The organism is Christiangramia sediminis (genome assembly GCF_020552705.1).
In the GTDB taxonomy this organism is placed as follows: Bacteria; Bacteroidota; Bacteroidia; order Flavobacteriales; family Flavobacteriaceae; genus Christiangramia; species Christiangramia sediminis.
On sequence record NZ_JAJBZG010000001.1, the window covers coordinates 288,358 to 345,752 of the forward strand.

61 protein-coding genes, 1 tRNA gene and 1 riboswitch (2 of these 63 only partly in view) are annotated in these 57,395 nt (G+C 36.8%); of the genes, 28 read left to right on the plus strand and 34 right to left on the minus strand.

Translation table 11 applies throughout. The features are described from left to right. A protein-coding gene (gene carB, locus LGQ90_RS01440; RefSeq protein WP_229337389.1) for a carbamoyl-phosphate synthase large subunit crosses the window boundary here: on the plus strand, positions 1–2,272 show its 3' portion. Its footprint begins 581 nt before the window's first position; 2,272 of the gene's 2,853 nt are visible here — the last part of the coding sequence; the start codon falls outside the window, past its left edge; the stop codon is at positions 2,270–2,272. 102 nt (positions 2,273–2,374) lie between these two features. Further along, entirely contained in the window at positions 2,375–2,773 is a 399-nt protein-coding gene (locus tag LGQ90_RS01445; RefSeq protein WP_229337391.1) for a DUF423 domain-containing protein, read from the plus strand. Here LGQ90_RS01445 and LGQ90_RS01450 read toward each other — a convergent pair. The 9 genes from LGQ90_RS01450 to LGQ90_RS01490 all read right to left on the minus strand — a co-directional run bounded on the left by LGQ90_RS01450 (position 2,770) and on the right by LGQ90_RS01490 (position 10,735). Further along, positions 2,770–3,234: a hypothetical protein gene (locus LGQ90_RS01450; protein ID WP_229337393.1), complete on the minus strand. Its 465-nt coding sequence runs from the start codon at positions 3,232–3,234 to the stop codon at positions 2,770–2,772. The genes LGQ90_RS01445 and LGQ90_RS01450 overlap by 4 nt on opposite strands. 27 nt (positions 3,235–3,261) lie before the next feature. Beyond that, a complete protein-coding gene (locus tag LGQ90_RS01455) occupies positions 3,262–4,215 on the minus strand; it encodes a bile acid:sodium symporter family protein (protein ID WP_229337395.1) in 954 nt (317 codons plus the stop codon). Next, positions 4,212–4,763, minus strand: coding sequence for an acyl-CoA thioesterase (locus LGQ90_RS01460; RefSeq protein ID WP_229337397.1), 552 nt, complete (start codon positions 4,761–4,763; stop codon positions 4,212–4,214). The genes LGQ90_RS01455 and LGQ90_RS01460 overlap by 4 nt, the downstream gene beginning before the upstream one ends. A gap of 2 nt (positions 4,764–4,765) precedes the next feature. Beyond that, entirely contained in the window at positions 4,766–5,131 is a 366-nt protein-coding gene (locus LGQ90_RS01465) for a 6-phosphogluconate dehydrogenase (RefSeq protein ID WP_229337398.1), read from the minus strand. 1 nt (position 5,132) lies between these two features. Further along, positions 5,133–6,275 carry a serine hydrolase domain-containing protein gene (locus LGQ90_RS01470; RefSeq protein WP_229337400.1) on the minus strand — a complete coding sequence of 381 codons (1,143 nt, stop codon included), beginning with the start codon at positions 6,273–6,275 and terminating at the stop codon, positions 5,133–5,135. After that, positions 6,272–7,702: a DNA recombination protein RmuC gene (locus tag LGQ90_RS01475; protein WP_229337402.1), complete on the minus strand. Its 1,431-nt coding sequence runs from the start codon at positions 7,700–7,702 to the stop codon at positions 6,272–6,274. Before LGQ90_RS01475 ends, LGQ90_RS01470 begins: the two co-directional genes overlap by 4 nt. A gap of 76 nt (positions 7,703–7,778) precedes the next feature. Beyond that, positions 7,779–8,570, minus strand: a complete 792-nt coding sequence (locus LGQ90_RS01480) for an ABC transporter ATP-binding protein (protein WP_229337404.1) — start codon at positions 8,568–8,570, stop codon at positions 7,779–7,781. Continuing rightward, positions 8,571–9,602: an iron ABC transporter permease gene (locus tag LGQ90_RS01485; protein WP_229337406.1), complete on the minus strand. Its 1,032-nt coding sequence runs from the start codon at positions 9,600–9,602 to the stop codon at positions 8,571–8,573. Further along, a complete protein-coding gene (locus tag LGQ90_RS01490) occupies positions 9,602–10,735 on the minus strand; it encodes an ABC transporter substrate-binding protein (protein WP_229337408.1) in 1,134 nt (377 codons plus the stop codon). Before LGQ90_RS01490 ends, LGQ90_RS01485 begins: the two co-directional genes overlap by 1 nt. A 70-nt stretch (positions 10,736–10,805) precedes the next feature. After that, positions 10,806–11,095, plus strand: a riboswitch (cobalamin riboswitch). Positions 11,096–11,127: 32 nt separating this feature from the next. Between LGQ90_RS01490 and LGQ90_RS01495 the strand changes: the two genes are divergently transcribed. Both LGQ90_RS01495 and LGQ90_RS01500 read left to right on the plus strand, forming a co-directional pair. Then, positions 11,128–12,957, plus strand: coding sequence for a TonB-dependent receptor (locus LGQ90_RS01495; protein ID WP_229337410.1), 1,830 nt, complete (start codon positions 11,128–11,130; stop codon positions 12,955–12,957). A 2-nt stretch (positions 12,958–12,959) separates the two neighbouring features. After that, a complete protein-coding gene (locus tag LGQ90_RS01500; RefSeq protein WP_229337412.1) occupies positions 12,960–14,030 on the plus strand; it encodes a YncE family protein in 1,071 nt (356 codons plus the stop codon). 72 nt (positions 14,031–14,102) lie between these two features. Here the strand turns inward: LGQ90_RS01500 and LGQ90_RS01505 are convergent, their stop codons facing one another. After that, positions 14,103–15,614, minus strand: a complete 1,512-nt coding sequence (locus LGQ90_RS01505) for a S41 family peptidase (RefSeq protein ID WP_229337414.1) — start codon at positions 15,612–15,614, stop codon at positions 14,103–14,105. A 140-nt stretch (positions 15,615–15,754) separates the two neighbouring features. Between LGQ90_RS01505 and LGQ90_RS01510 the strand changes: the two genes are divergently transcribed. Genes LGQ90_RS01510 through LGQ90_RS01525 form a run of 4 tightly spaced genes read left to right on the plus strand, consistent with a single transcriptional unit; the run spans position 15,755 to position 17,873 of the window. Then, the gene (locus LGQ90_RS01510; protein ID WP_229337416.1) at positions 15,755–16,264 is read left to right on the plus strand and encodes an RNA polymerase sigma factor; all 510 of its coding nucleotides are present in this window, start codon (positions 15,755–15,757) and stop codon (positions 16,262–16,264) included. Then, positions 16,251–16,700, plus strand: a complete 450-nt coding sequence (locus LGQ90_RS01515; protein WP_229337418.1) for a hypothetical protein — start codon at positions 16,251–16,253, stop codon at positions 16,698–16,700. Before LGQ90_RS01510 ends, LGQ90_RS01515 begins: the two co-directional genes overlap by 14 nt. A 12-nt stretch (positions 16,701–16,712) precedes the next feature. Then, complete coding sequence (locus LGQ90_RS01520; protein WP_229337420.1) at positions 16,713–17,240, plus strand: DUF4252 domain-containing protein; 528 nt, start codon at positions 16,713–16,715, stop codon at positions 17,238–17,240. A gap of 3 nt (positions 17,241–17,243) precedes the next feature. Next, positions 17,244–17,873: a DUF4252 domain-containing protein gene (locus LGQ90_RS01525; protein ID WP_229337422.1), complete on the plus strand. Its 630-nt coding sequence runs from the start codon at positions 17,244–17,246 to the stop codon at positions 17,871–17,873. Between the two features lie 49 nt (positions 17,874–17,922). Here LGQ90_RS01525 and purB read toward each other — a convergent pair whose 3' ends face one another. Both purB and LGQ90_RS01535 read right to left on the minus strand, forming a co-directional pair. Next, a complete protein-coding gene (gene purB, locus LGQ90_RS01530; RefSeq protein WP_229337424.1) occupies positions 17,923–19,260 on the minus strand; it encodes an adenylosuccinate lyase in 1,338 nt (445 codons plus the stop codon). A 151-nt stretch (positions 19,261–19,411) separates the two neighbouring features. Then, the gene (locus LGQ90_RS01535) at positions 19,412–20,095 is read right to left on the minus strand and encodes an SIR2 family NAD-dependent protein deacylase (protein WP_229337426.1); all 684 of its coding nucleotides are present in this window, start codon (positions 20,093–20,095) and stop codon (positions 19,412–19,414) included. Between the two features lie 121 nt (positions 20,096–20,216). Here LGQ90_RS01535 and LGQ90_RS01540 point away from each other — a divergent pair, with 121 nt between their 5' ends. Then, positions 20,217–20,870, plus strand: a complete 654-nt coding sequence (locus LGQ90_RS01540; protein ID WP_229337428.1) for a TrmH family RNA methyltransferase — start codon at positions 20,217–20,219, stop codon at positions 20,868–20,870. A gap of 36 nt (positions 20,871–20,906) precedes the next feature. Beyond that, complete coding sequence (locus tag LGQ90_RS01545) at positions 20,907–21,437, plus strand: SRPBCC family protein (protein ID WP_229337430.1); 531 nt, start codon at positions 20,907–20,909, stop codon at positions 21,435–21,437. Here LGQ90_RS01545 and LGQ90_RS01550 read toward each other — a convergent pair. From LGQ90_RS01550 to rlmH, 4 genes are all read right to left on the minus strand, one after another. Continuing rightward, positions 21,434–22,186 carry a carboxypeptidase-like regulatory domain-containing protein gene (locus LGQ90_RS01550; protein ID WP_229337432.1) on the minus strand — a complete coding sequence of 251 codons (753 nt, stop codon included), beginning with the start codon at positions 22,184–22,186 and terminating at the stop codon, positions 21,434–21,436. The genes LGQ90_RS01545 and LGQ90_RS01550 overlap by 4 nt on opposite strands. A gap of 82 nt (positions 22,187–22,268) precedes the next feature. Next, entirely contained in the window at positions 22,269–24,059 is a 1,791-nt protein-coding gene (locus LGQ90_RS01555; RefSeq protein WP_229337434.1) for a DEAD/DEAH box helicase, read from the minus strand. Between the two features lie 212 nt (positions 24,060–24,271). Beyond that, positions 24,272–24,844 carry a non-canonical purine NTP diphosphatase gene (locus tag LGQ90_RS01560; RefSeq protein ID WP_229337436.1) on the minus strand — a complete coding sequence of 191 codons (573 nt, stop codon included), beginning with the start codon at positions 24,842–24,844 and terminating at the stop codon, positions 24,272–24,274. A gap of 9 nt (positions 24,845–24,853) precedes the next feature. After that, on the minus strand, positions 24,854–25,327 hold the full coding sequence (gene rlmH / locus LGQ90_RS01565) for a 23S rRNA (pseudouridine(1915)-N(3))-methyltransferase RlmH (RefSeq protein WP_229337438.1): 474 nt from the start codon (positions 25,325–25,327) through the stop codon (positions 24,854–24,856). Between the two features lie 51 nt (positions 25,328–25,378). Here rlmH and nadC point away from each other — a divergent pair, with 51 nt between their 5' ends. The 5 genes from nadC (at position 25,379) to priA (ending at position 30,770) form a co-directional block, all read left to right on the plus strand. Continuing rightward, complete coding sequence (gene nadC / locus LGQ90_RS01570) at positions 25,379–26,236, plus strand: carboxylating nicotinate-nucleotide diphosphorylase (protein ID WP_229337440.1); 858 nt, start codon at positions 25,379–25,381, stop codon at positions 26,234–26,236. Between the two features lies 1 nt (position 26,237). Beyond that, positions 26,238–27,161, plus strand: coding sequence for a YihY/virulence factor BrkB family protein (locus LGQ90_RS01575; protein ID WP_229337442.1), 924 nt, complete (start codon positions 26,238–26,240; stop codon positions 27,159–27,161). Between the two features lie 28 nt (positions 27,162–27,189). Further along, on the plus strand, positions 27,190–27,750 hold the full coding sequence (locus LGQ90_RS01580) for a chalcone isomerase family protein (RefSeq protein ID WP_229337444.1): 561 nt from the start codon (positions 27,190–27,192) through the stop codon (positions 27,748–27,750). 1 nt (position 27,751) lies between these two features. After that, positions 27,752–28,174, plus strand: coding sequence for a DUF2147 domain-containing protein (locus LGQ90_RS01585; RefSeq protein WP_229337446.1), 423 nt, complete (start codon positions 27,752–27,754; stop codon positions 28,172–28,174). A gap of 142 nt (positions 28,175–28,316) precedes the next feature. Continuing rightward, positions 28,317–30,770, plus strand: a complete 2,454-nt coding sequence (gene priA / locus LGQ90_RS01590; protein ID WP_229337448.1) for a replication restart helicase PriA — start codon at positions 28,317–28,319, stop codon at positions 30,768–30,770. Positions 30,771–30,820: 50 nt separating this feature from the next. Here priA and LGQ90_RS01595 read toward each other — a convergent pair whose 3' ends face one another. After that, entirely contained in the window at positions 30,821–31,534 is a 714-nt protein-coding gene (locus LGQ90_RS01595) for a LytR/AlgR family response regulator transcription factor (protein WP_229337450.1), read from the minus strand. Positions 31,535–31,697: 163 nt separating this feature from the next. Between LGQ90_RS01595 and rpsF the strand changes: the two genes are divergently transcribed. From rpsF to LGQ90_RS01615, 4 genes are all read left to right on the plus strand, one after another. Continuing rightward, complete coding sequence (gene rpsF / locus LGQ90_RS01600; protein ID WP_011709001.1) at positions 31,698–32,036, plus strand: 30S ribosomal protein S6; 339 nt, start codon at positions 31,698–31,700, stop codon at positions 32,034–32,036. 2 nt (positions 32,037–32,038) lie between these two features. Next, positions 32,039–32,338, plus strand: a complete 300-nt coding sequence (rpsR, locus tag LGQ90_RS01605; RefSeq protein WP_011709002.1) for a 30S ribosomal protein S18 — start codon at positions 32,039–32,041, stop codon at positions 32,336–32,338. Positions 32,339–32,350: 12 nt separating this feature from the next. Further along, positions 32,351–32,800 (plus strand): 50S ribosomal protein L9, encoded by a 450-nt coding sequence (gene rplI / locus LGQ90_RS01610; protein WP_229337452.1) that lies wholly within the window; start codon positions 32,351–32,353, stop codon positions 32,798–32,800. A gap of 149 nt (positions 32,801–32,949) precedes the next feature. Next, positions 32,950–33,423 carry a DUF6495 family protein gene (locus LGQ90_RS01615; RefSeq protein WP_229337454.1) on the plus strand — a complete coding sequence of 158 codons (474 nt, stop codon included), beginning with the start codon at positions 32,950–32,952 and terminating at the stop codon, positions 33,421–33,423. 74 nt (positions 33,424–33,497) lie between these two features. On the opposite strand, the gene LGQ90_RS01620 is transcribed toward LGQ90_RS01615, so the two are convergent. Next, complete coding sequence (locus LGQ90_RS01620) at positions 33,498–34,736, minus strand: ABC transporter permease (protein ID WP_229337455.1); 1,239 nt, start codon at positions 34,734–34,736, stop codon at positions 33,498–33,500. Between the two features lie 134 nt (positions 34,737–34,870). Between LGQ90_RS01620 and hisS the strand changes: the two genes are divergently transcribed. Beyond that, entirely contained in the window at positions 34,871–36,244 is a 1,374-nt protein-coding gene (gene hisS / locus LGQ90_RS01625) for a histidine--tRNA ligase (protein ID WP_229337457.1), read from the plus strand. 2 nt (positions 36,245–36,246) lie between these two features. On the opposite strand, the gene LGQ90_RS01630 is transcribed toward hisS, so the two are convergent. Next, positions 36,247–37,200 (minus strand): aldo/keto reductase, encoded by a 954-nt coding sequence (locus LGQ90_RS01630; RefSeq protein ID WP_229337458.1) that lies wholly within the window; start codon positions 37,198–37,200, stop codon positions 36,247–36,249. Between the two features lie 150 nt (positions 37,201–37,350). On the opposite strand from LGQ90_RS01630, the gene LGQ90_RS01635 reads away from it, so the two are divergent. After that, positions 37,351–37,896 (plus strand): hypothetical protein, encoded by a 546-nt coding sequence (locus LGQ90_RS01635; protein ID WP_229337460.1) that lies wholly within the window; start codon positions 37,351–37,353, stop codon positions 37,894–37,896. Between the two features lie 61 nt (positions 37,897–37,957). On the opposite strand, the gene LGQ90_RS01640 is transcribed toward LGQ90_RS01635, so the two are convergent. Both LGQ90_RS01640 and LGQ90_RS01645 read right to left on the minus strand, forming a co-directional pair. Continuing rightward, entirely contained in the window at positions 37,958–38,950 is a 993-nt protein-coding gene (locus tag LGQ90_RS01640; RefSeq protein ID WP_229337462.1) for a TerC family protein, read from the minus strand. 141 nt (positions 38,951–39,091) lie between these two features. Then, positions 39,092–39,165, minus strand: a tRNA-Met gene (locus LGQ90_RS01645). A gap of 189 nt (positions 39,166–39,354) precedes the next feature. On the opposite strand from LGQ90_RS01645, the gene LGQ90_RS01650 reads away from it, so the two are divergent. Next, entirely contained in the window at positions 39,355–39,741 is a 387-nt protein-coding gene (locus LGQ90_RS01650; RefSeq protein ID WP_229337464.1) for an START-like domain-containing protein, read from the plus strand. A gap of 51 nt (positions 39,742–39,792) precedes the next feature. Then, positions 39,793–40,638 (plus strand): aminotransferase class IV, encoded by an 846-nt coding sequence (locus tag LGQ90_RS01655; protein WP_229337466.1) that lies wholly within the window; start codon positions 39,793–39,795, stop codon positions 40,636–40,638. Here the strand turns inward: LGQ90_RS01655 and LGQ90_RS01660 are convergent. The 5 genes from LGQ90_RS01660 to LGQ90_RS01680 all read right to left on the minus strand — a co-directional run bounded on the left by LGQ90_RS01660 (position 40,635) and on the right by LGQ90_RS01680 (position 45,159). Next, entirely contained in the window at positions 40,635–41,195 is a 561-nt protein-coding gene (locus tag LGQ90_RS01660; RefSeq protein WP_229337468.1) for a YqgE/AlgH family protein, read from the minus strand. The genes LGQ90_RS01655 and LGQ90_RS01660 overlap by 4 nt on opposite strands. A gap of 120 nt (positions 41,196–41,315) precedes the next feature. Continuing rightward, positions 41,316–41,588, minus strand: coding sequence for an HU family DNA-binding protein (locus tag LGQ90_RS01665; protein ID WP_006990442.1), 273 nt, complete (start codon positions 41,586–41,588; stop codon positions 41,316–41,318). A 185-nt stretch (positions 41,589–41,773) separates the two neighbouring features. After that, complete coding sequence (fmt, locus tag LGQ90_RS01670; protein WP_229337470.1) at positions 41,774–42,721, minus strand: methionyl-tRNA formyltransferase; 948 nt, start codon at positions 42,719–42,721, stop codon at positions 41,774–41,776. Next, a complete protein-coding gene (locus tag LGQ90_RS01675) occupies positions 42,718–44,619 on the minus strand; it encodes a RecQ family ATP-dependent DNA helicase (RefSeq protein ID WP_229337471.1) in 1,902 nt (633 codons plus the stop codon). The genes fmt and LGQ90_RS01675 overlap by 4 nt, the downstream gene beginning before the upstream one ends. A gap of 6 nt (positions 44,620–44,625) precedes the next feature. Next, positions 44,626–45,159, minus strand: a complete 534-nt coding sequence (locus tag LGQ90_RS01680) for an AAA family ATPase (protein ID WP_229337473.1) — start codon at positions 45,157–45,159, stop codon at positions 44,626–44,628. Between the two features lie 82 nt (positions 45,160–45,241). Here LGQ90_RS01680 and LGQ90_RS01685 point away from each other — a divergent pair, with 82 nt between their 5' ends. The 3 genes from LGQ90_RS01685 (at position 45,242) to murA (ending at position 47,608) form a co-directional block, all read left to right on the plus strand. Next, a complete protein-coding gene (locus LGQ90_RS01685; protein WP_229337475.1) occupies positions 45,242–45,535 on the plus strand; it encodes a DUF493 family protein in 294 nt (97 codons plus the stop codon). Between the two features lie 102 nt (positions 45,536–45,637). Further along, complete coding sequence (locus LGQ90_RS01690; protein ID WP_229337477.1) at positions 45,638–46,279, plus strand: DUF4290 domain-containing protein; 642 nt, start codon at positions 45,638–45,640, stop codon at positions 46,277–46,279. 15 nt (positions 46,280–46,294) lie between these two features. Next, the gene (gene murA / locus LGQ90_RS01695) at positions 46,295–47,608 is read left to right on the plus strand and encodes a UDP-N-acetylglucosamine 1-carboxyvinyltransferase (protein WP_229337478.1); all 1,314 of its coding nucleotides are present in this window, start codon (positions 46,295–46,297) and stop codon (positions 47,606–47,608) included. 70 nt (positions 47,609–47,678) lie between these two features. Here murA and LGQ90_RS01700 read toward each other — a convergent pair whose 3' ends face one another. Next, positions 47,679–49,142 (minus strand): TonB-dependent receptor, encoded by a 1,464-nt coding sequence (locus tag LGQ90_RS01700; RefSeq protein WP_229337480.1) that lies wholly within the window; start codon positions 49,140–49,142, stop codon positions 47,679–47,681. A 104-nt stretch (positions 49,143–49,246) separates the two neighbouring features. On the opposite strand from LGQ90_RS01700, the gene LGQ90_RS01705 reads away from it, so the two are divergent. Continuing rightward, complete coding sequence (locus LGQ90_RS01705; protein WP_229337483.1) at positions 49,247–50,008, plus strand: MBL fold metallo-hydrolase; 762 nt, start codon at positions 49,247–49,249, stop codon at positions 50,006–50,008. A gap of 1 nt (position 50,009) precedes the next feature. Next, positions 50,010–50,507: a hypothetical protein gene (locus tag LGQ90_RS01710; protein WP_229337485.1), complete on the plus strand. Its 498-nt coding sequence runs from the start codon at positions 50,010–50,012 to the stop codon at positions 50,505–50,507. Here the strand turns inward: LGQ90_RS01710 and LGQ90_RS01715 are convergent. The 7 genes from LGQ90_RS01715 to LGQ90_RS01745 all read right to left on the minus strand — a co-directional run. Continuing rightward, positions 50,504–51,160 (minus strand): alpha/beta hydrolase, encoded by a 657-nt coding sequence (locus tag LGQ90_RS01715; RefSeq protein ID WP_229337486.1) that lies wholly within the window; start codon positions 51,158–51,160, stop codon positions 50,504–50,506. The two genes, LGQ90_RS01710 and LGQ90_RS01715, sit on opposite strands and share 4 nt — an antisense overlap. Further along, positions 51,160–51,483 (minus strand): magnetosome magnetite crystal formation protein family, encoded by a 324-nt coding sequence (locus LGQ90_RS01720; protein WP_229337488.1) that lies wholly within the window; start codon positions 51,481–51,483, stop codon positions 51,160–51,162. The genes LGQ90_RS01715 and LGQ90_RS01720 overlap by 1 nt, the downstream gene beginning before the upstream one ends. Before the next feature lie 11 nt (positions 51,484–51,494). Further along, on the minus strand, positions 51,495–52,745 hold the full coding sequence (locus LGQ90_RS01725) for a dihydroorotase (protein WP_229337490.1): 1,251 nt from the start codon (positions 52,743–52,745) through the stop codon (positions 51,495–51,497). Beyond that, positions 52,742–54,661, minus strand: a complete 1,920-nt coding sequence (locus LGQ90_RS01730) for a BatA domain-containing protein (RefSeq protein ID WP_229337492.1) — start codon at positions 54,659–54,661, stop codon at positions 52,742–52,744. Before LGQ90_RS01730 ends, LGQ90_RS01725 begins: the two co-directional genes overlap by 4 nt. A 49-nt stretch (positions 54,662–54,710) precedes the next feature. Beyond that, the gene (locus tag LGQ90_RS01735; protein ID WP_229337494.1) at positions 54,711–55,913 is read right to left on the minus strand and encodes a sensor histidine kinase; all 1,203 of its coding nucleotides are present in this window, start codon (positions 55,911–55,913) and stop codon (positions 54,711–54,713) included. A 61-nt stretch (positions 55,914–55,974) separates the two neighbouring features. Then, positions 55,975–57,192, minus strand: coding sequence for a sensor histidine kinase (locus LGQ90_RS01740; RefSeq protein ID WP_229337496.1), 1,218 nt, complete (start codon positions 57,190–57,192; stop codon positions 55,975–55,977). Positions 57,193–57,247: 55 nt separating this feature from the next. Next, a protein-coding gene (locus tag LGQ90_RS01745) for a TIGR02757 family protein (protein ID WP_229337498.1) crosses the window boundary here: on the minus strand, positions 57,248–57,395 show its final stretch. Its footprint extends 623 nt past the window's final position; the window shows 148 of its 771 coding nt (coding positions 624–771); the start codon falls outside the window, past its right edge; it ends in the stop codon at positions 57,248–57,250.

A 57,395-nucleotide genomic window follows, 5' to 3' on the forward strand; every position in this document is an offset into this window, starting at 1 on the left:
GCGTGGTTTGGAGGCTTCTCCAATTCATGAAGTGCTTATAGATAAAGCCTTATTGGGCTGGAAAGAGTATGAGCTGGAATTACTACGTGATCGTAATGATAATGTAGTGATCATTTGTACCATAGAAAATATGGATCCTATGGGTATCCATACCGGTGATTCTATTACCGTGGCTCCGGCAATGACTCTTAGCGATACCGCATTCCAGAGAATGAGGGATATGGCTATAAAAATGATGAGAAGTATTGGGGATTTTGCCGGGGGATGTAATGTTCAGTTTGCGGTGAGTCCAGATGAAAAGGAAGATATCATCGCGATTGAGATCAATCCTCGTGTGTCCAGGTCCTCTGCATTGGCATCAAAAGCAACAGGATATCCTATTGCTAAAATTGCTACCAAATTAGCGTTAGGTTATAATCTGGATGAACTTGATAATCAAATTACTAAATCCACTTCCGCTTTATTTGAGCCGTCGCTGGATTATGTGATCGTAAAGATACCTCGATGGAATTTTGACAAATTTGAAGGATCAGACAGGACTCTGGGTCTTCAGATGAAATCTGTTGGGGAAGTGATGGGAATTGGTAGGTCTTTCCAGGAGGCGCTTCATAAAGCTACTCAGTCTTTAGAGATTAAACGTAATGGTCTTGGTGCCGACGGAAAAGGGTATAAAGATTACGATCAGATTATAGATAAATTAACCCATCCTAGCTGGGATAGGGTATTTGTGATCTACGATGCTATACAGATGGGGATTCCATTGAGCAGGATACATGAGATCACGAAAATTGACATGTGGTTCCTCAAACAATATGAAGAGCTTCATGCCCTGGATGTTGAAATATCCAGGTTTGATATAGATACACTTCCCAAAGATCTTCTTCTGGAAGCTAAACAAAAAGGTTTCGCAGACAGGCAGATAGCTCATATGCTGGATTGTCTGGAAAGTGAGGTTTATAAGAAAAGAGATGAGCTCGGCGTAAACCGGGTTTATAAACTGGTTGACACCTGTGCTGCAGAATTTAAAGCCGAAACACCTTATTATTACTCTACTTTTGAAGAAGGAATTCTTTCTAAAGATGGTGAGTTTTATACTTCAAATGAAAGTCAAGTTTCAGATCGTAAAAAGATCATCGTTCTTGGCTCAGGACCTAACAGAATAGGGCAGGGGATCGAGTTTGATTATAGTTGTGTTCATGGAGTTCTTGCCGCTTCGGAATGTGGTTATGAAACGATCATGATAAACTGTAATCCTGAAACGGTTTCGACAGATTTTGACATCGCCGATAAATTATATTTTGAACCGGTATTCTGGGAGCACTTATATGATATTATAAGACATGAAAAGCCTGAAGGTGTCATTGTTCAGCTTGGAGGTCAAACTGCTCTTAAACTTGCTGAAAAACTTGATAGATACGGCATCAAGATAATGGGAACCAGCTTTGAAGCACTAGATCTTGCTGAAGATCGTGGAAGTTTCTCAAAACTGCTTCAGGTAAATGATATTCCTTATCCCGATTTTGGTACTGCTGAAAATGCCGATGAAGCATTAGCGCTGGCTGATGAACTTGATTTTCCTATACTTGTAAGACCCTCTTATGTACTGGGAGGTCAGGGAATGAAGATCGTGATCAATAAAGATGAGCTGGAAGAACACGTGGTAGATCTTTTGAGAAAGATCCCTAATAATAAACTACTTCTGGATCATTACCTCGATGGAGCTATTGAAGCCGAAGCAGATGCAATTTGTGATGGGGAAGATGTTTATATCATTGGGATCATGGAACATATTGAGCCTTGTGGAATACATTCAGGAGACTCACATGCATTGCTGCCTCCTTTTAATCTTGGTGACCTGGTGATGCAGCAGATAAAAGATCATACTAAAAAGATTGCTTTAGCGCTGAATACCGTTGGTTTGATTAACATACAGTTCGCGATTAAAGATGATAAGGTATTTATAATTGAAGCAAATCCACGGGCATCTAGAACAGTACCATTCATTGCAAAGGCTTACAAAGAGCCTTACGTAAATTATGCGACCAAAGTGATGCTCGGCGAGAAAAAAGTAAAAGATTTTAAGTTTAATCCAAAGCTGGATGGGTATGCGATCAAGCAGCCGGTGTTCTCTTTCAATAAATTCTATAATGTTAATAAGCAATTAGGACCTGAAATGAAGAGTACTGGAGAAAGTATCCTCTTTATTGACAGCTTGAAAGATGATGAATTTTATGATCTTTACTCCAGAAGGAAAATGTATTTGAGCAAATAGATCAAATTGAATATTATTCAAAGTCATTTCGACTGAAAGGAGAAATCTGTGAATTATAAGGCATCTCTCTTCAATTGAAATGACTTTTTTATGCTTTAAAAAATGAAAGAACTTGTTTTAATTTTTGGAGGAGTATATGGTACACTCTCCGTAATTCTGGGAGCATTCGGTGCGCATGCTTTGAAAAAGAAATTTTCTGAAGATCAGCTGAAAAGTTTTGAGACCGGTGTAAAATATCAAATGTATCATGCAATAGTGTTGATCATTTGCGGAATCACTTTTCCTTTTCTTTCCGGACTCCAAACACTAATGGCCTGGTGTTTTATAATCGGAATTTTTTTATTTTCCTTCAGTATTTATGGACTTACCTGGAGTTCAGCTAGGGGAAAAAAGATTAAGATTCTCGGTCCAATTACGCCGCTGGGTGGATTACTGCTTATGGCGGGCTGGATTTTATTAACGATAAATCTTGCTGAAATAGCTCTTTACTTAAAACCTTAATCACAATCTACATGTTCCAGGCGTATGTTTTCATTAAGAATAAGAGTGCTATGTTCCTGAAAAACGATTTTATTCAAGGTATCTTTAACTGGCCCGTAGCCTTCAACCAGACCGGAATCAGTCTTAAAGAAAAATATTTCTCTTGTGGAAATTGCACCTTCCGATTCAAATTCATAATCGGCAAATAAACTATCTCCAATCCATTTTCCGCTAAAACGACCCTGGTTTTTGTCTTTCTCGTACAGCTTATAAGTTAAATTTCCTTCTACGATAGAGTCTTCAAGAATTGTAATGCTTAAGTAAATAGTATCCTGATTCATAGTATAGCTGTAACATCCTATGCTTTTTGATGCTTCATTAGATTCGGAGATTTCCGGGCTTATTTCTTTTTGTGCATCTCTATCTTTACATGAAATACAAAGAAATAGCAAGACGCCAAGTTTAAGAAAGTTGATCCTCATGTTTTAATTTAAAAATAGATAAAAATGTTATTCGCCCATCTCTCTTTTGCGATATTTTTCAGCAAACCAGGCTACCAGGATCAATTGAGCAGAGTGATAAAGCATTATTGGCAACAGTAATAATCCAGAATTAGCAGAATTTCCAAATATAACCCTAACCATCACAGAACCATGAACCAGTGATTTTTTAGTTCCGCAGAATTGGGTAGCTATTTTGTCTTCGGTATTAAAACCCAAGAATTTTGAGAAATAGGCAAGTCCGAAGAAGACAGTGAAGAACAGAATCAGTACGATTCCAGCCATTTTCAGTAATTCGCCTATTTCTATAGATTTAATAAGGTCTGAAGTAAAGGAATTACTAAAACTGGAATAAATGATAAGAATGATAGTAGTTTTATCAAAAAGACTTAGCTGTCTGCCATATTTCCTGGCCAGGTGGCCAAAGTATCTCTGTAAAAATAAACCTATTATTAACGGAACTATGATCTGTAAACACAATTTCTGAAGCACGATAAGAAAATCAAAATCTGTAGTTTTTTCAAGTATAAAACCAATCCATAATGGCGTGGCGAAGATTCCAATAAGTCCTGATAGGCTGGCGTTAAATATCGCCACAGGTAAATTCCCCTTTGCCAGGGCTACCATTACTACAGAAGAGGAAACCGTGGAAGGGAGCGTTCCCAGGAAGAAAAGAGCGATCCAGAGTTCAGATCTCAATCCTTCTTCGAATAAAGGGAGACAAAGCAGACATAAAACTGGAAATATTATGAACGTGGTAAGTTGAATTACGATGTGTACTTTGTAGTTGAATAGACCGGCTTTAAATTCGGTGGGAGATAATTTCAATCCATAGAAAAAGAAAATAAGACCAATTCCAATATCGGTAATTGTCTTAAGTGGAAGCAGCTCTATCCCCTGAGGAAACAGGTAAGCGACTCCTATAGCAATAAAAATGGCAAATATAAATCCGAAAGATTTCAAGAATTAAGCTCAATTTTAGCTTTATGGTCTTCTAGTATATGAAGGTATTTTTCAGAAGAAAAATCAGTTTCATGAAATTCCTGTACCCTCTTTTTCTTCATGTTTTTCCTTTTGATACTTTTGGCAAAACGTCTGATTTGATCGTCAGATTTTAGAATAAGTCCCGGAACGGCAACTGAATTTCCTTTGTCATCCTTGGCAACCATGGTGAAATAGGAAGAGTTGCAATGTTTTTTAGCTCCGCTTTGTATATTCTCAGCTTCCACACGAATCCCGATCACCATAGAGCTGTGACCTACGTAATTAACGGAAGCTTTCATGGTAACCAGTTCACCTATTTCAATTGGTTTTAGAAAATCTACAGTATCAACGCTTGCAGTCACACAATAGGCACGAGAATGCTTGGAGGCGCAGGCAAAGGCAATCTGGTCTAACAGAGATAGAATATAACCTCCGTGGATCTTTCCGTTGAAATTGGAATGGGAGGGAAGCATCAATTCTGAAATTACAACCTGGCTTTCTTCTATATTTTTAAATTCTTTCTGCATACTTATCTTCTAAAATGTGGACTTTCCGATTTTTCAACTTCGGTAATAAAATATTTGCTGTCTCCCCAGAAAAAGAAAGTTGAGAAACGTTCTATATAGGTGAGTTTAACGTAGTTTCCTTCATATTCCTGCAGTTGCTTGATAACTTCGTCATTTCTATCAAGGACAGAGAACTGGAATATCTGTGCTCCGCTAATTCCCTGGCTAATTTCTCCTTCCCAGGTTTTTGAAACAACCCCTTTACGGCTGAACTTGATCAATTCTCCGCTTCGGGTTCCTTCACTGTAGGGTACAAAATAGATAAAGGCATAGTAGATCAACCATAAGATAAAGATGCCGCCTAGTATGTATAAAAGAGTTTTTTTCATTTTAATTTTTATTGTAAACGAGGTTCAGGAACTTTTCTAATTTGGAAGGTTCCAGCCATCTGGTTACGATTACCATAGTGTTCTTTTGATCTACTATAATAAAATTGCCGCCAAATCCTGCAGCATAAAAAATATCTGAATCGATATTTTCCATATTTCGGCTTCCTTCAGAATTAAGCCACCACATATACCCATAATTAGAATTAGTAGTGGAAGCCTGCACAGCATTAGTAATAAGATCTTCCGAAATTAATTTTTCACCCTCCCATTTACCATTATTCATAAAAAGAAGTCCAAACCTGGCCATATCTTCGGTGTTAATAAAAATTCCGCCACCCGAGTGGCCACCACCGCTTACAGATTGCATTTTAAGACCGTCTATGGTTGTCCAGGAGTTTTCGTAACCAAACCATCTCCAGCTTTGAGAAGCATTAATAGGATCCATGATCTCATCTTTAAGAACTTTTGGTAGCGGTTTTCTAAAAACATTTAAAAGTGAATATGCCAGAACATTTACCCGAACATCGTTGTATTTAAAATGGGTGCCAGGTTCATGAAGTTCTCTGGATCTCCATTCATCGATGGTCTGGTCACCGGGAGGCCTGTCTGCCCAGTCAAAACCACCCCATAATTGCCCGCTCCAGTCTGAATTCTGATGCAACAGATTTTCCCAGGTGATCCTGGAATTATGTTCACCTTCAAAGGTATCATCCCATACATAATTGATAACGGGTTCATCAAAACCGGTAATGAGGTTTTTGTCTCTCGCAATAAGTGCCGTTGTAGAAAGAAAACTTTTAGTAACGCTAAAAGTCATGTCCACCCTTCTGGTATCTCCCCATTTTGCTACGATATACCCATCTTTTAAAATTAATCCAGCCGGGCCGCCTCTTCTTTTTGTAGGCCCCAGTAATTGATGATAAGGTTCTCTTTGAAAGCCTTTTAGGATTGCCTGTCTGAGATCCCGGGATTCTGAATACTCATTGGATTTCGCAAATTCAACAGCTTCAGAGAAGTTGTAATTATATTCTGAAGCTGATTTTTCTTGCCAATTTCCCGCCGGTGGAAAATAGATAGCCTGAGCAGTTAACTGGCTTAGAAAAAAGATTAATGATATTGTGAATAATGTTGTAGTTTTTTTCATCTAAGATTTAAAGTTTCGTTTTCAGATTCTTCCAATTCATCGTCATCTTCATTTTCTGCACGGTTTATCAATTTTTGATCCAGCTGTTTACTGGCTTTTGCACCTAGCTTTTTAAGTTTTTCGACTCTTCGTATTAGGTTTCCTTTACCGGTTAGCTTTTTCATGGCGCCTTCATAAGAATTCTGAACCGTTCCTATTTGTCTACCAATTTTGAGTAACTCATCGGTTAGATTCGTAAAAGAATCATACAAAGCACCCGCCTGAGTAGCGATCTGGATCGCATTTTGTTTTTGTTTCTCGTTTTGCCACATACTGTCAATGGTTTTTAAAACCGCCAGCAGAGTGGTAGGAGTTACAATAATTATATTCTTTTCAAAAGCATCACTGTAAAGGCCTGGATATTCATTGGAAGCAATGGCAAAAGCTGCTTCAATTGGAATGAAAAGCAACACAAAATCCGGGCTTTCCATTTGATAGAGTGAGTGATAATTCTTATTCCCAAGTTCGTTTACCCGGTTTCTAACCGAGACTAAATGATTTTTGAGATGCGTTTTCTTTTCAGCTTCTTCCGTCTCATTAATGTAACGTTCATAAGCATTAAGAGATACCTTTGAATCTACCACCATTTTCTTGTCTCCCGGTAGATGGATAATCACATCGGGCATTACCCTTTTACCTTCTTCTGTATTAAAGCTTTGCTGAACAAAATATTCACTGTCTTTTTGAAGTCCGCTTCTTTCCAGGACTCTTTCCAGAACCATCTCCCCCCAATTCCCCTGCATTTTCGTGTCCCCTTTCAAGGCTTTGGTAAGATTGGTGGCATCCTCGCTGATTTTTAGACTCTGCTCGTTTAGGAATTTTAATTTTTCACCCAGCTCCGCATGTCTTTTTACAGATTCGGAATCACTTCTAGTTACTTTTTCCTCGAAGTCCTTGATCTTCTTTTGAAGCGGATCAAGAATATTTTCAATATTTTGTTTATTAAGTGAGGTAAATTTTTCCGATTTCTGATCAAGGATCTTATTGGCAAGATTCTCAAATTCCTTGGTAAATTTTTCCTGGAGCTTTTCAACTTCTGCTTTTTGCTCTTCATTTCGCTCCTGCAGATTGTTGAATTCGGAAATCTTTCGGGTTAGTTGAAGACTGATATTTTCCTTTTCTCTTCTTATCTCTTCGCGCTCTTTTTCAATTTTCTCTATATCGGTATGAGCTTCATTTTTCAACAGCTGAATATCTTCTTTATGTTTTTCTAAATTACTGTTTAGTTGATTTTTAAGTTCGTCTATCTGAAGTAATAATTGAGTATTTTTTTCTTCAAGAATTCCAGTTTCAGATTTGGATTTTAAACCGGATATGAGTTTTCCAATATAAATTCCGATTCCTAAACCAACTAAGAAAATAAGAGAGATGAGAAGATATTCGTTCATAAAGTTCGCGATTTTCTCAAAGATACTTATTTAAGAATTTTAGAGAAGGGAGTGAGTAAAAAATTGAGATCGTTTTCTATTTTATTTTAAAGCTGGAAGACTCTTTGTCGAAATGTATAAGCTGTTTAGGGAAGAGATTGCTTAAGACGTCAGTCTTTATAAGTTCAGCCGGTGTTCCGAAGAGTGTTTTGTTGTCTTTTAAGATCAAAAGTTTATCGCAAAGCTGTAGCGCAAGATTGATCTCGTGAGAAGCGAAAAGTATAGCTTTATTGGTTTCTTTGCTAAGCTTCTGAAGTAGTTTTAAAACATAGGCCTTATGATAAAGGTCCAGGTGGGTGGTAGGTTCATCCAGAATGATAAGGGAAGTGTCCTGTGCCAGAGCTCGTGCTATCAATACTTTCTGAAACTGGCCGTCACTAAGTTCGTGACATTTCTTGTTTTTTATGTCTTCAATATTTACCAATTGAATGGCATGCATAATTTTTTTAAGATCATTCTTGGTAAGTCTCCCAATCCAATTAGTGTATGGTTGGCGACCTAAAGCCACCAATTCTATTACACTTAAATTTTTTGAAAGCATTTGCTCGGTAAGCACGAGACTTACGTCTTTTGACAGTTTGTCAGGCTCAATATTAGATAGTTTATTTTTATCTATAAATACCTCACCATCAATGCTTTTAATTATTCCACTTAAAGTTTTTAATAAGGTTGATTTTCCAGAACCGTTCACCCCAATTACGGCTACCAATTCCCCGGGATATACCTCAATATTTATCCCGGACGCAACAATTTGCTGCTCATTTTTCTTGCGGTAACCTATACTCAGGTTTTCCGTTTTAAGGACTATATTTGAAATTTCTGTGCTCACCTAAAAATTGAATTTTCTTTTTCTTACCAGAAGCCAGATGACCACCGGAGCTCCAATTAGTGAAGTTATAGCATTAATGGGTAAACTGTATTCGCTCCCTGGTAATTGAGCGATAATATCACAAATAAGCATAAGTATCGCTCCGCCAAAAATAACCGCAGGCACTAAGGTAATATGATTTGAGGAAGGGATGATCTGTCTTATTAAATGCGGAACAGCTAATCCTACAAAAGCAATTGGGCCTGCAAAGGCCGTAATACTCCCGGCTAGTAGGCTGGTTGCTATAATGATCATAAACCGATTCCTTTTAATGTTGGTACCCAGGCTTCTGGCGTACTGTTCTCCGAGTAATAGAGAATTCAGATTCTTTATGCTCCCAATAGCGATCAATATCCCCACGAGCCAGAATAGACCAAGGATTAGAACTTCGTCCCAGCTAAGATCCCCCAGACTTCCATAAGACCAGAAAACAAATTGCTGAAGTTGCGAAGCGGGGCTAAAATAAGCCAGAACGCTGACAATAGCCGCGGTAAGGCTGGCAAACATTAAACCTATGATAAGTATGGCCATGGTGTCTCTTAAACGAATCGAAGCTAGTATAACTGCAAAAAGCACAATTAAACTTCCAAGACTGGATGCGATAACAAGACTCCATTCAGATAAAAGAATCGCTGCGAATGAAGCACCAAAAACGGAAGCTCCCATAAAAACAAGAGCTACCCCAAGACTGGCACCACTGCTAAGTCCTAAAACATAAGGTCCGGCAAGGGGATTTCGAAATAATGTTTGCATTAAAAGTCCGCTAACAGCCAGGCCTGAACCAGTGATAATTGCGGTAATTGCCTTTGGTAAGCGATAATTTAGAATAATATAACGCCAGGTATCTTTTTCTACTTGCAGACCAAGTAATGAAGCGGTCACTTCCTGTATCGGAATATTTACAGAGCCCAGACTAATATTGAATAGAGCTGTTATGATCACTGCCAGGAACAGTAAAATAATAGCAAGCGTATATTTCTTCTGGTTTAGCATTAATTCAGCGGTTTATAAAATACCTGCTCATGATCTTTTAAAAGTTCCGGGTGGAAGATTGATATTAGGTCTTTTAGAATAAGGTCAGGTCGTTGTGGACCTAGTTCATAAAAGGTGATTCCGCCGGTTGCGCCTTGTGAAAGGCTAACACTGTAAACCTTTTTTTCTTTTACCGCTTTGAATCTTTTGTAATGCTCAGATGCATTAAATAGTTGTTCGTATGAGGTAAACTGACCAGAACTTATCCAATACTCGGCATCTTCAGCTTTTTCTATAACACTTTCAAATGCGAGAGAAAGGCTACCGTCCCCTTCAGTATCGGCATAGAGATAATTTGCATTGGCGTCTTCAATAAACTGGGCCTGCCAGGAATTACCGTAGGGCATATACCAGGTATCATTATACATGGATCCGCTAATTACATTTGGCCTGGTCCTGGCTGATCTTGCAAGTTCCTTGGCCTTTAGGTATTCAGATTTGATATTTTGAAAAATTTTAGTGGCTTCTTGTTCTTTTCCATAAAGAGCTCCAAAGAACTTGATCCATTCAGCTTTCCCTAAAGGAGTTAACTCGGTCCAATCGCCATTGTAGATCACTGGAATTCCAGTTTTTTGTATAGTTTCGAAACTTTTATTGGAAGCGTTTATGGCAAAGCCGATAACGACATCGGGAGAAAGGTCTATAAGCACTTCGGTGTTTATGTTTTCATTCTGACCTAATTCTGAAACAGAAGCATTTTCAATTAATTTCCTGATTCTTTCAGAAGAGATATAATTTAAACCAGGAAATCCCACTAATGTATTTTCTTCGTTTAAGGCTTCTAATGCCGGAAGGTGGGTGGTAGAAGTAACCACGATCTTTTCAACGGGTACTTCTAGGATCTGGTCATATTCAATATTTTCAGGAATCTCTGCTTTTTTTTCTTTCAGCAGATATATAAAAGGATCTTGAGCCTCCGGCCAGGGAGTATTTACTTCCAAAATACTATACCCATCAAATTTGGTAATACTAAAGCCCTGAGCATTTTCAATATCCACTTTTTTCCCTTGTTTAATAGCAGAAGTTTTATTTTCTGAATTATTCTTACAGGAGCAAATGCTGAATACTATAATTATAAAAAGTATTTTGTTCAAGACGGGTCAATTTGAGTTCAAAAGTAATATTATTTAAATTTTTGAGCCTGTTACCAAACTTATTTGTTTAATTTCGCCTTGAAATTTTGGTTCAGCACCGATTTATTTCTGTGCGGATTAAAAGGGAATCAGGGGAAGTATGATTTACGAATTTAGAACTAACAATTTTAAATAAGTAAAATCTCTGATAAGAAGACTAGGACTTCTTATTTCTTACTTCGAAAACCTGAGCTGTTCCCGCAACTGTAAGCTTAGCCCGAGAGGGTGGCTGCAATAATTCTTCAAACCACTGTTCATTAAGAATGGGAAGGTGAATTGCAGTACGTGAGCCAGGAGACCTGCCTGAATTTCAACTAGTATCGAGTGACTTTCGGGATAAAGGTCGGCAGATTATGAACAGAAACTTATACCTTATATTCACCTTATTTATCTGTGGTTGCATTCATGTAACAGCACAGAACGATTCTATTAACTGGCTGGATGAAGTCAGACTTAGTGATATCAAACTCAAAAATAATTCGGAAGGACAATTTGTAAAGAAACTGGAGGATTCTTTAATTGAACAATCAGAACCTTTATTAACATCCTTACTTAAATTTAATTCGCCCTTCTTTTTCCGTGAAAATGGATACGGAATGGTTTCTTCAGCTTCTGTAAGAGGAACTGGCGCTTCACAAACTGCGGTGATCTGGAATGGGATTAACATCAATTCACAATTTACCGGTCAAACCGATTTTAATACCATAAACACAAAGGTGTTTGATAATATTAGCTTACGTCCCGGCGGAGGAAGTGTGGTTTATGGAAGCGGCGCCATTGGCGGAACCATTCACCTGAATAATAAATTTAATTTTGATGGGGGATCTGAAAATGATTTAAGTATTGGCTACGGGAGCTTTGATACCTATCAGGCTTCCTACAATGGAGATTTTTCTAATGAGAAAACAAGCCTGAAAATTGGAGTTTCGGGGATAAGTTCTGAAAATGACTATAAATACCTGGGTACCGATGAGCTTAATGAAAATGGGGATTTTTATAATGCTTCTCTAAGCGCTTCAATAGCTCACTGGCTAGAAGATTCAAATATATTGAAGTTTTATTCTAATTATTATCAGGGAGACCGGGGGTTTTCAGGTACACTAAATATTCCTTCCAATAGCAAATATGAAGACAGGAATTCACGAAATCTACTTGAATGGAAATCCTTTTTAGGCAATTTCACAAGTAGCCTGAAAATTGCCTGGATCAGGGAAGAATTCAAATATTATGAAAACAGGGATTCAGAAGAATTTAGTTTCGGGAATGCTGAAACAACTATTATCAAATATGATCTGGCTTATGATTTTTCTGCAGATAAGAAACTTAATCTTATCGCAGACTATAACGAAGTTAATGGAGAGGGTTCCGGGATAGCTAATGCAGAAAGAAGGATTGGTGGTTTATCGCTACTCTGGAGTCATGAAATAAACCAGTTAAATTACCAGCTTAGTGTGAGACAGGAAATTACCAATAATTATAATTCTCCTTTGTTATTCTCGGCAGGTGCATCATACCAGTTTTCTGATTGGTATTTAATTCGATTAAATTCTTCCAGAAATTTCAGGATCCCAACGTTCAATGATCTTTTTTGGTTGCAGGGCGGGAATACCATTTTAGATCCAGAAACCTCCATTCAGGCAGAGCTTGGGAATGAGTTTGTTTTCAATGATCTAAGTATTAATCTTACAGGTTATTTTATAGATATAGATAATTTAATTCGTTGGACCCCTGATGAATACGGACTTTGGAGGCCGGAGAATACTGCGAATGTTCATAATTACGGCGTAGAAGTATTTGCCAACTGGAAGGGAGAAATTGGTGGCAACCCATTGAACTTTAGCAGTAATTATGCTTTTACAAGATCTATAGATCAGCAAACCGGGAGTCAGTTAATCTATACGCCGAAACATAAAGTGACCTTCTCAGCGGGTTATAAAATAGATAACTTCAATTTTCTTTTTCAGTCGCTTTATAATGGTAGTATCTATACTTCCTCAGATAATAACTACGAGCTGGATGCTTATCAACTTTCTAATTTCAGTTTAGGCTATTCCTTTTCTGCCAAGCCAAAAATTGGTCTGGAATTTAATATCAATAATATTTTCAACAAAGAATATCAAAGTTTACCCTCCCGTATCATGCCGGGGAGGTCCTATAATTCTACACTAACTTTTAAATTTTAATCATGAACTACAAACATTTTCTATTCTTACTATCAATTTTATTATTCCTTAATTCCTGTGAAGATGATACCGATTGCTGCCCGATGCCTGAGCCCACTGCAGATTTTGCAAGCGGAACCTTTGTTTTGAATGAAGGTAATTTTGGTTCTGGAAATACCTCGGTTAGTTATATCAATGAAAATACAGGAGAGGTTCAGAATCAAGTATTTAATAATATCAATGGTTTTGAGCTTGGAGATACCGCTCAAAGTATTGAAATGCATGAGGACCTTGCGATTATTGTAGTAAATGTCTCCAATAAAATAGAAATAGTGAACAGGTACACCTTTGAAACGCTGGGAACTATAAATGCCAATCTCCAAAATCCTCGTTTTGCCGAAGTAGTTGGCGGCAATATATATGTTAGTAACTGGGGGGACGGGAGTAATCCTGATGATGATTTCGTGGCAGTTTTTAATCTTACCGACTTTTCATTTATTAAATCCATTTCGGTAGCCGAAGGGCCTGAGAAAATGACTTCAGTAGAAAATTCACTTTATGTGGCTCACAAAGGAGGTTTTTCTTTCAATAATATAATTTCAGTGATAGACGCCCGGGCAGATGTTGTCACTGCTGAAATTGAAGTAGGAGATCTGCCAAACTCCATGGTCATATCAGGCTCAGATCTTTGGGTATTATCTTCCGGGAAACCTTCTTATGCTGAAGTTGAAACCGCTGGGGAATTGTCAAAAATTAATATAAATACTAATGAAGTTGTAGAAAGTTTTGAGTTTCCAGAGAGCAACCTTCATCCTGAAAATCTAAATTTGGTGGGCACCGATGCATATTTCACTATCGGAAAATCTCTATATAATTATTCTCCAGGAGGCACATTACCATCTTCCGCAGAATTTAGTTTCGATGAAGCAGCAGTACTATATGGGTTTGAGATCCACAATGAAAAGATCTATATCGCTTCTCCCAATGCCGATTTTACAGGAGACGGGAATCTATATATCTATGATCTAAATGACGGAAGTCTTCTGGAGCAGTACAAGACTGGAATAAATCCTAATGGAATTTATTTTAACTAGGAACTGAAAATTTAAGCATATAAAAACCCGCTCAAGAGCGGGTTTTTTACTTTTATGAATATTCGGCTGAAATTATTCTACAGAATTAGAGTTGGTTTTAATATTCTCACTCTCGATATACATTCTCTGATAATCATGCTGAAAAGCTTTTCTTTCACTAATCATTTCTGTAGGGATTATTCCTTCTTTAATAGTTCTATTCGCTGATCTAGTTGGGTCTATCTGATCCAAAGCAAGAGACAATAAAGGCTCATTAGGATCTCCAAGAACTCCGTAAGTACTAATGAATTCCTGTTGTTCAAAATCTGGAACCAATCCTCCTGGGTAGGCTTCATTATTTTTATTAACTAATGAAAGAATCAAGGGTTGGATCGCATACTTATGATTTGGATTTATAGCAGCAGTTTTATCGAAGTTAGGAGCAGTTGAATCGTAATAAGTATCTGAACCCTGCACTTTTCCAACTGTTTTAGTACCTATATGGATAACATCTATAAAAGGCTCTAAGCCGTTCATCACTAATTCACTGGCAGAGGCAGATGAACCTGTTGCAATTATATATACCTTATTTAAGTTTAGACTATTTGTAGGGGCAGAACTGTTTTGCCAGTTTACGGTATCATCCATACTAATAGTTAGATCACTACCCTGGTTTTGGTAAACACTTTGTATATAGTCATTGTATTGAAACTTTACAAAAGGTTGATCGTCAAATTGACCCGTGATCATACTGGCTAGATCTATAGATGTGTCAATTCTTCCTCCACCATTGTATCTTAAATCAAGAATTAATTCAGTAACATTTTCAGATTTAAATTGACCAAATGCATCATTCAATGCTCCCGAATAATTAAAGGTGAATGAATTGTACATAATGTAACCAACTTTAGTTCCACTAAGATCAATAGTCTTAGCAACAAGAACCGGGTTTTCATCAACTGTAGTCTTAGAAACATCAATGGTGTTTTCAGTTGTTGAGATGCCATCATTTTCAATTTTACCTAAAGTCAACGTATAAGAGTCTGACGCTAAAAGATCAGTATAATTATTTACGTTAAGCTCAGTTCCGTTTATTTCGGTAAATACCATTCCTCTTTTAATCCCTGCGTCTTCTGCAGGTGTATTTGGTATAACATACCTTACATAAAGAATAAGTTCGTTACATTCTGCACAAACTCGAGTAATACCATAATCCATACCGGTGCTGGTAGTAGTTCCTGCGAACATGTTTTCTAACTCTTCATAATCATCAACTATCCAGCTGAAACGATCAGTAACCGGGTAATTCAATAAAAGGCCGTCATAAAATAAGTCCTCTGGAGAATCCCAATCCATTAACCAGTCATTTAACTCTGATTGATCGGCAAAAAAGTCATCCTCATATATCGCCATGTCATCATTATAATAATACCAGACGTCCATCGCTTTATATTCAAAATCCCGAATCTCTAATTGGAGATCATCTTTTGGTTCTTCACCAGGCAACTCAGACTGTCCGGGAACATCATCCATATCGTCGTTGGCACAGGAAGTCAATAGTCCACCCGTAAAGATAAAAAGCATTAAATATTTATAAATTTTCATAATAATGATTAGGGTTAATAATTTCGATGCAATTTTTGCTAAAAATAGTCACATAATTAGAATTAAAAAATTTATTGTAACAAATCTCTTTTACATTCGTCGTAAGCTTGAGAAGGCATTGTATAACTAACCATCATTAAATGAAAGAAAGCACCTTCCTGAATATTATAGATCCTGTTAAGGATAAAATGTATCGTATGGCTTTACGACTGTTAACTTCTAAAGAAGCAGCCGAAGATGCCACCCAGGAAGTGATTCTGAAATTATGGAAACGCAAAGATAAAATCAAGCATTATGCCAATATTGAAGCATTTGCCATGACTGTTACAAAAAACTACTGTTTGGATCAATTAAAACTTAAACAGAATAATAATTTGCGAATCGTTCATCAAAACTATGAAAGTCACCATGCTTCTCTACAAACTGAAATAGAGGTAAATGATGAAATGCAGTGGTTAGGCAGGATTGTTGCCAGGTTACCGGAACAACAGAAGATGATATTTCAGTTACGGGATATTGAACAGTATGATTACGACGAGATCGCTAAGATCATGGATATGAACCAAACAGCAATTAGAGTGGCCTTGTCCAGAGCCAGAAAAGCGATCAGAGAAAATTTAATAAAAAAACATAACTATGGAATTAGATAAAATTGAAAGACTTCTAGAGCGCTATGATGAAGGGGAAACTTCGCTGGCTGAAGAGAAGTTGCTTCGGGAGTATTTCCTGAATGAAGAGGTTCCTGAACATTTGATGAGTTATAAATTAATGTTCATGTTTTCGGCTAAACAGGTTGAAGAAACCTTTGAAAAGAAGACTAAGGTAAATTCAACTAATAACTGGTATACCTGGTCGTCTATAGCGGCAATACTAATTATAGCCCTGGGAATCTTTTTCTTTAATGATTCTTCTCGAACACTTAATGAAAGCGACCTGGGAACTATAAGCGATGAGGAACTAGCACTTCAAAAAACAAAGGAGACCCTGAATATGGTATCTCAGTTTATGAATGAAGGAAAATCTGACCTCGTTTACCTGAAAGAGTTTAATAAAACAACAAATAGAATAATAGAAATAGATCAATAAAAACCAGAAACTATGAATAGATTAATAATTACCCTCCTGTTAGCCCTGGCTCCTATGTTTTCCCAATCTCAGAGTTTTGAGAAATATGAAGACATGAAAGATGTGGATGCTATGGTGATGACCAGTAAAATGTTTAAAATGCTGGCGAAAGTAGATTTAAGTGAGAACGATCCTGAAGCAAGAGAATACATGAAACTTATAGAAAATCTGGACCGTATTCAGATTTATAAGTCTTCCAATGCAAATGTGATGTCTCAAATGGCCACCGACGTAAAATCATATCTTCAAAAAGGTTCTTTAGAAGAGCTTATGAGAGTGAATGATGACGGCAAGAATATTAAATTTTACTCTTTACCGGGTAAGAATGATAATTATGTGCGAGAGCTGTTTATGTTCCTGGAAGGTTCAGAAGGGGATAAGCCAATGACGGTGATCTTGAGCATTACGGGAGAAATTGATTTATCTCAATTATCCAAATTAACATCAGACCTTAAAGTACCTGGAGCTGAAGAATTAAAGAAAGCCAACAAAAAATCATAGATCATGAAATCAATTAAATTTTTATTCGCAATATTATTTACGTCTGTTTTAGTATCCTGTAATAATGAACAGTCGCTTCAGAAATATTATGTAGAAAATCAGGAGGATACAGATTTTCTTGCCCTGGACGTTCCAACGAGTATGTTCACTAATAGTGCTTCGCTGGAATTAGAAGAGAAAGAGACCCTGGAGAGTATTAAGAAAATTAATGTTCTGGCGCTTAAGAAAGAGGAAAATCCGGAGAAGTTTGAAGAAGAAAAATTAAAGCTCGCCGAGATCTTTAAAGATGAAAAATATCAGTTACTTATGAAGTATGGTGGTGGAAATAGAAAAGCCGAACTATACTTTACCGGGGAAGAAGATGCTATAGACGAATTGATCGTGTATGGATATGACGATGAGAAAGGACTAGGTATAGCAAGAGTTTTAGGGGAGAATATGAATCCACAAAAAATCATGCAACTTATGAAATCTCTTGATGGAGATAATATAGATGTAGAAGGATTAAAAGGACTGGGACAAATTTTTGAAGATTCCTCTGCAAAGAATGATTCTATAAAGATCGAGACTAAGATTGAAATAGGAGATAGTCCTAAAGATACTTTGAAAGAAAAAAAGGCTACTGAAATGTAGTATTTAATTAGTTGAAAAGAAAAAGCCCCGAAGTCGGGGCTTTTTTTATTTATATCCCGGTATAATTTTGAGGAGTGATCTTATGAAGCTCTTTTTTTATTTCATCTGAAATTTCCAGCTGATCAATAAATTCGGACATACTTTTTTCATTGATCCTTTCATTGGTCCTGGTAAGGCCTTTTAATGCCTCATACGGATTCTTGAAGCCTTCCCTTCTTAAGATCGTTTGAATAGCTTCTGCCACTACAGCCCAGTTGTTTTCAAGATCTTCATTCAGTTTTTCTTTATTCAGTAAAAGCTTGTTCAATCCCTTCAAGGTAGATTTAAAGGCAATAATGGTGTGCCCTACAGGAACCCCGATATTTCTAAGAACCGTACTATCAGTCAAATCTCTTTGTAATCTACTTACCGGGAGTTTAGCAGAAAGGTGCTCAAAGATCGCATTGGCGATTCCCAGGTTTCCTTCGCTATTCTCAAAATCGATAGGGTTTACCTTATGTGGCATAGCAGAAGAGCCAATTTCTCCTTTTTTGATCTTCTGTTTGAAATAATCCATAGAAACATAGGTCCAGATATCCCTGTCCAGATCCAACAAAATATTATTGATCCTTTTAAGAGCATCAAATAAAGCTGCAGAATGGTCGTAATGTTCTATTTGAGTAGTAGGAAAGGAATGGTGTAGACCTAATTTATTTTCTACAAAATTATTTCCGAATTTTTTCCAATCCGTATCTGGATATGCAACTTTGTGAGCGTTGTAATTTCCTGTGGCGCCTCCAAATTTAGCTGCGTGAGGCACTTGATTTAAAAGCTTTATCTGTTCTTTTAACCTTATTATATATACTTCTATCTCTTTTCCCAAACGTGTAGGAGAAGCAGGCTGGCCGTGAGTTCTGGCAAGTAAAGGAATATCTTTCCATTCTTTAGCAAGAGACTCAAGTTTTTCTAAGATCTCATTTAAAGAGGGCATATAAACCTCTTCAATAGCGTCTTTGAGGCTTAATGGAATTGCGGTATTATTAATATCCTGAGAAGTAAGGCCGAAATGGATGAATTCTTTAGATGTTTCCATTCCCAGCTTTTCAAATTCTTCTTTTAAAAAATATTCTACCGCCTTCACATCATGATTGGTAATCTTCTCAATTTTTTTTACAGCCTGTGCATCGAGAGATGTGAAATTTTTATAGAGATCTCTTAATTTTTTGAAGTTTACGGTGTCGACGTCCTGTAACTGAGGTAATTTTTCTTCATAGAGAGCTATGAAATATTCGACTTCGACAAGAATTCGGTATTTAATAAGTGCTTCTTCACTAAAGTAGGCAGATAGTTGCTTAGTTTTAGACCTGTAGCGTCCATCTATAGGTGAAATTGCAGAAAGGGATGTCATCTTTTACTTTTAAAATTAAAGATGTAAAGATACCGCTTCAAATTATACTAAAAAACATATCTGTACTTTCTTCAATGAGTTTAGAAACTTTCAGAATGCTTTCTAAATCATTCTTTTCAGTTAGGAATCATATTCAGAAAGTATTTTAGATTTATAATTCTGCTAACAACTTCTTCACCAGTTCAGGCACACCCTTCACAGCAGTCTTTTTGATGATCTCAATATTTTTACTTTCCGAAATATTAGGTTTGGGATCAATAAAATAGATTGGCGCGTGACTTGGTATAAAATCAATAAGTCCCGCTGCAGGGTACACCTGCATGGAGGTGCCAATTACGATTACTTTATCTGCTGTTTCAGCAATTTCGGCTGCTTTATGAAACATAGGAACGGCTTCTCCAAACCAAACCACGTGAGGTCGTAGCTGAAAGTTATGCTCACAAAAATCTCCGGGATTTATATCTTTTTTCCAGTCCATTACCAAGTCTTCATCAAAGGTGCTTCGGGCCTTAAGCAACTCACCATGAAGATGCGTAACATTCATGCTTCCTGCTCTTTCGTGCAGATCGTCAATATTCTGCGTAACGATTTGAACCTCATAAGCTTCCTGTAGTTTTGCCAGCGCAATATGGGCAGCATTTGGATTAACCTGTAATAATTGTCTTCTTCTTTGATTGTAAAAATCAAGCACTAATTCCTGATCATTTTCCCAGCCAAAGGGTGAAGCAACTTCCATCACATCATGACCTTCCCATAATCCATCTGCATCTCTGAAAGTTTTTATACCACTCTCTGCACTAATTCCTGCTCCGGTTAAAACTAATATCTTTTTCATCTAAAAGCGTGATTCATTTTTGAAAAAGTTAAGACATTTTATCTTTTCTGATGTAAAAATTAAAAATTGTTTGCATTTAAAGGAAGGCTAATTAGTCCGTTTTTTTAATTTTACCACAGAAATGAAAGAAAAAAAGATCTTAGATCATCTGCAGGAATATCTTACTCCAAGAAGAAAAGCTTTATTTGAAAAAGTTTTAGCACAACGCACAGACCATTTAACGGTGGTGGCCCAGGATGTTTATCAATTACATAATACCAGTGCAGTGGTAAGAAGTTGCGATGTATTTGGTATACAGAATATTCATGTGATCGAAGAAAAAATTCCGCGGAGAATAGATAAGGAAATAGCGATGGGAGCACAGAAGTGGGTGGATATTAACCGATACAATTCTGCCAAAGATTGTCTGAAAAATTTACGCGAAAAGGGATATCAAATTGTGGCGACAAGTCCGCATGATGATTCACATTTACTGGAAGATTTTGATATTTCCAAAGCTTCAGCTCTTTTCTTCGGAACTGAAAGGGATGGATTGTCTGAAGAGATCATGAATGAAGCCGATGCTACTATCAAAATACCTATGGTAGGATTTACTGAAAGTCTTAATATTTCGGTTTCAGCAGCTATAATTTTACAGAGTTTGAGCACTAAGTTGAGAAATTCGCCTGTAAAATGGGAGTTTTCTGAGGAGAGAAAAGATGAAATTAGAATGAATTGGACAAAGAAAACAGTAAAAAATTCAGAAGAGATTATTAAGCGCTTTTTGAATCAGTAATTATTTGTAACTTTTAATCGCCTTTAAAGCTATTTCATGACCCTTTTTTTCTACTTAATAATTGCCCTTATTACTTTTTTCGCTTTCCTGCACGCCTGGGTAAAGAAAGATTATGATGTAAGCAGGACTGTGGTGATCAATAAACCCAGGGAAGAGGTTTTTACATTTGTGCGACAGCTTAAAAACCAGCCATTATGGAATCCATGGTTTCAAAGAGATCCTGAAGCCGTTATGAAGTACAAAGGTGAGGATGGTAAGGTTGGTGCTAGTTTCTACTGGAAAGGCAATGCTAAGGTAGGAGAGGGGATTCAGCGAATTACCAAGGCGAAGCAGGGGAGAGTTTATGAAACTAAGATCCTTTTTATAAAACCTGTAAAAGTGAATGCATTAACTTATATAGGCGTTAAAGAAATCGAGGCTGAAAAGACAAAAATGGTATGGGGAACCAGAGGACACCTGCCATTTCCACTTACCATAATCAGCATTTTTCACTCTCCGGAGAAGGCTCTGGGTGAAAATTTTGATAAGGGATTGAAAGATTTAAAGAAATTATTGGAAGCCCGTTAATTCTTTTGAAGCACTTTATATTCCTCGTAGCAGCTATTGATGGCATCTAGAATCTGAAGATCATTGGCCGTCTTCATAAAATCTTCTGAGTAATTACAATTATTAAGGATCTCATCGATCTCAGCTCTGTTAACCTGCAAGAGCGCCATCAATGTTTCGCGGTCAAATTTATTTCTAAGTAGTTCGCGAATATTATCATCTTTCTTCATCTGCCTGAGCTTACGCATTTGCTTAGGCCTGGTTCCAAAAATATTATAGACCAGATCTGCAGGATTAGATAAAGATCTCAGTGCTTTTGTAACAGCATTAGGAGAGCCATCCCCACCTTCATATCCACTATTTAATCCGGAAATGCTATATCTATAATTGTCATAAATTGGAATATTTTTAGCGTCAATTTCCAGATATCCGGTAAGTTTTACAGAGTTAACCGTAACTTCCTCAAGCGCAAAGCCTAACTCGGTCATTTTTACTTTTACATTCCCATATTTTAACCAGTCATTGGTGACTCTAACGCGTATAGACCTAAAACCCAGATAAGAAAAATAAAGTGTATCGTTAACAGTAGCCTGCAACTCGAACTCACCATTTTCCCCTGTGGTTGCCCCTTTTACCTGATTAAGGTTTACAATATGTACATTTTCTATGGGTTTATCATTAGCGGCATTCATCACCGTTCCTGACACCATATCCTGTGCAGAAATATATCCCGTACTAAGCAGGAAAAATATTAAAAAGAAGTTTTTCATAGCAATCGGGGCTAAAAATATAAAATCCTTATAAAAAACAATGCCAAACTTGTAGATTTAAGTTTGGCATTTTGTGTTTTAGTTAGGCTTTAGACCTTCTTCTTTTTACAGAATTCTCAATATTCTTATTTCGGCTTCCTTTTCTAGGACCTTTTTTATCATTTCTGTCTGATCTTCTTTTCCCGCTGAATTTTCCACCTTTATTATCGTCGAAGCCTTTGGAGTTTCTTCTTCCTCCGCCGCCACCGCCGCGTTCTCTTTTACGACCACCTCTATCAGATTTCTGATCCTTGGTAACTTCAACATTTATAAATCTTCCATTATGGTTAAATTCACTAAATGTTTTCAGAATAAGGTCTGTATGCTGCTCATCTGTATTAAAGAACGAGAAGCTGGCTTTTACATCAACTTTGAAGACATCATCTCTTCCCAGGTTCAATTGTTCCTTAAGGAAATCTTTCAGACTCATCCAGTCAAATCCATCTTTAGATCCAATATTGATGAAATATCTTATGTTTCCCTCTGAAACTTCCGGTCTTCCGCCCGCAGATTCAGCACTTAGATCTGGTGCTTTTTCATAATAATTGAAAAAACGGGTGAATTCTACAGAAAAGAATTTTTTGATCAATTCTTCTTTTGTAAAATCTTCCAGAGCTTCATTTATAGAAGGTAGATAAGGATCAATATCATGATTGATCTCGGTCTTCTTGATGTCATTCGCTAAATGGAAAAGCTGCGTTTTACAGATCTCTTTGCCATCTGGAATAGACTTTTCTTCAAATTTCTGCTGAATGATCTTTTCAACAGTTCTGATCTTACGAACTTCACTTTTTGAAATGATCACCATAGAAACTCCGTTTTTACCGGCTCTACCTGTTCTACCACTACGGTGAGTATAAGTTTCTATTTCATCAGGAAGTTGATAGTTTATAACGTGGGTAATATCATCTACGTCAATACCACGAGCAGCAACATCTGTTGCCACAAGCATCTGGATTTGACGGCTTCTGAAGCTCTTCATTACCAGGTCACGCTGATTCTGACTTAGATCTCCGTGAAGTGCTGCAGCATTATATCCATCTTCAATAAGCTTTTCAGCAACTTTTTGAGTATCTCTTTTAGTTCTACAGAATATTACAGAGAATATTTCTGGATTAGCATCTGCAAGCCTTTTTAAAGCGTCATACCTATTACGGTGATTCACGAGGTAATATTCGTGAGAAACGTTAGAAGTTCCCATGTTCTTTGATCCTACAGTTATTTCTACAGGATTTGTCATGAACTTCTTAGCGATCTTTGCAACCTCCTTAGGCATTGTTGCAGAGAATAACCATGTTTTCTTTTCCTTTGGAGTATGAGAAAGGATATCCTTAATATCCTCATAGAATCCCATATTCAGCATCTCATCAGCTTCATCTAGCACACAATATCCAATAGAGGAGATGTTTGCCAGTTTTCTTCTGATCATATCCTGCATCCTACCTGGAGTAGCTACAATAATTTGAGCTCCTCTTTCAATAGATCTTGCCTGATCTGTAATGCTAGCGCCACCGTAAACGGCAACTACATTTAATGATTTTTTATACTTCGAGTAATTCTTGATCTCGTTAGTGATCTGTAAACAAAGTTCTCTTGTTGGTGAAAGAATTAATGCCTGGGTCTTTTTAGAATTGGCATCAATTTTTTGAATTAGCGGAAAACCAAATGCGGCAGTTTTACCTGTTCCGGTTTGTGCCAGCGACACAAGGTCGGTTTCCTGTTCTAATAAAATTGGGATTGATTTTTCCTGTACTTCACTTGGAGTTTCAAACCCCATGTCTTCAATGGCCTTAAGCAAGTCTGCGTCAAGTCCAAGTTTTTGGAATGCGTTCATTCGTTTTAAATAAGTATTCGATTATAATATGTAAGTGTTACATAAGAAGCGAATCGACATACTTAAACCTAAACTTCCAGTAACACATCCTCACCCTGAGGAATTTTCAAGCGGCAAATGTACAGTTTTATTTTTAAATAAAACTAATTAATACAATTTTATTAATTTACTGATATTCAGCGTAATCAAAAATGCTTTGACTGACGAGTCTGCTATTTGGACAGGTATTCTATCAATTCTTTAAAGGCGATCCCGCGGTGACTGATTTTTGATTTCTCTTCCAATTCCATTTCTGCGAAGCTATTATTATATCCGTCTGGAAGAAAGATAGGGTCGTAACCAAAACCTTTATCGCCACGCTTTTTATCTAAGATTCTGCCCTTGCAAATACCGGTAAAAAGATTCTGATTTCCTTTAAGGTTAAGGGCGATCACCGTTTTAAAACGAGCGGTTCTATCATCGCGTTCTTTTAATTGGCTTAATAGCTTTTCAATATTGGCTTCATCATTTTTTTCTTCGCCTGCATATCTTGCCGAAAAAACACCCGGGGCTCCTGCTAACGAGTCAACCTCAAGTCCCGTATCATCGGCGAAACAGTCATATCCATAATGATTTCTTATAAACTCAGCTTTAATTATGGCATTTTCATCAATAGTGTCTCCGGTTTCTTCAATATCTTCATGACAGTCTATGTCGCTAAGAGAAAGTAATTCTATGTGGCTAGGTAGCATGCTTTTTATTTCCCTGAATTTATTAGGGTTATGCGTGGCGAAAACTAATTTCATAAATTATAATTATCTGTGGTGGTAAGGTTCATTTTTAAGGATCGTGAAAGCTCGGTACAATTGCTCGGTAAAAAATAATCTTACCATTTGATGGGAAAAGGTCATTTTAGAAAGCGAAATTCGGGAATCGGCTCTTTGATAGACTTCGTCTGAAAAACCATAAGGGCCGCCAATTACAAAAATTAGTCTTTTTAAGCCTGTATTCATACGTTTCTGAATATATTCTGAAAAGTTCTCCGAGCTGAATTGTTTTCCATTTTCATCCAGTAAAACTATGAAATCTGAATTCTGAATTCCGGAAAGAATTAATTCTCCTTCCTTTGATTTTTGTTGATTTTCATCCAGGTTTTTGGTCTTTTTAAGGTCAGGAATTATCTCGAATTCAAACTTAATATAATGCTGAAGCCTATCTGAATAGATTCTTATAAGTGTTTCCAGTTCTTTTTTATCTGTTTTTCCAATACAGACTAATTTTATCGTCATCCCGTGATTTTAGTACAGACTTTACTACATTTACAAAAATAAGCAGAGAAAATGATCTCACCGGAACAATTTGAAAAAGAAATTGAATTAATAATAAAAAATGCAATCAGGGAAGATGTTGGTGATGGTGATCACAGTTCTCTGGCCTGTATTCCGCAAAGCGCAAAAGGTAAAGCCAAATTACTGGTAAAAGACCAGGGGATTTTGGCGGGCGTTGAATTTGCACAGAATGTTTTTTATTATGTAGATAAAGATCTGAAGGTAGATGTCCTGTTGAAAGATGGAGATGCTATTAAAAGAGGAGATATAGCTTTTTATGTAGAAGGATCTTCTCAATCTATTTTAAAATCTGAAAGACTTGTTCTTAATGCGATGCAACGTATGAGTGCTATCGCTACTAAAACTTCAGAATTTGTTCAGAAACTGGAAGGTACAAAAACCAAAATTCTCGATACGCGTAAAACAACACCAGGAATACGGGCACTCGAAAAATGGGCTGTAAAAATAGGAGGTGGTGAGAATCATCGTTTTGCCCTTTACGATATGGTGATGCTTAAGGATAATCATATAGATTTTGCAGGAGGAATTACAAAAGCTATAGAGAAAACCAAAGCTTACCTTCAAGAAAAGGATCTGGACCTTAAGATTATCGTAGAAGCTAGAAATATACAGGAGATCAAGGAAATTTTGAAGTCTGACGGGATTTATAGAATTCTAATTGATAATTTTAATTACGAGGATACTCGCCGGGCAGTTCAACTAATAGATGGTAAGTGCTTTACCGAATCCAGTGGAGGTATTACTTTAGAAACAGCTAAAAGCTATGCCGAGTGCGGTGTGGATTTTGTCTCAAGCGGGGCGTTAACCCATTCGGTTTATAATCTTGACCTGAGCTTAAAAGCCGTATAAAATGGCTCCACAAAAAGCGATCAAAAGCAGACTTGAAGAATTTTCCAATTGGTGGAAAAGGAAATCCAAGAAGATAATTCTTCCCGGTCTTGAAGGTTTATCGCTTTATAATCTCTGGGTTATCTATTGGGGAGGTATTGTAAGAGGGACTTTTTCCACCAGGGCAAGTTCCATAGCCTTTAGCTTTTTTATGGCAATTTTCCCTTTTCTTTTATTTGTACTGAACCTGATTCCCTACATCACTTTTATAGATGATTTTCAAATAGAGTTTCTGCTATTCATGGATACTTTATTACCACCGGAAACATCTGATTTTTTTGGAAATATATTTGAGGATATAGCCAGTACTCCCCGGGGTGGATTATTATCGGTTGCTTTTATTTTATCGATTTTTTTAATGACCAATGGGGTCAATGCGATATTTACAGGTTTTGAATTTAGTTATCATACCAGAACAAATCGTTCCATACCGCGGCAGTATGCCGTCGCCGGGGGAGTTTCACTTATATTGGCATTGTTGTTGCTTATATCTGTAATAGGAGCAGTTTATATAGCCTATGCTATTGACGATCTAAGTAGTTTAGGGATCGTAAATACAGATGGTTTTGGAGCTGATCTTATTAAATATATAGGATTTGTAATTTTAATATACACAGCCGTTGCAATTTTATATTACTTTGGAACCAGGGAAGCAAGACAGGCCAGGTTCTTTTCAGTAGGAGCTTTGTTTACTACGGTATTAATAATGATAACCACGGTTTTATTCAGTATTTATATAACAAATTTCTCAAATTATAACGAATTGTACGGGTCTATTGGTGCATTATTGATCTTGATGTTCTATATATGGCTCAATTCCAATATGTTGCTTTTAGGTTTTGAATTAAATGCATCATTAATAAAACTGAAGAAAAATTTTAAATAACTTTAAACCAATTAAAACCAAATTTATAATGAAAACACTATTAGTTGCAATTATCGCTTTTATGAGTACAGGTTTAATTTCTGCCCAGACTGAAGTTGGTGGGGTTAAACTTCCAAATTCTGAAACCTATCAGGGACAAAGCCTTACTTTAAATGGAGCAGGCGTGCGAGAGAAATTATGGATAGACCTGTATGCAGGGGGACTGTATCTTGCGAAAAAAACTTCAGATGCTGCGGAAGTAGTCTCTTCCAATGAGCCTATGAGTATTAAACTTCATATAGTTTCTAAGCTGATCACCAGTGATAAAATGATTGAAGCTGTAAATGAAGGTTTTGAAAATGCTACCGGAGGTAACACAAAACCTCTTGCTTCTGAAATTAAAAAATTCAAAAGTTTCTTTATGGAAGAGATCAAAAAGAATGATGTTTTTGATATTGTTTATTTACCTGAGACAGGAGTGACTGCTTATAAAAACGATAAAGAATTAGGAACTATTGAAGGGATGGCCTTTAAAAAAGCACTGTTTGGTATCTGGTTCTCTAACAGACCTGCAGATGACGATCTTAAAGAAGCCATGCTAGGTAAATAATATGAGAGCAGCGATATATTTTATTCTTTTTATGAGTATGATGATCCCTGCCCAGGCACAGGAAGTGATTGGGAAATGGGAGAATACCAATGAAGAAGGAAAGGTGAATTCCATAATCAAGATCTACGAAAAAGGAGATAAGATTTATGGGAAAGTAGACCGAATAATGAAAGAGGAAGATAGAGATCGCATCTGTACTAAATGTGAAGGAGATCTGAAAGATGAGCCTATTGAAGGGATGGAGCTAATGAAAGGTCTTAAGAAAGAAGGTGATGAATATGTTGGAGGTACTATTGTAGATCCAAAAACAGGAAAGGAATATCGCTGTAAAATATGGCTGGATGATGAAGATCCAGATGTATTGAAAGTAAGAGGTTATATATCATTTTTTTATAAAACCAAAACATGGCGTAGAGCTGAATAATATTTCAGAAAATTAAAAGCTGCTTTTAAAGTTTCAGGTTACTTTTAAAAAACTAAAGATTCTTAATATTTTTGAATTCGATAGTTGAGAGTAAGTTGCTTTAGAAGCAGCTTTTTCTATTATATAAATCAATAAATCATCAATGTCTTATTTCGCCGATCTAATTCTTCCTTTGCCGCTTGATAATCGCTTTACTTATAGCCTTACTCAAGAAGAAGCTGAATTTATCCAGCCGGGAATGAGATTAGCAGTTCAGTTTGGGAAAAATAGGGTTTATACTGGGATTGTAGCAGAAATTCATCAGAATCCGCCAGAAGTTTATGAAGCTAAGCCAATTCACCAGATACTTGATGAAATACCTCTATTAACCAGAGAACAACTTACTTTCTGGCACTGGATCGCCAGTTATTATTTATGTGCGGAAGGGGATGTGATGCGGGCAGCCTTACCGGGTGCTTTTTTACTTGAAAGCGAAAGTATCGTAAAGCTTGTTAAAGATGCCCCGCCAGATACGGAAGAACTCAACGATGACGAATATCTGGTAGTAGAAGCTTTGCAGCGACAATCTTCCATGAAAATCCAGGAGATTGAGCAATTACTGGACAGAAAAAAAGTATTGCCGGTCATCAATAAACTTGTGGCTAAAAATCTGGTAGATCTAAACCAGGAGATCTATGAGCAATTTAAGCCAAAACAGCTAAGATACGTAAGACTAAATCCGGCTTATGAAGCCGAAAGTGAGATGCATCAACTTTTAGATGATCTTTCAAGAGCTCCAAAACAAAGAGAGATCTTATTATCTTATTTTTCAATTACCGCGCAATCTAAAAGGCCACTTAAGGTAAAAAATTTATTAGAAGAATCTGGCGCGAGTAATTCCATCTTAAAAAGCCTTATTGATAAGAATATATTTGAAGAATTTTTTGAGGAGACAGATAGAGTTGTTTTTTCAGGGGAAATCAGTCAGCACGAGATACATTTAAACAAAATACAGCAGGAGGCATTTGACGAAATTCAGGAGAATTTCAGGCAAGACCAGGTCTGCCTGCTTCATGGAGTAACATCTTCAGGTAAGACTGAAATTTATATTAAGCTAATAGAAGAGGTCATAAATAAAGGGAAACAGGCCTTATATCTGCTGCCGGAAATTGCTCTTACCACGCAATTGATTAAACGGCTTCAGAATTTCTTTGGAGATAAAGTTTTGGTCTATCACAGTAAATATTCTGTAAATGAAAGGGTAGAGATCTACAAAAAAGTGATGGATAATTCTGAAAAGGGGAAAATAATAATAGGAGCGAGGTCCTGTATATTTTTACCATTTCAGGATCTTGGTTTGATCGTGGTAGATGAAGAACATGAGTCTACTTTTAAGCAGTTTGATCCTGCGCCCCGTTATCATGCCCGGGATGCCGCTGTGGTACTGGCAAATATGTTTAAAGCGAATATTGTGCTGGGATCTGCGACTCCTTCCATAGAATCCTACTTCAATGCCGAGCATAATAAATATTCTCTGGTAGAATTAACCAGGCGTTTCGGAAACGTTCTAATGCCAGAAGTTGAAATTGTAGATATCAAGACCGCTCATAGAAAAAAGAAAATGACCGGTCATTTTTCTGAAAGGCTTATCGCAGAAATTCGGGAGAGTTTGAAGGAGGAAGAACAGGTGATCCTATTTCAGAATAGAAGGGGTTTTTCTCCCATTCTGGAATGTAATACCTGCGGTCACTCCCCACAATGTCCTAACTGTGATGTAAGTCTCACCTATCATAGTCATAATAACCAGTTGCGCTGTCATTACTGTGGATATCATATCGCTATGCAACACCAGTGTATGGCCTGCGGAAGTAATGAGGTGAGCACGAAAGGCTTCGGGACTGAACAGGTGGAAACAGAACTTAAAGCGCTTTTTCCAAAGCATAAGATTGGCAGAATGGACCAGGATACCACCAGGGGAAAGCATGGTTATGAAAAGATCATTCAGGCTTTTGAAGATCATGAAACCGATATATTAATAGGTACGCAAATGTTAACCAAGGGACTTGACTTTAGAAAAGTAAGTCTTGTGGGAATTATGAATGCCGATAACCTTTTGAATTTTCCCGATTTCAGGGCACATGAAAGAAGTTTTCAATTAATGTTGCAGGTAGCGGGAAGATCTGGCAGGACCAAGAAAAGAGGGAAGGTGCTTATTCAAACATATAATCCGCATCATCAGATCATTCAGCAGGTCTCTACAGGGGATTATTCAGAAATGTACAAAGAGCAACTGGAAGATCGATACCAGTATCAATATCCGCCATATTTCCGGTTAATACGGTTAACCCTAAAATGCAGGGATTACTCCAAAACAAACGAAGCTGCAGAATGGCTGGCCAGAGCTTTAGAAAATGTTTTTGACAGGTATGTTCTCGGTCCGGAGTTTCCACCTGTAGCGAGGATAAGAAATGAATATTATAAGAACATCCTTATCAAGATCCCTCAAAAACAGTCATTAGGAAAAACTAAGAAAATGGTACATCGTATTCTTAATAGTTTTAAGGCTATTGGTGCATACAGGTCGGTAAGAGTAGTGGTGAATGTTGATCCGCAATAAAAAAGCCATTTAAAAAATGGCTTTGATCAAATTATATGTAGGTATTGGTTTTATTGTTGAATTGCACTTAAAGCCTCAATAAGGTTTGCTTTCTTATGTCTGCTCAAGGGTAACTTCTCCTTATCTATCTCTATATTCTTGCTGTTATATCTTTCAATCTTTTCAAGATTTACGATGTAAGATTTATGGGTTCTTAGAAAACGTTCATTTGGTAGTTGTTTTTCAAAAGACTTCATGGTAGCAAGAACTACAAAATTATCTTTTTCAGTAACAAATTTCACGTAGTCTCCAAGCGCCTGAATATATTTAAGCTTGCTCAAAAATACTTTTCTATTCTTAAGGTTGCTTTTCACAAATATAAAGTCATCGTCTTCCGGAACCGGGGTTTGATGTTTAAGTTTGTATAAATTTACCGCCTTGTTAACTGCATTATTAAACCTGTCTTTGGTAACTGGTTTATGAATATAATCTACCGCATCATAATCGAAGGCCTTAAAGGCGTATTTTGTTTTACCGGTTACGAATATAATTTGTGGTTTATTCGGAAGATTGTCCAGAAGTTCGAACCCAGATAAAATAGGCATTTCTATATCCAGAAAAATAAGATCGGTTTCAGTATCAAGCAGTCCATTCTTGGTCTCGATAGCATTATTATATTCGGCTACCAGCTTTAAATTTGGATGGTCTTTTATCAACTTGACTATTGATAGCCTTTGGAGGCTAGAGTCGTCTACAACAGCACATTTAAGTAAAACTTCTTCCACAGTCTATAGGTTAGTTGTAAACAATATTACTCATTAAAAATAAGAAATACAAGGCTAAAATTTATTTCATCGGTAAAAATAGTGTTTTATCCTTCTTAAGAAGCTTTGAAATATGGATAATTAATTCTATTTTTGCACCCGATTTAATTTAAAGTTAATTTATATGAACAACTATGAAACTGTTTTCATCTTGAATCCCGTTTTATCTGATGAGCAGATAAAGGAGACAGTTAAGAAATACGAAGATTTTCTTGTTTCTAAAGGAGCTGAGATGGTAGCTAAAGAAGATTGGGGCCTAAGAAAACTGGCTTATGCAATCCAACACAAGAAAAGTGGTTTTTATCACTTATTTGAATACAAAGCTCCTGGTGACGCGATTGAGCCGCTAGAGTTAGAATTCAGAAGAGAAGAGCGTATGATGCGTTATTTAACTGTGAAGTTAGACAAGCATGCTATCGCCTGGGCTGAAAAAAGAAGAAAACGTAACAAGGAAAAAGCGTAACCATGGCAACATCTATTGAACAACAAGCAAAAGGAAAAAAAGACGGAGAGATCAGGTATCTTACTCCTCTTAATATAGAAACAACCAAAGCTAAGAAGTACTGTAGATTTAAAAGATCAGGTATCAAGTATATTGATTATAAAGATCCTGATTTCTTAATGGGCTTTGTAAACGAGCAGGGTAAATTGTTACCTCGTCGTTTAACAGGAACTTCTTTGAAATTCCAGAGAAAAGTGGCTACAGCTGTAAAGCGTGCTCGTCACTTAGCATTAATGCCTTACGTAGGTGATTTATTAAAATAAAAAGAGGCAGTTATGGAAGTAATACTTAAAAAAGACGTAGATAATTTAGGTTTTAAAGATGATGTAGTAGCTGTTAAGAACGGTTACGGTAGAAATTATCTTATTCCACAAGGATATGCTGAACTGGCAACTCCTTCTGCAAGAAAGGTTTTATCTGAAACTTTGAAGCAGCGCGCCTATAAAGAACAAAAGCATATTGACGAAGCTAAAAAGCAAGCTGAAAAACTTAATAACCTTGAAATAAAAATATCTGCCAAGGCAGGTGCAGGTGATAAGCTTTTTGGTTCCATCACTAATGGAGATTTAGCTGATGCTCTTGCGAAAGAAGGTGTAGAGATCGAAAAGAAATATATTAGCATCGCTGGTGGTAACATCAAGCGTCTGGGACAGTATGATGCAACTTTACGTTTTCATCGTGAAGTAGTTTCTAACTTTAGCTTTGACGTTGTAGGAGACGCTTAATTTATTTTACTTATAGAAAAAAGCCTGCTCATTATTTGAGTGGGCTTTTCTTTTTTAGTGAAACTGAATTTTGATCTTGAGCAAAATTCATAGTTGAACTAATCCCGAAGAATTTCGGGATCTCATTAAAATTAATGGAAATTACCCTTATGAAATACGCAAGACTAACAAAAGAGCAGCTGGAAGAAATGCATCAGGAGTTTATTAATTTCCTGGCAACACAATCTATTACTGCAGATGAATGGGAGAAGATAAAAAAAGAAAAACCCGAAGCAGCTGAAGAAGAGCTTGATATTTTTAGCGATCTTATCTGGGAAGGTGTTTTAAACAAAGTGGAATACCTGGAACATTTTTCACCTAATCAAATCTTTCTTTTTCATATTAGTACCGCTACTATTGAATTAATAGCGATCAAGATCGAAAATGAAGCTATAGATATTACCACCAGAGAAGGTTACCAGTGGCTGCAAACAAATTTAATGGACGATGCGGTGAATATTTATACATCTACCAGAGCTATCAGTGTCGACAGGAATAAGGATATTTTTGCGTTGATCAAGCAGGGTGCAAATATCACCCAGGGTGAGCTGTATGCTTTTTTCCAGAATGTGGTAAAGGGTTAAAATTTACCAATGAATCGATGTACTAATGAAAAAAATTAATCATTGGTTAATTGTTTCATTCTTTCATTGGATTGCTATTCATAACGAAGCGATTCAATAGGATCTTGCTTTGCAGCCTTGGCCGCGGGATAACTTCCTGCAAGAATGGCTACGAGAATCGTAATTCCAGTTGCCCAGAACATAGCTTTCCATGGAGTGGTAAAGGCAAAGTCCAGAGAAGTAGCGACCGCATAACCAATTAGAATTCCCAGAAAAATACCCAGTAAACCTCCAATTTGACCAATTACCAGAGTTTCTAGAAAGAACTGGGTAGCAATGGTGTTTTTCTTTGCTCCTAAAGCTTTTCGAACCCCGATTTCACGGGTTCTTTCAGTAACGGTCACCAGCATGATATTCATCAATGCTATAGAAGAACCGAAAATGGTAATGATGGAAATGATCCATGCAGCTACATTTAATGCCCCGGTAATAGAAAGAATGCGGTTAATAAGATCATCACTTCTTTCCAGACCAAAGTTATTTTCTTCTTTAGGATTCAATCCGCGAATATTTCTGAAGGTTATAATTGCTTCATCCATCGCCGCGTCAAGCAGTTCTTTATCTTCAACTTTTACACTCAAACTGTAATTGATATTAGGTTGAGAGAAAATAGAACGTGCGTGTTGTATAGGAATAAACACACGTAGATCCTGATTGTTACCAAAAGTACTTCCTTTTGATTCCAGAACTCCAATCACTTTAAACTTAGCACCGCGAACACTAATAGTTCTATTTACCGGATCAAAACCTTTAAAGATTCCGTCCTTAAAATCTGAACCTATAACCGCAACATTGTTATTGTTTTCGATATCAAAAACATTGAATTCGCGTCCATCTTCTACTTTAAGTCCGGAGTTTTCCAGGTAATATTCGTTGACTCCCAAAACCGATATTTCAGGATCGGTTTTTTCATTTTCGTATTTAATTTCGGCTGAACCTGTTCCTGTGAATGAAATGGCAGTTTCAGTATATGGGTATTCAAATTTTTCTTTAAACTCCTTTACTTCACGATAGCTGATAATTGGGTTTACTTTTCTTTCTTCATTTCCAAAACTCTGCGTTCTGAATTCATAACGCTGAAGGTTGAATGTATTGGAACCCATGGAAGCGAAATCTTTACTGATGGTATTTTCCAAAGCTGCTACCGCACTTAAGATACCTACGAGCGCCGTAATACCAATAGCGATAATTAGAACCGTTAGAATGGTTCTTAATGATTGATTTCTGATGGAATTAAGGGCTATCCTTATATTTTCCCGAAAAAGTGAAAACATGGGCTAATTTTTCTGGCTAATAGATTAGACTCTAAAATTAGAACTTTGTTACTTAAAATTTCAAATTTGTTTGGGTTCACTTAAAAATTAAGATATTTGCACTCCTAATTAGCAAATTCAGCTTAACACATATCATGGCACAAAAACCATCTATACCAAAAGGTACCAGAGATTTTTCACCCGAAGAAGTCGCGAAGAGAAATTATATCTTCAATTGTATTCAAACAGAATTTAAGCGTTTTGGATTTCAACCCATTGAAACACCAAGTTTTGAGAATTCTTCCACCCTTATGGGGAAATATGGAGATGAAGGAGATCGCCTTATATTCAAAATTTTGAATTCTGGCGATTTTCTTAAAAAAGCTGATAAGGATGCCTTAACTGAAAATGATAGTATAAAGCTTACTTCTTCTATTAGCGAGAAGGCCTTACGCTATGATCTTACCGTTCCTTTTGCCAGGTATGTGGTGCAACACCAAAATGAGATCGAGTTTCCGTTTAAGCGCTACCAGATGCAACCGGTATGGAGAGCAGATCGCCCTCAGAAAGGAAGATTCAGAGAATTCTATCAATGCGATGCAGATGTTGTGGGGAGCAACAGTTTATGGCAGGAAGTTGAATTTATCCAGTTATACGATTCGGTTTTTAATAGTCTTGGTTTAGAAGGGGTAACTATAAAGATCAATAATAGAAAAGTTCTTTCCGGTTTTGCTGAAGTGATCGGGGAGCAAGACAAACTGATTGATTTCACGGTTGCGCTGGATAAACTTGATAAAATAGGGGAGGAAGGCGTAAAAAAAGAAATGCGTGAAAAAGGTATTTCTGAAGAGGCTTTACAAAAGATTCAGCCAATCTTCAATTTAAAGGGAAGTTTTGCTGAAAAGATCCAGGGTTTAAGCTCTATTCTGAAGGGGTCTGAAACCGGGCAAAAAGGAATCCAAGAATTAGAATTTATTCAAAATGCCATTCAGGAAATGCCTCTAAAAACGGCAAAGCTTGATCTGGATGTCACTTTAGCCCGCGGACTTAACTATTACACCGGAGCCATCTTTGAAGTATCTGCTCCTGAAAAAGTAAAAATGGGATCTATTGGCGGAGGTGGACGTTATGACGATCTTACCGGCATTTTTGGATTGAAAGATATGAGCGGAATTGGAATTTCATTTGGTCTTGATCGTATATACCTTGTGCTGGAAGAGCTGGAGCTTTTTCCAGCTACGGTAACTGAAAATACCAAAGTTCTTTTTATCAATTTTGGAGAAAAAGAAGCTTTGTATGCTATGAAAACAGTGGAAAAACTTAGAGGAGAAAATATCACAGCAGAAATTTATCCAGACGCCGCTAAAATGGGGAAACAGATGAAGTATGCCGATAAAAGGCAAATTCCATATGTAGTCCTGGCCGGCGAAGAAGAGATGAATAATCAAAAATACACTTTAAAGCACATGAAATCTGGCGAGCAATCAAGTCTTGATTTTGCTGGGCTTAAAAGCAAACTATCCAGCTAAATTTATTTTTTGCTTACCTCATTTAGACGATCCATTTCCTCTGTGGTAAGCTCATTGTCAACTGCTTCTTCAAAGCTTTTTAGATGTTCAGATTTGGTGGCACTGGCAATGGGAGCCGTTATTCCGGGTCTTTGCATAATCCACCTCAATGCTACAGCAGCCTGGGAAATATTATAATTGGCAGAAATATCTTTCAGGGATTTTAATACATTTTTTCCTCGCTGATCAAAATAATCTTTTAAGAATTGCTCCCGCTTGGTTCCTTTAATATCTTTTTCTTCAGAATATTTCCCGGTGAGAAATCCGCTAGCCAGAGAGAAATAACTGGTTACACTCAGATTGTTCTTTTTGCATATCTCCTGTATCTCACCTTCAAATTTATCACGAACCATTAAACTATATTCTGGCTGAAATACCTCATATTTTGGCAAATTACTCTCAGAGGCAGCCTGCAGGGAAGCTTTAAGTCTTTCCGGAGAAAGGTTTGAAGCTCCGATATATCTTACTTTTCCCTGGTCTATCAGTTTTTCATAGGCTTCCAGGGTTTCTTCTACTGGAGTTTTATCGTCATCCCAGTGCGTGAAATAAAGATCTATATGATCTGTTTGCAATCGGGTTAACGAGTCTTCTACTGCTTTTAAAATATGATTTTTAGATATATTTTTATCACCTCCCTGTTGCATACTGGATCCAACTTTGGTGGTTATGGTGATCTTATGTCTGTTACCCCGACGTTTAATGTATTTTCCAATAATAGATTCTGATTCTCCTCCAGAATTTCCGTCAGCCCACCTTGAGTACACATCTGCAGAGTCTATCATATTAAAACCCATGTCCAGAAGTTGGTCCATCAACTCAAAAGATTCCTTTTCATTTACGGTCCAACCAAAAACATTTCCTCCAAAAACTATTGGAGCGGTATATAGATCTGTTTGTCCTAATTGTTTCTTTTCCATGTTGATCATTTTACGATAATATAATAGAAAGCTTCTAAATCTCCTATGGATAACTGATATCTTAGAGTTTGTTTAACAGGTCTTGTTTTATTCTTAACTAATTTGAGTAGGGAATTTGCTTAACTTAAAGGAGAAACCAAAAAAACAGTTATGAGGATTTTTATAGTACTTTTTTTATTTCCAGCCTTATTAAGCGCGCAGAAAATTGCAGATATGTTCACTCTTTCTTCTGCCGGATTTGAAGATTCTGTTATAAGAGAATATCCTGGTAAATCTGATTCCGAATTATTTTTAGCCACCAAGAGGTGGGCAGATAATATTATTTCAAATTCGAGCGATGCAATTAGCAGGGAGATAGATGATCAATATCTGGAATACAAAGTTTTTGTCCCCCAGGCTTTTTCAATTGAAGATAATGGACGAACCTTTACCTGGGACGCCATGTTTGATCTTGCCTTTAAGTTTAAAGATGAAAACATTAGGTTTGATGTAGAAATCGTAGAACTTTCAAGTCCGGATGCACCTACCTTTCAAATTGTAGGCGGGATGAATGACTGGGCTTTTTATGCTGAGAATAATCAACCATATCCACTCACCTCTGATGCCAGAAAGATTATGGAGGAAATTGTAAATGATTTTATAAGAGGTGTTTCCGCATATGTGAATAGAGATGCAGAAATTCCACCTAAAAAGTAAGACCCCATTCAAATAGCTATACTTTTTTATTCGGGAAAACTCTAATGACTTATAAATCAAACTATGAACCGGATTCTTTTAATTCAGATTTAGGGGTGTGATTTAATGATAATAGTATAGATCCTGCCAGTACTACAGCAATGAACACAAGGGATATCCAGATAGGAATCTCCCATTTTTCACTGATTAGGAATTTTATACCCACAAAGGCCAGTATAATCCCCAGCCCTTCATTAAGAAAGACAAAACGGTCTTTCATATCTGCCAGAAGAAAATATAAGGCTCTAAGGCCGAGAATGGCAAAAGCATTGGAACTTATAATAATAAATTTATCGCGGGTTACTGCAAGAATTGCCGGGATAGAATCAAGAGCGAAAATAATATCGGTTAATTCTATTATTATTAATACTACAAAAAGGGGGGTAGCTATACGTTTTCCATTTTCTCTAACAAAAAAATTGTCCTTTCTATAGCCTTTAGTTTGTCGGATCACTTTATTTACCCATTTGAAAATCCGGTTATTTTCAGGATGAGTATCGGAGATATCACTTTGAAATATTTTATAAGCCGTGAATAAAAGAAAGGCGCCAAAAACGTAAATGATCCAGTGAACACTTTCAATGAGAGCAATTCCTCCTAATATAAAAGCAACTCTTAAAACAAGTGCGCCAAAGATTCCCCAGAACAATACTTTATGCTGATATTCTTTCGGAACCTTAAAATAGGTAAAAAGAACAGCCCATAAAAAGACATTATCCATAGATAATGATTTTTCAATAAGATAGCCGGTGATGTATTCACCCGCGGCGGCTGCTCCCTGCCACCAGGCAATGACTCCGGTGAAGGCAATCCCCAGACTTATCCAGCCGGCGCTATACCATGCCGCTTCTCTTGTATTGATTTGATGAGGTTTTCTCATTACTACTTTTAAGTCTACAATCAAAAGGACTAAGATAAAAGCAGCAAAAGATATCCATATCCAGTTATCTATCTCTACATTAGCTGTTGATGGTTGTGCTTGAATTAGAAGACTTGAAAAATTCAGGATCTGCATGGGGACAATACATTTTGGTCAAATAAAAGTTATTTATGACAAAACTCCCCTGACTTTAAAATAAATATAACAGCTAAAATGAAAGTTTAAGAAGAGTTTTAAACTAAAAAATCCCTTCAGATTTGAAGGGATTTTTGATAGTAGCGAGACCGAGATTTGAACTCGGGACCTCCGGGTTATGAATCCGACGCTCTAACCAACTGAGCTACCTCGCCATAGCATTTTTTCTATTTTCGAATTCCGCTAAACCCTTTGTGATAAAAGGCTTCACAGGATTTCCCAATGCGGGTGCAAATATAAAAACAATTTGTATTGGCACAAACTTTATTTTCTAAAATATTTATTTTGATTTCTTTTTATCTTTCTAATTAATATCTATATTGCCCGAAACTAATTAATCAAGAATGGAAGAAAAGATAAAATACGAAATGGAGTTTCCTATTCAAGCTTCTCCTTCATTACTATACCAATATATTTCAACTCCCTCAGGTTTAAGTGAGTGGTATGCCGATAATGTGAATTCCCGTGGGGAATTTTTTACTTTTATATGGGAAGGTAGTGAGGAAAAAGCTAAGCTTGTTAGCAAAAAAAGTGACGAGCGCATTAAATTCAAATGGCTTGATGATGAAGACACTCCTTATTTTTTCGAATTACGCATACAAGTAGATGATATCACTAAGGACGTATCCCTAATGATCACCGATTTCGCCGAAGATGATGAAGTAGATGAAGGGAAGATGCTTTGGGATAATATGGTTTCAGATCTTAAACAGATTCTAGGATCAGCCTAGATTTCATATTATAAATAGTAACTTTGCCCCGTTTTTAAACGGGGTTTTTTTATGATCAATCTAGACGGAAAATTAGTTAAGAAAGAAAATGCAAAACTATCGGTTTCTAATCGTGGTTTCGCCTATGGAGATTCAGTATTCGAGACAATTCGTGTAATTAGCGGGAAAATAATGTTCTGGGAAGATCATTATTTCAGGTTAATGGCCTCTATGAGAATAATGCGAATGGAGATCCCATCCAGTTTCTCTCCTGAGTTTTTAGAGGACGAAATCAAGGATATTATTGAAGCAAATGACCTTTCAACTTCACCTGCCAGAATAAAATTTGCCGTTTACAGGCGACAGGGTGGTTATTATACTCCCGCCACCAGAGAAATCGGCTATGTAATTAGCGCCGAAAAGATGGAAAATTCATTCTATCTTTTTAACGATGAGCCGTATGAGATTGAGCTTTTTAAAGATCATTATGTAACCAGCGGACTACTTTCAACTATAAAATCAAATAATCGCGCAGTAAATGTTCTTGGGAGTATTTATGCCAGTGAGAATGGATATGATAATTGTTTACTCCTAAATGAAAAGAAGAGTGTAGTGGAAGCTCTTAACGGAAATCTTTTCCTGGTTAAGGGAACTACTATCAAAACGCCTCCAATTAGTGATGGAGTACTTAATGGAATCATTAGAAAGCAGCTTATCAATATCCTGAAAAAAACTGAGGAGTATACTTTAGAAGAAACTTCTATTTCCCCATTTGAGCTTCAAAAAGCAGACGAATTATTCATTACCAACGTAGCTAAAGGAATTCAGCCGGTAAGCAAATATCGAAAAAAGGAGTATGCTCATAAAGTTTCAAAGGAACTTTTGAGTAAACTTAATGTAAAAGGAAGATTGGGTTAATTGTAAGTGGGATTTTCAGGTGAGTTAGACCAGAGCATATATTCGCCACCCAGTTCCAGCATTTTGTCTTTCCAGAAAGAATTGTAGGGTTTTTCAAGCAAATCTTTGTTGTCTTCGTTTACGGTGATCACCCAGGAACGAGAATGTAATTCTTCTTCTAGCTGGTCTGCATCCCAACCGGAATAACCTAAAAAGAACTTGATCTGTGTGTCATCTATCAATTCCTTTGCAATAAGATCCATGACAGCTTCAAAGTTGCCACCCCAGTAAATTCCATGTGCTATTTCAATACTGTCTGGAATAAGATCAGGGATCTTGTGAATGAAGTACAAATTGTCCTGTTCTACGGGCCCACCGTTATAAACCTTAAAATCACCCTTTACATCAGGGATAAGGTCTTTAAGGGTAAAATCTAGAATTTTGTTCAAAATAAATCCAACAGATCCATTATCTGAATGGTCAGCAAGGAGGACAACAGAACGATTAAAGGATACATCTCCAATAATTGATGGTTCTGCGACCAAGAGATGCCCTTTGGTTGGTTTTAACGCGATCATTATAGCAGTCTTTATATCTAAACTAATTATTTAATACAATAAATGCAATTCAAATCTTAATTTTTTGTATAAAAAAAGCCTTCCCACAGGAAGGCTTTAAATCTTTACTAATACAAATTATTAGTTCACAGCTTTTTGTAAATCTGCTCCGGCCTTAAATTTCACTACGTTTTTAGCAGCAATTTTAATAGTTTTTCCGGTTTGTGGGTTTCTTCCTTCACGAGCAGCTCTTTTAGATACAGACCAAGATCCGAATCCTACTAATGATACTCTATCTCCTTTTTTAAGGGACTTTTCTACGTTTTCAAGGAAAGACTCTAATGCTTTTTTCGCTGCTGCTTTAGAAATTCCAGCGTTTTCAGCCATTGCATCGATTAAATCTGTTTTGTTCATAATTTGAATTTTAAATTAATTGTTGGTTAAACATTCTGTTAAACTGGTATACAAATTTATACGGATTTCTTGTTCATGCAAGTAATGACAAGGGAAAAGCCCGTATTTGTTAATAACTTGGTTGTATTGTTAATAAAGATAATTGTTTTTTATTAAAATGCAACAAATTCAGTGTTAATAAGGCTTTAGCGCATTTTGGCTTCCGGAGCAAAATTAAAACCATTTAAAAGTGCTTTGGAGAGCATTTTTCTTTTCCCCGGTAACTGTATTTCATTTATTAAAATATAGCCATTTGTGGCAGCAACTTTTATCTTATTCTCATTAATGGTAATAGTACCATTGGGCAGATGATGCTCCTGTTGTATTTTTTCAATATCATAGATCTTTACCTTTTGTTCTTCTGTAGAATTTTCCAGATAGCACCATGCACCCGGATAAGGATTAAGTCCTCTAATTAAATTATAAATCCTTTCTACCGGGGCATTCCAGTCGATCTTCGTATTGTCTTTATCAAGTTTTGGGGCGTCCTTTAATGCATCAGAGTCCAGTTGTTTTTCAGTCCTAACCTTATTGTCTGCAATAACCTGAAGTGTTTTAACCACCAGGTTCGATCCCATATCCATTAATCTATCATGAAGAGATTCTACATTCTCTGTCTCATTAATTTTTATTTCTTTCTGAAGGATCATCTCACCGGTATCTATTTTCTCATCCAGGAAAAAAGTGGAAACACCGGTTTTTACTTCTCCGTTAATAATAGCCCAGTTAATAGGGGCAGCTCCGCGATACTGAGGCAGGAGGGAAGCATGCAGGTTAAAGGTCCCATATTCGGGAAGACTCCATACAGACTTTGGAAGCATTCTAAAAGCAACAACTACCTGAACGTTGGGTTCTAGAGCCTGAAGTTCATTTTGAAACTCTTCAGATTTTAAATTTGTGGGCTGCAATACATTTAGATTTTTGGAAAGCGCATAGCTTTTTACGGCACTTTCTTTAAGTTTTCTACCCCTTCCCGCAGGTTTATCTGGTGCAGTAATTACGCCCACCACATTATAACCGGCATCAAGGATAGCTTCCAGACTTTTTACAGCAAACTCGGGAGTTCCCATAAAAACAATTCTAAGGTCTCTCATTTATTCAATATTTTATACTTGTTATTTTCTGTACGATCTAATACTCCCTTTTCACAGAGAAGTCCTAATACTTTTATTATTGATCCTTCTGAATATTTCAGATGGGCTACGATCTCTCTTGAATTCTTTGGACCATTTTTTAGAAATCTCAGGATTCCTAAATAAATCTCGTTCATATCATCCCTGGATAATTTTTTGTTCACTCTATTACAAACCGAACATTTCCCGCAAGGCTCAGGATCTTTCTCTCCAAAATATTTTAATAGCTGAACCTGCCTGCAAACCTGGTCATTTTCTACAAAATCTAAGACTGCCATAATTTTAGCTTTTTTCGTATTGTTATACTCCCTGATAAAAGCTGAAACAGGATTTATAGTAGCATCATCTTCTCTCGGAAGCAAATAAACAATACTGGCATCGTGCTTTGAAAGCTGAAATTCTATGATCTCTTTTTCATCTAATTCTTCAAAAATTTTCACACATTCCTTTTCTGAAATATTTGATTTCTCACTGACCGAAGCTAAATTAAAAGGGATCAAATTCTCAAAAACACCCCCATAATTTCTTAAGATGGTTTTAATAATATTCGCGTAGCGTGGATTTTCATCCAGATAATTGTCCAGGTGGTTTCCTGAAAGTAGGATCCTTATTTCCGTTTTCTTCTGATAATTTTGCGATAATCTTAGAATACTACACCTGTCCAGTAATTGTAGGGCGTTAAATGTCTTATGCGAATTGAATTTATATTGATTGCAAAAACTTGCAAAATTGAAATCATATTCAGTATTCTCACCTTCTCCAAAGGCTATTCTAAAATATGCATTCAACTTGCGGTATACCAGTTTTACATCCTCTACAGAAGCAAGATTGTTCAGGAACTGATTTTTTAGAACAGGGACATCCCCGGCATTAGTTAGAATAATGGCCTTAGCAGGTTTGGAATCTCTTCCTGCTCTTCCGGCTTCCTGAAAATAACTTTCCATACTTTCCGGAAGGTCTATATGGATAACAGTTCTCACGTCGGGTTTGTCAATTCCCATCCCAAAGGCAGTAGTAGCCACCATTACGCTGGTCTTATTTGTTAGCCATTGTTCAAATTTCTTAGATTTATCTTCTTTCTTCATACCGCCATGGTAGGCAGCGGCCGTAATTCCATTTTTATTTAAGAATTCGCTGATCTCCTGGGTGGCATTTCTACTTCTAACATAAATTATTGCCGATTCATTATTTAGAATTTGCGTCAAACGAAAATATTTATCCTCCGTTTTAATTACATCATACTGCAGGTTAGATCTTTCAAAAGATTTTTGATGAATTTCAGGTTCTTCGAGGTTTAACTGTTCGCAGATGTCTTTTACAACTTCTTTGGTGGCGGTGGCGGTAAAAGCCGCGATCCTTACATCCGGTAATAAATCCCTTATTTCAGCAATGTTCCGGTAAGCAGGTCTAAAGTCATGTCCCCACTGCGAAATACAGTGAGCTTCGTCTACAGCGATCAGGTTGATATTCATCTGCTTTAGTCGCTCACGCACCAGTTCCTGTTGCAATCGTTCCGGAGAGAGATAAAGAAATTTATAGTTTCCGAAGATGCAGTTATCAAGATTTCTATCCAGATCGGCATAGGAGATACCTCCCGTAATGGCCATGGCTTTGATATTCTTCCGCTGAAGGGAATTTACCTGGTCTTCCATTAAAGAGATCAAAGGAGAAACCACCACACAAATTCCTTCCTGCATCAGAGTAGGAACCTGGAAACAAATAGATTTTCCTCCCCCGGTAGGAAATAGGGTGAGTGTATCCTTTCCTTTCAGAATAGATGCTATGACTTCCAATTGTTGAGCTCTGAACTCACGGAAGCCCCAGTATTTTTCTAATATTTTTAAAGCTTCCTCTTGCAAATTTGCTTAAATCTTATCTAAAATGAAATTAGTACGCTCTTCCACAGTCAGTTTAGGAACTTCAATCGGGTTGTAGCCATACCTTTTATACGTAGAATAAAGATAAGACGAAATTTTTAAGGCTTCTTCATAAGTCTCATAACGCTCGTTATCGCTTTGGTAAATATCTTTCCAGGGAGGAAGTATAAAGATCTGGTCATAGCGGTTATTTTCGCATGTTTTATTGAAAACCTCCGGATAGTCAGTTTTAAAATAGTCCATATAGGCTACTACATCGGGTAAACCGCGATCTAAAAAAATATGATCAGATGCCGCTTCTGAAGCCTCTGCAAACTGATTCAATCTGCCTTCAAGCAACATTTCGCTAAATAACAGGGGTTTCGTCAGAAATAACTGGTCTATTCCTTCTTTCTGAGCTTCAAGTGTAACCTGCCGGGATATCTCATGAAGGCAAATTTCACCTTGCTCTTCGAGTTTATGGACGATGGATGATTTTCCGGTTCCCGGGCCACCGGTAATAACAATCTTTTTATTTTTCACCCCGCAAATTTCGACATTTGGATTTGATTATAAAAATGGGATGATTCCTTGTATCTTTGCACCGAACCGAAGGAGAAAAACTATGAGTGAATCAAGGAACCCCGAAGAATTTTATGCAAAACTTAAGAAGCAGCTTCAGGATACGGCTATGTGGCCGGCAGAATATCTTTATAAATTTATCGTTCCTACTAAAGGAGATAAAGTTAACCAGGTAGAATCTATTTTTAATGATATGGGAGCAGTGATAGAAACCAAAAAATCCAAAAAAGGTACCTATACCAGTGTTTCCATAAATGTTAGGATGAAAAACCCTGACGCGGTTATTGAAAAATATATGGAAGTAGCTGAAAAAGTAGAAGGAGTGATATCTCTTTAAACCTGAATATAAAAGAATCTTTTTGTTGTGCTTCTTTAGTAATATTTAGTATTTTGCAGGCAGGAGTAAACTTCAATAAAATTACCTAATTAAACTTCAATTTTGACAAACGCATTAGAATATAACTCTGAAAGGAGTAAACTGATAATTCCCGAATATGGAAGACATCTTCAAAAAATGGTGGAGCACACCGTTAATATTGAGGATGATCAGGAAAGAAATAAGGTTGCCAATTCAATTATAGCAGTAATGGGGAATATGAATCCTCATTTGCGTGATGTGCCAGATTTTCAACATAAACTTTGGGATCAGTTATTTATTATAAGTGATTTTAAACTGAATGTAGAGTCACCTTTTCCAAAGCCAACTCGCGAAATGCTTGCCGAGCGACCTGAGATGCTTGAATATCCTGAGAATAATCCCAAGTACAGGTTCTACGGAAATAACATCAAGCGCATGATAGATGCGGCTAAAGATTATGAAGAGGGGGATTTTAAAGAAGCCCTGGTTCTTACCATCGCCAATCACATGAAGAAATCTTATCTCAACTGGAACCGGGATTCAGTAGACGATGAAGTGATCTTTAATCATCTTAATGAACTTAGTAACGGTAAAATAAGTCTTAAGAATATTGATGAAGATTTAAGTCGTGCTTCAGACCTGGTTCGAGATGCAGGTAAAAAGAAATATACCAAGAGTAGCAATAAAAAAACCGGCCGAAAAGGAGGCCGCAAACGCCACTAAACTCAACAACTTTTAATGGGAACTTTTCAAATTGAAGGCGGTCATCGTTTGAGCGGGGAAATTCAGCCTCAGGGAGCCAAAAACGAAGCACTGCAAATCTTATGTGCGGTATTGTTAACTGGAGATACAGTTACTATCCATAACATTCCAAATATACTTGATGTAAATAAACTTATTAGTCTCCTTCGCAATCTGGGGGTTAAGGTTGAAAATATTGGAAAAGGCAGCTATACTTTCAAAAGTGATGCGCTTGATATGGACTATCTTAACAGTGAACAGTTTAAGATTGATGGAGGTGGCCTTAGAGGCTCCATTATGATCGTTGGGCCAATGCTGGGAAGATTCGGCAAGGGATTTATACCTAAACCCGGTGGCGACAAAATTGGAAGAAGAAGGCTGGATACTCACTTCGAAGGTTTTATGAAGCTGGGAGCAGATTTCAGATATAATAAAGAAGAAAGATTTTACGGGGTAGAAGCACCTAACGGACTTAAAGGTGACTTTATGCTTCTGGAAGAAGCTTCGGTAACGGGAACAGCAAATATTGTTATGGCTGCGGTCCTTGCTAAAGGAACCACGACCATTTATAATGCGGCTTGCGAGCCCTATCTTCAGCAGTTATGTAAAATGCTGAATTCCATGGGCGCTAATATCAGCGGCGTAGGTTCTAATCTATTAACCATAGAAGGAGTTGAAAAGCTTGGAGGATGTGAACATACAATTCTTCCTGATATGGTAGAAATTGGATCCTGGATAGGATTGGCAGCAATGACTAAAAGTGATATTACTATAAAGAACGTAAACTGGGGAATGCTGGGTATTATTCCCACCACCTTCAGGAAATTAGGGATAACTGTAGAAAAGAAGGGAGATGATATTCATATTCCTGCCCATGAAGATGGTTATGAAGTGCAGAGTTTTATTGATGGTTCTATTATGAATATTAGTGATGCACCGTGGCCGGGATTTACGCCCGATCTTTTAAGTATCATGCTTGTAGTAGCGACTCAGGCCAGGGGAAGCGTTCTTATTCACCAGAAAATGTTTGAAAGCCGCTTGTTCTTTGTAGATAAGCTTATAGATATGGGAGCAAAGATCATTCTTTGCGATCCCCACCGGGCAACAGTAATAGGTCATGATTTTAAGTCACAGTTAAAAGCGACTACTATGACCTCACCTGATATCAGAGCGGGAATTTCTTTATTAATTGCGGCACTATCAGCAAAAGGAACTTCTACCATACATAATATTGAACAGATAGATAGAGGATACGAGCATATCGTAGAACGCCTGCAGGGAATTGGAGCGAAAATTACGAGACTGGATTAACCCGGATATTTATATGAAAATAAAAAGCTGCTCGAACGAGCAGCTTTTTTAATGCTTAAATCTTAAATAACTAGACTTCTTCAGTCTTCGCTTTTTCCTTATTTTCCTTATAATGAAATAGATTTTTTTCTTTAATCATGGCAGTAGTTCTTTCGGGCAGCATTGACTCCCAACCTTCTTCACCTTCAGAAATCATTTTTAATACTTCCCTGGAATAAACATCCATGATTTCGGGATTGTAATCTTTAATATCCTCTACACGTCCGTTGTACTTGAAGAACTTATAAAGCTCCTTCATTCTAGGATGTACTTTTAAGCTCTCACTAGTAGTGATCTCTCCGGTTTCAGGATTCTTAAGTGGGTAGAGATAAACTTTAAGATCTTTGAAGAATAATTTACCAAAAGCCTCCAGAATACCACCACTTAAATGACGGTAATACTTTTCGTCAAATACGTCTATGAGGTTTTGTACACCCATTGTAAGACCCATTCGTTGTTTAGAATATCTGGAAAAATATTCCACTACTTTAAAATATTCCTGGAAATTAGAGATCATAACTGTTTGACCTAGCGAACAGAGTAATTCTGCACGGTCCATAAAGTCTCTTTCATCAATTTCTCCTTCAGCTCGAAGGTTGGATAAAGTGATCTCGAAAATAATTTCAGTATTTTCTTCAGATACTTTACTCTCCTTCAAAAACATTTCCTTGGAACGTTCATACATGTCCATATTCACCTTGGTAACAGGTCTAAAGCTACCTCTAAGAGCCAGAATGTTCTTTTTGTAAAGGATCTTTGCCGGAAGCACATTATTTCCGTCAGGGCCGAACATTACGGCTTCTGTCATTCCGTTCTTTACCAGCTGCAGACTCATAAGCCTGTTGTCTACATTTTCAAATCTTGGACCTGAAAAATTGATAGTATCTATTTCAATCTGATCCTTGTCTATATGATCATATAGATATCGAAGTAGTTTTTTAGGATTGTCATATTTATAATAGGCACCATAAATAAGGTTAACACCTAAAATTCCCAACGTATTTTGCTGATGTCTCGCATCATTTTCATGAAACCTTATATGAAGAAGAATTTCATTGTAATCTTCACCCGGCTCTACCTGATATCTAACTCCAACCCAACCATGACCTTTATACTTCTTGGCAAAATCTATGGTTGCCACGGTATTCGCATAGGTGAAAAATAATTTATTAGGATGCTTATCACGTGAAATCCTTTCTTCTATAAGACCGGTTTCGTGGGAAAGCATTTTCTTAAGTCTAGCTTCGGTAACATAACGGCGGTCATTCTCTACACCATAGATCGCGTCACTAAAGTCTTTATCATAAGCACTCATCGCTTTGGCAATAGTACCAGAAGCTCCACCTGCCCGAAAAAAGTTACGTACTGTTTCCTGACCTGCACCAATTTCTGAAAACGTCCCGTAGATATTTTCATTTAGATTGATACGAAGGGCTTTGCTATTTATTGAAGGAACATTTTCAAATTCCTTATCGCCCATTATAGTAATTGGCATATTTTTGCTTTTAAATAAACAGTTTTGTTTGAATACTTCAAAAGTACTAAAAGCGGTAGCCATACAAAAAAATATATTTACTTTTGTGCTAAAAATAACACGGCTTGGACGTAACATTTTTAGGAACAGGAACCTCGCAGGGAATACCAATCATTGGCAGTGAGCATCCGGTATGCCTTAGTGATGATACAAAAGATAAGAGACTTCGTGTTTCTATTCTCATTAGCTGGAACAACTTAAATATCCTGGTTGATTGTGGTCCCGATTTTAGACAGCAAATGCTGGCTAATAACGTAAAGAAACTCGATGCAATATTCTACACACACGAGCATAACGACCATACCGCAGGGCTTGACGATATAAGACCTTTCTTCTTCCGCCAGGGAGATATTCCGGTATATGCTCATAAAAGAGTGCTTAAAGCTCTTAGAAAAAGATTTGATTATATTTTTACTACGGAAAATAAGTATCCCGGTGCGCCCGGTGTAATTGAGCACACCATAGAAAATAAACCTTTTAATTTTCATGGTTTAACGGTAACTCCGGTTGAGTTTATGCATAACCGATTACAGGTCTTTGGTTTTAGGGTAGAAGATTTTGCTTATTTAACAGACCTTAAGAGTATTGAAGACGAAGAAGTAGAAAAATTACGGGATTTGAAGGTTTTGGTAGTGAGTGCGCTTAGAATAGAACCGCATCACTCTCATTTCAATCTTGAAGAAGCTCTGGAGTTTATTAAAAAAGTTAAACCAGAAACGGCTTACCTCACACATATTAGTCATATGCTGGGTTTTCATGAAGAAGTAGAAAAAACACTTCCTGAAAATGTTTATCTGGCTTACGATAATTTAAAAATTAAAGTTTAGAATGGGTAATAAGATATTAATGTATCTGTTTATTTTCAGTCTTTTGTTTACCATCTTCATTTATGTGAATGATAAAAGAATACTGGATGCAAAACAGGAAAGGATAGAAAGTCTGGAAGATAAACTGGCTGAAGTGGAAGCAGACGCTGAAATTTCCAGTGCTACTGTTGAAGATGAGGATTATTTCAGCCTGAAAAATAATGAAGATGCAATTACCTATTTCGAAGAAAAAGGTATAGATACTGAAGATCTTATTCTGAAAATAGAAGATGCGATCATCAGTAAAAATAAAGCCGGGGAAGACAACCCGATAGTTCCAATGGATGGAATGGAAGGTAATATGCGCATCAATAAAGTGAAAGTACTAAACCACAAATGGGTCATCGCCGATTTTACCGATGGAACTTATTGGGGGGAAGTTTTTTTAAGTTACGAAGTTGCCGAGGATGGAGAGATAAAATTCTTTTCCGAAAAATCTTTTATTTACCCTCTTTATTAAAGTCTTTTAATTAACCAGTCTTTAAGTTCAAAGAAGTTTTGGGGAGCGACTCCATGACCCACTGGAAATTCTGAATAAGAGTTTTCAATGCCTAATTTATCAAAAAAAGGCTTGGTCTTCCTGGCCCAATCTACGGGGATCACCTGATCTACGGAACCGTGGGAACAGTAAAATTTCAAATTTGAAAAGTCATTTTTCTCAAAACCATTTTTTATAATGCCCTGGTTTATATATCCGCTTAAAGCAATAACATTCCTGATTTTTTCGGGATAGGAGAGAGCTACCGCGTAGCTAAGAATACTTCCCTGGCTAAAGCCAAGCAGGTTGATGTTTTCTGGATCTACAGGATATTTTTCGATGATCTCATCTATAAAATCACGAATAGTTTCACGAGAAGTGATAGCCTGCACATCATCACTAAATTTACCATCGTTATTATCCCAGTGAATTGCATACCAGGCATTCCCGTAGGGCTGTATGGAATAAGGAGCCTTTGCCGATATTATAAAAAGCTCATCTGGTAATTCATCTGCAAAAGAAAACAGGTCGTTTTCATCACTTCCATAGCCGTGAAGCAAGATTAGAACGGGTGCTTTTGCGATTTTCTTTTTTGGTTTTCTAATTATATGTTGTAGTGAAAATTCTTGTGTCATTATGAAATTGTACTAAACCATTTTTGAAATAGAGGTCCTAGAAAAGGCACCTCGCGTGTTTCTCCTTTTATCGCCGTGATTAATCCATATCCCCATAAAACTATGAAGCAAAGATAAAAAGCACCTATAATAAAGCCCTGATCAAATAAACCCATCAAAGCTCCAATGAGATAAAAGGTAATATTGATGCCAAATGCCTGTCTAATATGAAAACTGGCAAATTTATCTTTGGGATCCATGTTCATAAAGTAAGCGATGATCGTCCCAATTATTGTAATATAGGCAACGATAGCTGTAGTTTTTGCCTGACTCGTAACTTCCATTACTTTAAAATTTATTTGAGAATTATACCTTTTTGAGTAATTATTCCTAGTGTTTTTCCTTTAAGTTCTTTATGCAGAAATATACTGTTTTTAGAGGTTGATAATATATCCTTTTCAGTAAAACTGTAAGTTTCATCCGGAACAAATAAACTGAGATCGGCAATCTCCCCTTCCTTGATCTCATGCTCCTCTATACCAAAACGCTTTTTTCCCTTCGTAAGCAACTGAATGGCTTCTTCAGTTTCAAAGATCTTGCAAAGTGCTCCAAAAGCTGATTCCAGACCTATACTTCCAAAAAGGGCATTATCAAACTCCACTTTTTTGTGTTCTACATCAATAGGATTATGGTCTGTGGTGACCATATCTATGGTTCCGTCTTTAAGTCCCTTTATTAAAGCTTTTGTATCCTTTTTGGTTCTAAGTGGAGGCAACACCTTAGAATTAGCATCAAACTCCTTTAATTCCTCATCATTAAGCACAAGATTGTGAATAGCCACACTGCAGCTCACATCAAGACCTTTCTTTTTAGCTTCTTTAATGAGCTTAACAGATTTTTCCGTGGAAATGGTTGGAATATGAAGTTTGCCACCGGTATATTCCAATAAATAAAGATCCCTGGTAATCTGTAACTCTTCCGCAAGATTGGGAATTCCTTTTAGTCCCAGAGAAGTACTGTTTTCATGTTCATTTACAATCCCGTTACCCGCGATTCTATTTTCCTGCGGAAAACTCTGCACCAGGGCATCAAAATTTTGAGCATACTGTAAAGCGATCTTTAATAAATTAGGATTGCGAAGTGGGGTTTTATAATCCCCAAAACTAACTGCGCCGGCTCCTTTCATGTCTAATAGCTCGGCCAGGTCTACACCTTCACTCTTACTAGTTAAAGAGCCAATAGGATATAGATTAACCGCATGTTCTGCTGCCTTTGCTTTTACTGCTGCAATACTGCCACTATGATCTAAAACCGGATTAGTTAGAGGATTCAATGCCACCGCAGAAAAACCAGATTTTCCTGCTGTATCTAGTCCGTTGGCGATGGTTTCCCTTTCTTCGAATCCAGGTTCTCCAAAACTGACACTACTGTCAAACCAGCCACGGGAAACATGAAGGTTTTTAATATCTATTTCTTTATCAGCTTTCTCTGTAAGGTTTTTTCCAATTTTTTTTATAAGTCCTCGATCAATAAAAATATCCAGTTTTTTCTTGTGATGAGTTGAATTTTCATCCAGGATCGTAACCGATTTTATGAGTAGCTTCATTTGAAGAATTTTATAAGTAGCATTTCGATCGCTAAAAAGATCAGGGCAAAAATAACAAACCATTTCCAAAGTGCTGTAATTTGTGAGGCTGCATTTGTTTCAGAAAAATATTCTTCTACTGAATCATAGACCCGAAGATTATTTATTTCTGAAATATCGGTATAGGTGAGTCTACTTTCGCTACGGTCAAAATTAAAGCTAATATTGCCAATCACGGAGGCAGTATTGGAAACCTCATAATTTCCGGCTTCCAGAGAAATATTATTGGTGCTTATTTCAACCCGGTTACTGAAATTCTGTTGTTGCGGAATTATATCAAATTCCGGTTTAGTGATATGCATCACCTCATCTTTACCTAACTCTACTGGAATATCGATCTTGTTCTCCTTTCCGGTTTCATAATAGAGCTCATTTTTCTTTAAGGCATTGAGACCTATCTGGTATAGAACCGGGACTATTAAGGGTGAGTTGGTAAAGTTTGAATTGGTTGAATTTAAAGGAGCCGTGAACAAATATTCAGAATCTGCGCCGATAAGAAAGGCCTGTCCATCCTGATATCTCAAAATTGCATTCGATGAAATTGCATTGTAAGAGGAGAGAACCTTTGGGTATTCAAAATTATCGGTTCTGTTTTCAAAAACACCTTCCAGCAGTGGGTGATCATATACAATCCCCGTTATTAATCTTTCCGTTTCAGTCTTTTGTCCTAAAGCAGGAAGTTCCAACCGATTTAAAAGCTGCCCGTAATTGGTTGCTTTTACCGGGGGAATAATGATCACGGAAGCACCATTCTGCTGACTATTGCTCAAATTATTGAGTAACGAAGAGGAGATTTCATCTACTTCATTCAGAATGATCAGATTTGCCGAATTCAGCTGATTATAATCAATTTGATCTGAAGAGAAATTAGAAGTTTCAAATTCTGGTTCCGTATAGATTCTGGTGAGAAACTCAAAATCGGAATTTGAAATGATCACCGTGTTTACCGGTTTGTTCTCACTAATATTAAAAAAAAGTTTATTGTCGTACCTAAGTCCAGAATCTTCAATTTCTATTCTTCCGTTGCTGATTTTTTCATTTTGAAGTCGGAAACTGATCTTAGCCTGACCATCTTCAAAATTTTGCACGCTACTACGTCCAAGTAATTCTTCCGCATTAAAAATTGAGATGGTTGCCGGTTCATTGATCTCCTTGTTAGCCTTTACCAGGATACTTAGAGAGATGTTCTCGGGATTGGAGTCTTCAATATAGGCACTATCAATACTAATATTGGATATTTTCTCAGGAGTTCTTTGGATAAAATGATATTTGAAATTATCCTGGTTAATTTCTGAAGGATTACCTAGTGAAGTCTGGAAATCGGAAATTATGATCAGTTCTTTTTCCGCTTGACCGTAATCTTTAAAATAATTTTCTGCCTTTAATTGAATTTCCCTGAAATTGATTTGTTCATCTGTGAAATCAATTTCCTGGAGTTCATTTTTAAGTTCAGGAGTTGGTCGGTTAAAGAAATTCTCGTTATTAGTAAAAAGTCCATATTCATTCTCCTCTTTTAAATTCTCCAATAATTGGTTCACTGATGTCTGCAATAAACCAGATTGCTCTTTCGAAGCCTGCATGCTGAAAGAATTATCAAGATAGATTAGCGTACGAGAAGCTGTTAATGCCTTATTGCTGGCGGGAATAAAGGGTTGAGCAAAAGCCAGGACCAGACAGGTTATCAATAAAAGACGCGTTATTAGAATTAAAAATTTCTTTAGGCGGGAACTTTTACGTGTTTCCTGAATTACCTTTTTTAGAAATTTTACATTCGTAAAATCTTCTTTCTGAAATCTTCTTAAACGAAATAAATGAACTATCAGCGGTATTACTAAAAGAAATAGCGCATATAGTAATTCCGGATGTTGAAAATGCATATTCAGGAATAAGGTTTCTCAAATATAGAAAATGAAAAGTGATTGAGCGTTAAAACCTTTTGATACAGAATTTAAAATTACTTCCCTGCCCGGATTCAGATTCTAAAGAGATACTTCCCCCCATAGATTCGATGAGTTTTTTAACGGTAGCCAGGCCGATGCCGCTCCCAAGATTGCCTTCACGGTCGGCAGTTTCCAGCGTGGTGAATAATTTGAAGATATCATTGAATTTTTCCTTTGGAATACCTTTTCCATTATCTTTTACTTCGAAAAAATAGAATTCTTCGTTTTTGGAAAATCCGATATCAACTTTTCTAACTTCTTTATCGTTATATTTTAAAGAATTACTTATCAAATTCATGAAGACCTGAGTGAGGGCAGCCTTATTCACATTATGAAGCATTACATCGTCTGGGTATCTAATCTCTATATCATCTGAAACCTGATAAAGATCTATGATCCCTTTTAGCAGTTTTCTAAAATCTACATTCGTGTAATCTTTTTCCATGACGTGGTCACTTCGGTAAAAACTTAGAATACCGTCTATATAATTTCGAAGAGAGTAAGAGGACTCCACCAGAAATTCCAGATACTGTTCTGTGTCTTCATCAAACTTGCCTTTGTTTTCATCTTTTAAAAGTTCGCTTAAAGAAATAATATTGGCGAGTGGAGATTTAAGATCATGAGAAACCAGGCTGGCGAATTTTTCCAATTCTCCATATTTCTCTTTCAATTTATTTTGAACGTGGTAGAGTTTATTCTTCTGTTTTCTGAACTCAAAAAGTTTTAGAGTTTGCTGGGCTAAGGCCTTTAATGCCTTTATTTGCTGTTCAGATAACTGTTTTTCTTCAGTATCAAAGATGCAGAATACGGCAATGGCGTGTCCCTGGGGATTATGTAAAGGTACGCCTGCATAAAAAGAAAATTCACGGTCATAGATACCTTTAGCCTTTTCAAATACTTCAGGATCCCGGGAACGATTAAGAATAAAAATATGTTCTTCCCCATGAATAGCTTTATCGCAAAAAGAATTTTTCCGGTCTATTTCCTGTATTTTGGCACCATAGACAGATTTGTTCCAGATTCTCTGATCATCAACTATACTGATCTTAGCTACCGGCACATTACAAATTACGGCAGCAAGGAACGTAAGATTATCGTAATCTTCGTCCGGCCCGGAATTTAGAATATTATATTCCTTCAATGCAGCTATTCTCAGCGTTTCATTGAAAGGAACTAGTTTATGTTGCATGCCCCATTAGAATCTTGTTTTAAAGTTATTTAAAAAAAAATAACTTTTACATAAAAAAATCCTAATCTACTGCTTCGTGGCGTTTTATGCTAAATTCGAATAGAGCACCCTTATCTTTTTCTGAAGTTAACTGGATGCTACCCCCAAGACTTTCAATTAATTTTTTAACTGTAGAAAGACCTATACCATGGCCTTTTCTTCCACGTCTATCTGCAACTGCAGCGGTGGCAAAAAGATCAAATATCTTTGTTTGTTCCTCCCGTGGAATTCCAATGCCATTATCGCTAATGCTAAAGTTGAAGAACTCACGGTTCTCAGTACAATCTATTTCAATAATAATCCTTTCCTGATTATTGTATTTAAGACTGTTGCTGATAAGGTTCATAAAGATCTGACCAAGCGCAGCACTGTTCCCATAGAGTTTGAGGTTGTTATCGGGTAAATTGATCTCACAATTCTCTGCGATTTGAAGAAGGTCTATGATATCTTCAAGAAGATCATTTAGAAAAAACTCTTCTTTAAGTACTGAATTTGTCGTGCTACTGGAATAATGCTCTAGCAGTCCGCTGATGTAATCACTTAAAGTAAGGCCTGAATGTTTTAAGTAATCTATATATTCCAATCCCTGTTTATCTAATTGGTCATTATACTTAGCCTTCAGCATATCTGCCGTAAGAATAATATTGGCCAGAGGCATTTTTAGATCGTGCGAAACGGTGCTCGCAAATTCGGTAAGAATTTTATTATTCTGGTCAACCTCAAGTTTTAGATCTTCAAGTTTCTTGTTCTTTCTTCGCAATTCAAAAAGTATTTCCACCTGTTTGCCTAATGCTTTTAAAGCGGTTTTTTGATCTTCGTCTAAAAAATGCTCTTTAGAATCATATACACAAAGTGTACCCATGGCTAGACCTTTATTGTCCAGAAGAGAAACACCGGCATAATATCTTATAGAAATGTCCCCGGTAACAATTGGGTTATTCTTAAATCTTTCATCTTTTGTGGTATCAGGGATTTCCAGGAGGGTATTTGGCTCTAATATGGTATGTCCACAAAAAGATATTTCGCGGCTGGAGCCTGAAAGCTCAGTTCCAAACTTGGATTTAAACCAGCTTTGCTCTGAACCAATTAAATTAATTGCTGCAATTGGGGTTTTACAAATATAGCTTGCCAGTTTTGTGATACTATCGTAGGCTTCTTCGGGAAGGGTTTCAAAAATATCTAATTCTTTAAGAGAATTCAATCTCTCTACTTCATTAACAGGCACTGCAGGACTAATCATTTAAGAAAAAATTAAGAAAGTTAAAATAACTCAAATTTGAGGAGAATTCCAAGTGCTAGAACTGTCCTTTTTCAAAGACACCTAAACCAAAAAGTGCGAAGTCATATTTCACAGGATCCCGGGGATCCATACTTCTTAAATTCTTATCTAATTCAGCTAGGGCTTTGGAATCGTTCATTTTTCGCTTCAGCAGTCCCAATTTC

Excerpts from the sequence above, each read along its gene's own strand:
- nadC (WP_229337440.1), top strand. The coding sequence starts at position 25,379 with ATGATCTCACCGGAACAATTTGAAAAAGAAATTGAATTAATAATAAAA.
- LGQ90_RS01450 (WP_229337393.1), bottom strand. The coding sequence starts at position 3,234 with ATGAGGATCAACTTTCTTAAACTTGGCGTCTTGCTATTTCTTTGTATT.
- LGQ90_RS01545 (WP_229337430.1), top strand. The coding sequence starts at position 20,907 with ATGACCCTTTTTTTCTACTTAATAATTGCCCTTATTACTTTTTTCGCT.
- LGQ90_RS01510 (WP_229337416.1), top strand. The coding sequence starts at position 15,755 with ATGAAAGAAAGCACCTTCCTGAATATTATAGATCCTGTTAAGGATAAA.
- LGQ90_RS01730 (WP_229337492.1), bottom strand. The coding sequence starts at position 54,661 with ATGCATTTTCAACATCCGGAATTACTATATGCGCTATTTCTTTTAGTA.
- LGQ90_RS01635 (WP_229337460.1), top strand. The coding sequence starts at position 37,351 with ATGAGGATTTTTATAGTACTTTTTTTATTTCCAGCCTTATTAAGCGCG.
- LGQ90_RS01740 (WP_229337496.1), bottom strand. The coding sequence starts at position 57,192 with ATGATTAGTCCTGCAGTGCCTGTTAATGAAGTAGAGAGATTGAATTCT.
- LGQ90_RS01615 (WP_229337454.1), top strand. The coding sequence starts at position 32,950 with ATGAAATACGCAAGACTAACAAAAGAGCAGCTGGAAGAAATGCATCAG.
- LGQ90_RS01715 (WP_229337486.1), bottom strand. The coding sequence starts at position 51,160 with ATGACACAAGAATTTTCACTACAACATATAATTAGAAAACCAAAAAAG.
- rplI (WP_229337452.1), top strand. The coding sequence starts at position 32,351 with ATGGAAGTAATACTTAAAAAAGACGTAGATAATTTAGGTTTTAAAGAT.
- priA (WP_229337448.1), top strand. The coding sequence starts at position 28,317 with ATGTCTTATTTCGCCGATCTAATTCTTCCTTTGCCGCTTGATAATCGC.
- LGQ90_RS01505 (WP_229337414.1), bottom strand. The coding sequence starts at position 15,614 with ATGAAAATTTATAAATATTTAATGCTTTTTATCTTTACGGGTGGACTA.
- rpsR (WP_011709002.1), top strand. The coding sequence starts at position 32,039 with ATGGCAACATCTATTGAACAACAAGCAAAAGGAAAAAAAGACGGAGAG.
- LGQ90_RS01660 (WP_229337468.1), bottom strand. The coding sequence starts at position 41,195 with ATGATCGCGTTAAAACCAACCAAAGGGCATCTCTTGGTCGCAGAACCA.
- LGQ90_RS01575 (WP_229337442.1), top strand. The coding sequence starts at position 26,238 with ATGGCTCCACAAAAAGCGATCAAAAGCAGACTTGAAGAATTTTCCAAT.
- hisS (WP_229337457.1), top strand. The coding sequence starts at position 34,871 with ATGGCACAAAAACCATCTATACCAAAAGGTACCAGAGATTTTTCACCC.
- LGQ90_RS01485 (WP_229337406.1), bottom strand. The coding sequence starts at position 9,602 with ATGCTAAACCAGAAGAAATATACGCTTGCTATTATTTTACTGTTCCTG.
- LGQ90_RS01700 (WP_229337480.1), bottom strand. The coding sequence starts at position 49,142 with ATGCCAATTACTATAATGGGCGATAAGGAATTTGAAAATGTTCCTTCA.
- LGQ90_RS01630 (WP_229337458.1), bottom strand. The coding sequence starts at position 37,200 with ATGGAAAAGAAACAATTAGGACAAACAGATCTATATACCGCTCCAATA.
- LGQ90_RS01445 (WP_229337391.1), top strand. The coding sequence starts at position 2,375 with ATGAAAGAACTTGTTTTAATTTTTGGAGGAGTATATGGTACACTCTCC.
- LGQ90_RS01535 (WP_229337426.1), bottom strand. The coding sequence starts at position 20,095 with ATGAAAAAGATATTAGTTTTAACCGGAGCAGGAATTAGTGCAGAGAGT.
- rlmH (WP_229337438.1), bottom strand. The coding sequence starts at position 25,327 with ATGACGATAAAATTAGTCTGTATTGGAAAAACAGATAAAAAAGAACTG.
- LGQ90_RS01620 (WP_229337455.1), bottom strand. The coding sequence starts at position 34,736 with ATGTTTTCACTTTTTCGGGAAAATATAAGGATAGCCCTTAATTCCATC.
- LGQ90_RS01465 (WP_229337398.1), bottom strand. The coding sequence starts at position 5,131 with ATGAAAAAAACTCTTTTATACATACTAGGCGGCATCTTTATCTTATGG.
- LGQ90_RS01720 (WP_229337488.1), bottom strand. The coding sequence starts at position 51,483 with ATGGAAGTTACGAGTCAGGCAAAAACTACAGCTATCGTTGCCTATATT.
- LGQ90_RS01640 (WP_229337462.1), bottom strand. The coding sequence starts at position 38,950 with ATGCAGATCCTGAATTTTTCAAGTCTTCTAATTCAAGCACAACCATCA.
- LGQ90_RS01725 (WP_229337490.1), bottom strand. The coding sequence starts at position 52,745 with ATGAAGCTACTCATAAAATCGGTTACGATCCTGGATGAAAATTCAACT.
- LGQ90_RS01560 (WP_229337436.1), bottom strand. The coding sequence starts at position 24,844 with ATGAAATTAGTTTTCGCCACGCATAACCCTAATAAATTCAGGGAAATA.
- LGQ90_RS01665 (WP_006990442.1), bottom strand. The coding sequence starts at position 41,588 with ATGAACAAAACAGATTTAATCGATGCAATGGCTGAAAACGCTGGAATT.
- LGQ90_RS01710 (WP_229337485.1), top strand. The coding sequence starts at position 50,010 with ATGGGTAATAAGATATTAATGTATCTGTTTATTTTCAGTCTTTTGTTT.
- fmt (WP_229337470.1), bottom strand. The coding sequence starts at position 42,721 with ATGAGAGACCTTAGAATTGTTTTTATGGGAACTCCCGAGTTTGCTGTA.
- LGQ90_RS01655 (WP_229337466.1), top strand. The coding sequence starts at position 39,793 with ATGATCAATCTAGACGGAAAATTAGTTAAGAAAGAAAATGCAAAACTA.
- purB (WP_229337424.1), bottom strand. The coding sequence starts at position 19,260 with ATGACATCCCTTTCTGCAATTTCACCTATAGATGGACGCTACAGGTCT.
- LGQ90_RS01495 (WP_229337410.1), top strand. The coding sequence starts at position 11,128 with ATGAACAGAAACTTATACCTTATATTCACCTTATTTATCTGTGGTTGC.
- LGQ90_RS01475 (WP_229337402.1), bottom strand. The coding sequence starts at position 7,702 with ATGAACGAATATCTTCTCATCTCTCTTATTTTCTTAGTTGGTTTAGGA.
- rpsF (WP_011709001.1), top strand. The coding sequence starts at position 31,698 with ATGAACAACTATGAAACTGTTTTCATCTTGAATCCCGTTTTATCTGAT.
- LGQ90_RS01555 (WP_229337434.1), bottom strand. The coding sequence starts at position 24,059 with ATGAACGCATTCCAAAAACTTGGACTTGACGCAGACTTGCTTAAGGCC.
- LGQ90_RS01650 (WP_229337464.1), top strand. The coding sequence starts at position 39,355 with ATGGAAGAAAAGATAAAATACGAAATGGAGTTTCCTATTCAAGCTTCT.
- LGQ90_RS01540 (WP_229337428.1), top strand. The coding sequence starts at position 20,217 with ATGAAAGAAAAAAAGATCTTAGATCATCTGCAGGAATATCTTACTCCA.
- LGQ90_RS01685 (WP_229337475.1), top strand. The coding sequence starts at position 45,242 with ATGAGTGAATCAAGGAACCCCGAAGAATTTTATGCAAAACTTAAGAAG.
- LGQ90_RS01500 (WP_229337412.1), top strand. The coding sequence starts at position 12,960 with ATGAACTACAAACATTTTCTATTCTTACTATCAATTTTATTATTCCTT.
- LGQ90_RS01520 (WP_229337420.1), top strand. The coding sequence starts at position 16,713 with ATGAATAGATTAATAATTACCCTCCTGTTAGCCCTGGCTCCTATGTTT.
- LGQ90_RS01470 (WP_229337400.1), bottom strand. The coding sequence starts at position 6,275 with ATGAAAAAAACTACAACATTATTCACAATATCATTAATCTTTTTTCTA.
- LGQ90_RS01515 (WP_229337418.1), top strand. The coding sequence starts at position 16,251 with ATGGAATTAGATAAAATTGAAAGACTTCTAGAGCGCTATGATGAAGGG.
- LGQ90_RS01735 (WP_229337494.1), bottom strand. The coding sequence starts at position 55,913 with ATGCAACATAAACTAGTTCCTTTCAATGAAACGCTGAGAATAGCTGCA.
- LGQ90_RS01585 (WP_229337446.1), top strand. The coding sequence starts at position 27,752 with ATGAGAGCAGCGATATATTTTATTCTTTTTATGAGTATGATGATCCCT.
- LGQ90_RS01550 (WP_229337432.1), bottom strand. The coding sequence starts at position 22,186 with ATGAAAAACTTCTTTTTAATATTTTTCCTGCTTAGTACGGGATATATT.
- LGQ90_RS01460 (WP_229337397.1), bottom strand. The coding sequence starts at position 4,763 with ATGCAGAAAGAATTTAAAAATATAGAAGAAAGCCAGGTTGTAATTTCA.
- LGQ90_RS01580 (WP_229337444.1), top strand. The coding sequence starts at position 27,190 with ATGAAAACACTATTAGTTGCAATTATCGCTTTTATGAGTACAGGTTTA.
- LGQ90_RS01525 (WP_229337422.1), top strand. The coding sequence starts at position 17,244 with ATGAAATCAATTAAATTTTTATTCGCAATATTATTTACGTCTGTTTTA.
- murA (WP_229337478.1), top strand. The coding sequence starts at position 46,295 with ATGGGAACTTTTCAAATTGAAGGCGGTCATCGTTTGAGCGGGGAAATT.